This is a genomic window from Maribacter sp. 4G9 (genome assembly GCF_002742265.1).
Lineage (GTDB): Bacteria > Bacteroidota > Bacteroidia > Flavobacteriales > Flavobacteriaceae > Maribacter.
Genome location: NZ_MDGL01000098.1, coordinates 1 through 57,671, shown reverse-complemented (window position 1 = coordinate 57,671; position 57,671 = coordinate 1). Strand labels below are relative to the sequence as shown.

Here is a 57,671-nt window from a genome sequence, read left to right as displayed (position 1 = left end):
TGCGCTACAGTCTTATAGGTGTCGTATAAAAATGCTTGCGTGATTTCAAAGGGAAACCAAGGTTCATGCAATTTTATATCCAAATCCTCGAAAGGGGTAATTGGAGGTTTTATCTTTTCGAGTTCACGAATGGTTTGGCTGAGATAATTTTTGTCAACGTAATTTTGATAAGGGCCAAAATCGTTCTTTCGGTAAAAGTTGATTTTTTCATAAATAGTTCCGGATAGAAAAAGAAACTTCGGGGCAAGGCTTATATGATTTCCCTCAGGATTCAAAAAAAGAAGTTGCCGCTCCAAGGCTTCTTTGATTATAACATCTTTGGATTGCCCCGTGGTTTCTGCAAGTAGTTCTTCATTGATCCCATTGTATTTGTTCAAAGAAAAATAAATGGCATCTTCAAGCGATAGCTTTTTCGGGGCCTCCACCACCTTCTTCTTCCAAGGATTCTCCAGAATATCGGCTTTAACGAAAATTCCATTGACCGGTTTTTCCAATGCCAAAAGCATTGGCCCTTGAATGTCCAAGGTTACAAACGCGTAATTCGCTTTATCATGTAGTTTCCCATATTGGAAGTCGTAAAGGTCATATTGATACTTAAGAATGTCCAATGTAGCTTGTCCGCTGCTTCGGTCGGTGTCCAGCAATTCCAGATAGGTGTCTCGCAATGCGATAATCTTGGATAAGCGGTCAAATTCCCTCGGCTTTATATTGATGAGTTCCAACTGCTCGTTTTCAAGTATTTTGAACAGTTTTTGTTGTTTAATGACCAGATTCCCCGCTTTGAGATTGCCTGAATAGCTTAGCTCCTGTTTGGGCGATTCAGGTTTAGAAGCTATATCAGAAATGGCCTGTTTTTCTTCTACCCATACTTTATTCGAAATCTGAAATCCAGCAAGGGTTTGTGAAATGGACAAACGCAGGGTGTCCAAGTTGTCCTCGTTCTTTACGGTATAATCTTTTTGATCGTACATCCCTCCTTTTTCCAACTGACCCAAAACATGTTGACCATAGCTTGAGAAATAAGAACTGAACTGTACGGAGTTCTCCCCTACTCCTTTTTCCAAAGTTTCGGAAAACAGGGTATTAATTTCTTGCTGTTCAGCGTTGGCGGCAATACCCTGATTGTTCTGAAAAACCATAATATCGGTGACCACGGAAGTATTTTCTTGGGCAAAGGCCGAATCGGGCAAGCGAACGCCCCCGATAAAATTGTTGGATTCCATTAAATGCTTACGGATAGGTGCATATTGGGATTTGTCCATAAAATTCTTGGTACAAACCAAAACGGAAACCCCGGCATTTTTTAAACTTGCCAGACTTTTGTACACGAAATAGGAATGGATGTTTTTTGAAATCTGCGCCTGCAACGGATGGCCCGAGAGCGAGGTATCGAAAATTTTATTGGCCCCAAAAGGAATGTTGCTTACAACAAGGTCATAAGTTTTATCGGCGTTCGTCTGTTCCAGACTTTCAAAGGGAAGACCAAATATCTTGACATTCTTTCTCAACCTAAAATTATGTTCCAGAATACGAACGGTCAGGATTTCCTTTTCAAAAGCGGTATAATTGGCATCATGGTAATGTTTTAATAATTCCCTAATAATCAAACCATTGCCGGCACTTGGTTCTAAAATAGCTTTAGGTTCAAAATTCTCCAATCTCTTTAAATAAGAACTTATCGATTGTATTATGGGAACGGGCGTGAAATAGGAATTGAGGGAGCTTGTCTTTAAGCTATTAAGAACGGTCTGGGCATATTCATTGCCGAAATGAAATTCGAGCCGTTCAAGGTATATTTTGCGATAGGCTTCTTTCTTTAGGATATCGAAAATATTTCCAAAGCCTTGATTGTTTATAAATGTAAAAGGTGCCGTTTCAGGAGCATGTAATGCATCCAAGGTCTTGACCATATGGTCCAAGTACTTTTTTTTTGAGTATGTCATGAGTGAGTGAGTTATGGAATTTGATGGATGGGTGCTACCCTTGATTTTGTGCTATATATACATGTTGTTTTTGAATGATTTGTTCGTAAATTTTTGTTTTGTTCGATTGTACTTCTTCCAAACTTTGAAAATGGGTTTCGATAATGGTTCCCTCCGAGTTGGAAATTTGAATCGAAAACCCATTTTTAGAAACTTCTTCTAGCCGTTCTAGTACTAGAAAAGATAGCATTTGATGTAGCTCCGCCAGACCGTCCATAAAGAATAAGTCCGATAACAAGGTTTTACCATTAGGTTTGCTAATTTGAATTGTGAACAACATTGCTTAGAGTTTAGGGGTTTGTTCATGCGTATTGATTTTCATCTGCGCAACCGCAGAATTGAAATTCTTGCTTTCGCCGTAGTTGGCCTCAATATGATTTAGCACATTTTCATCAACAGGCCTAAAGTGAAGTTCTTTCGTATGTTTTTGAATTTCGGCAAAACGCCATTTTCCCGTAGCATAATGCTTTTTCAATTGTGCTTTTTTAGTTTTCGATTGCAGAACAATGGTATCTTTTTCGACCAAAAAGTCTTTCTTGGAAATAACCTCGTTCGAGAGGTAGTACTTTTCAATTGCCGAAAGGGAATTGGAACCTATGCGGTTTTCAAAACTCTCCCATTGCAAATGCCCTATACCGTTAACTTCATCGCGTTTACCGATTTGCAATATGCCATTTTGAATGCCTAAATGGAGATTGTGTTTTAATCGGGCGATAAGGGTTATACCGCTATCGAGAAAACGTTCTTTGAACTCTTTTTTATTGAAATAAAGGGATTCCGGTTCGGGGGCCGATTCTAGAAACGATTGGAATACAAAGTAATGGTTGGTGGCTTCCGTTAAGTTCATCAAATGATTTTCTTTTTTCGATAACTCCAATCGAAATGTTTTGCCGACAAATTTTTTAGCATCCGATAACATCTCTTCCCCTGGGGATAGGATAGCCGACTTGAAATAGGAATTGCTTTGGAAGGACAACTGAACCGTGCTATTGTAAAATTTGTTTATTGCCTCTTTTCTTTCTTCGGAACATTGGGAAACATCCATTTCAAAAAACGTATGCTGAAATTGAAGGGTATTTTGGGAAACTGGGTGCATTTCCGACAGGTATTTACCTAACCTTGAATCGTCAAAGGGTTTCCATAGGGGGATGTTCTCATGGTTGCGACTGGCCATAAAAAAGGTTTTGTCGGTCTGGTCGAAGCCCAATTGCACCATACCCAAGAGACTATCGTTCTCTAGAACCTTAAGGTTGCCGACGGGAAGAATCTTATGGTCTTTCTGCATCAAACGTTCCTTTTCCCTGAAGTATTTTAGCAACTTTTTGAGGTCGGTATTGATGTATCCCTTTTTCGCCAGATCGAGTTGTTTGACATAATTGAGTCTTGTGAAGTCCTTAATATCATCTGGTTGCACATTTGCATATTCCAGAAAACTAAAATCCCTAAACTCGAGATTTGTCGCCTTGGACCTATAATTATTCAATGAATGGTAGAGCCGTCGTACAGCACGAATCGTTTTGTGCCAACCTCTGGTTTTATTCTTTTCCATCTTTATCTGGTTTTCGTTCTATTAAATGCGCATAAATCTGTTGCTTTAGGCTCAGGGAAAGTCTCGGGTCTATTTTGGTCTTGTTCTTTACTATTTCATAATGAAGATGATAGCCGGTGGAACTTCCGGTATTACCGACCGTACCAATAAGTTCATGCTGTTTTACTTGTTGACCTTTTTGCACCAATACCTTGTTCAGATGCCCGTAAAGGGTCTGAAAGCCGAAACGGTGTTTAACGATAATATACGTACCGTAGCCCTTTTTTGAATGTATGATGTCCAAAACCGTACCCGATGCCGAAGCATAGACTGGTGTTCCGGAAGCTGCGGCCAAATCGATTCCGAAATGCTTTTTGGTTTTGCCTGAAATAGGATGAGAGCGAATGCCGTAATTACTTGTAAGGGAGTAATCGCCTTTTTCCAAGGGTACTGCGGACGGCAATTGCTCCAATAATTGTGGACGCATCTGTAAATAGCTTTCCAATGTGACCATATAGCTGTAATCAGGAATTTGATAGAGATAGGCTACAATACGCTCTTCTATGGCCAACAACAATTGTTCGCGTTCTTTTTCCACAACTACAAAATCCGGGGATATCGAGTTTAGATTAAATTTCAACCGCTCTTCGTACCCTGCCATAGCCAAAGTTGTCTCTTGAAATTTTGGGTCAAAATAACCATGAACTTGATGTATTAGAAAGAACAACCCGATCAGCAGGAGGAAAAGAAAGTAGACCAACTCTTTCTTGCTCGTCGTACCGACAAGTTTTGGTATGGTTATTTTGATTTTTTCTGCCAAAATGTTGCGAATTAAAAATATTTCATATATTTGAACTTAAATACAAATTTATTATTTAAACGCAAATAAGCAAATATTTTTACAATTAGATGAAAAACTGGATGTTAGAAGACCATCGTATAAACCTCCCGAAACTATTCGAACATTTAGGATTCGGAAATGTATCAACGGAAAAGACCCACATGATTTTCAAAAAGGGTGGGGCACACTATGTAATCATCCGAAACAACGAAGGGTTTTTGTATTATAAAGTACAACGACCTCAAGAGAAGTTGTCCGCATCCGACTTGATTATCGAGCACGTATCCAAATCCGAAAGTATCGATAAGGAAATGCTATGGGATAAAGTAGATAGCTTCTATAAAAAGGTCTTGGACACCGAAACCCTGCTTACGACGAATGATTCCAAAAATACGCTAGACACCGTAACAAAAGAGTTTAATCACTTTCTTTCCTATACCTATCCCCTAAATGATACTGTCAAAGAACTATATGCCGATTTGGACAGTTCCATTCCCTTTTCAGGGCGTGTTTTTCAAAATGGGGAAGGAAAACCGTTATTTCCATTATTCAATATGCAGAATGAGGTCTGTGGTCATTTTATAGATGGCGACAAGGGAACCATTCCCTATGGGACATCTGCTATAAAACATTCCCTTTGGTATTCGAATATCCCTAAAAAGATAGATGGGCTTTTTCTTTTCAAAGACCCCAAGGAAGCATTGGCCTTCCATAGAAAATTTCAATTGAAAAATGTGGTCTATATGGCCTTGGGGGAAATCAATTCCCAAACTACTGACATCCTTTTTCAAATTCAAAAGCTTACGAAAGTGGATAAGCTCTTTTTGAGTTTTACAGGGAATAAAAAAATCGAAGGGTATCTGCGTGACCTCCACTTTATATCCTATATAAAGGATTCGGATTTTAAACTGACCCTTACCGACAGGGATATGAGACTTCTTTTCCCTATCGGAAAGGAGAAATCCTTTTCCAAATTCTATGAGCATACCCAGCAGTTCAACAAAGCGTTGGCCACAAGCTTTTTAAAATACAACACTATTATCGACCAGAACCGATTGAACAAATATAGCATTATGATTTCCACGGATAATGATAAGATAAAAGTCCGCTTGCCCTTGGAGACCAATGCCATTAAATTATCGGTCTGGTCCTATTATAAGAATTATCTGAACAAAACGATTGACATCCTAAAACCCAAGTCCGATAATTGGTATGCGGAATGGGAAATGATGGATAATCAAGTTGAAAAAGGAAGGGAGGTGCAACTCAAAGAATATAGAATCGCATTATAAAATGGAAAAAGGACGCTCCCGTCCTCTTTCCTTCAAATTCCGTAACTAGCAAATCACTCCTGATCTGAAAGTTATGTTATCAAAAGTAACAAATTCAAATTTCGTAACAATTAAAATCACTCAAAAATGGAAAAACAAGAAGAAAAGAACATTGTAAAAGTGTTCGTAAATCTCAATCAAAAGTGGCAAGTAGGCCAAGCTATTTTGTTGGATGAAAATACCTATAAGGTCAAAACGGCTGACGGGCAAATCAATAGTTTCAGGAAGGACAGTGAATATCTGGAAGTACCAAAACAAGAGCATCGAAATCATAAATACGGTTTTAAAGAATTGCAGCAACGCCTGGAAGGAGCTTATATCAGCTATACCAAGCTAGACTCCAATGTTCGGAATACTCTTGCCATGGGCAAGGAATATTTACTGAAAACGGCCTACGGGAAAGAGGGTAAGGCCAAGGAAAGTGTACGTATGCTTCAGATGATCTATAACCCGAATACGGGTTCAAGACTTGATGTACAGATTAAACGCAAGGAAACGGTTAAACTACAGGATGCCAACGCCTATCAATACCAGTTTACTAAAGAAGAATACAATCAAATGTTGAAAGAGGGTAAAACGGTATTGTTCACGGGTACGTCCTTAGAAGGCGGAAAATTTCAGAAGTTGGCCTATTACGAGCCGAGACTGAACGATATCCGAACGAAGTCCGCTTTGTCGACAAATACGATGCTCTTAGGGCAAATGCTGACCAAAGATCAGGCGGATGCCATAAACAAGGGAATCGAAACAAAAATTACGATTAAAAAGACCAGAAAAGGCCCTTTGACCTACATGGTAAGCTGGAGCCCAAAGATCGAAGAGTTTATTACCAAAAACTTGGAGAAAGCCCAATCGCAGGAAGTCGGTAAAAAAGAGCTTATGACCGTTGACGACTTAAAAAAAAAGAAACAGCCTAACGCGGCCATAAGTCTGTAACCAACTCTTTTCTAACTCAACTCAATGGCCGACATGCCAAGCATGTCGGCTATTTTAAGCTTTTCCCATGCAAATGCCGAACTACGGGGACAATCCCGAACACTATAAAAGATTGATTTCCAAGATCAACGAGGAGGCCAATTTTCCCATGTACTTAAATCAAAACGAATATACCTTGATAAAAAAAAGTGCAGGTTCTATGGAATTCAAGAACGATACGGATTGTATTGTATTACAAACGGCACGGAATCCCATGACTTATTTCAACCGCAACGACTCAAATGACAAAGGGCTGTTCTTTACGTATTTGAAGCTACGAAAAGGTAATTTTTACAAAGCTGTACAAGAGGGGCTTGAAATCGTAAACCGTATCTATGATTTAGGCGATACGACCATTGAAATTCAAAAGCCCAAGACGGTCACGAAATCCTTGGAAGAAAAATATAATATCGTTCCACTTCGAAACTCCAATTATATAAGGGTGCATCGAGGCATATCAAAGTCCACTATAAACAGTATTCCCTTTAGAGGTCGCATATTCAATGCCTACCATATTAGGGACAATGGCGGTAAAATCGCCAATATTGCATTTCCCAAATATGATTTGGAAGGTATGCCAAAAAACTATATCCTTCACAACAAACCCTATCGGAGTAAAAAAGACAATAAAATAAAGAAATTTCGATTGGTATTGAACCAAAAAGACCATTTGCTCTTTTTTTCTAAGCCCATCGCCGATCCCAATAAAATTGTATTTGGGGAAAGTGGCATCGACCTCCTCTCCTATCACGAACTGCATGGAAAATCGGATAATTTTTATGTTTCCTTTGGCGGAAATGTCTATCAAGAGAAGCTACATTCCTTTATTCATCTTACCGAACCTCAATTAAAGAACAATGAAGCGACCTTGGTTTCCATCATGGATAACGATGCCAAGGGCCATGAGTTTGATATAAAGATATTTTCTGCATTGATCAACCACTATAATCCGAATGTTTATGTCGAAAGTTCGTTTAAAAATGACAACGTGAGCCTGAATATTCACTACACCGAAAAAGTCAGGAGCCGGATTTCCGTTCACCGTAACTTGTTAAATGACAAATTGACCTCGGACATCCCAAAAGACAATACTGACAATGGTTTGGTCAAATGCATTGGGTTTTCCGATAAGCTGGTATTGGAATTCAATACTAATGCGATTGCCCATACAGACCAAACCGAACAAAAGGGATCTATTCTTAAAACATTGATGGATACTGTAAACGGACTTTATCTGCCCTTCCCGACACAAATCCATAAATCCGAAGGAAAGGATTGGAACGATGATCTACGGGCTTCCAAAAAATTGAAATACCAAAAAACGGAGAACATTCAACCTGCGGCCATGAATATCGGCGATAAAATTAAATTGAAAACAACGAAAGGGCCAGAAGGTGGCACAAACGTCGGTACCATCAAAGCCGTACAACATAAAAGCGTGGAATGCGATTTCGGTTTGAACTATACCTATGCCATTCCCTTTTCGGCCATTGGGTTGCATTTAAAGCGAAGAACATCGCTTACCCCAGAAAAAAAGGATGAAAAATTGAATAAAAACAATAACTTACAAAACCTTAGCGTATGACAATCATGGAACCCTTATCCGAAGAATTAAAGGACAATCAATATTATGTCGCCCTTTTGGACGAACTCATCAAAGAGAACGACTTGCCCCTAAAGCATCGACTCCAAAAAGCAGATACTTATGCACGGTTCATCAACGACCAAGCGGGTCTGTTAATGGACGAAACCATCGTTTATATCCGAGATAATGAAGTTTCTTTTCCCATTGCGTCCTCCGTTGTGACCGAACAATGGAAAGAGCGGATGTTTTCGTAAGCCAACAGCCACTTTTTAATTCTAAGGTTTATGCAAGACAAGAACTTGGCATTCTCGGCCATGCTGCTTTCGGTAGTTTTCTTTGCCCTTATCGGCTTTACGACCTATTACCCGATATTGGAACATTTGGCATGGAATGGTAAACACTCGGAAATCGGCTACTGTTTCCTACTGCGTTTTGAGGCGTTGCAAAATCCTATGGCCAGCAGGGGCATTCTTTTGATGTGCGTTGTAGGTGCGGTCATGTTGTACCATCCCCTTAAAAAAGAGGGAAATACTTTGGTCACGGGATCAGTGTATTTTGGCCTCGGTTGTATCCTTTTACTATTAACGGGCTATTTGCCAGTATCCGAAATCGGAATGCTTTGGTGTTCCCTGATACTGTACAGCCTTGGTTTTCTTTTTTCGGTTTTGGGCGCAGTTCATATTTTTCAAGTGATGGATCACGGTAATGAAGCGGAGGACGACCCGTTCAATGACCAGAACGAAACGTTCCGCCAAATGGAAAAACGTATAGACACGAAACACTCCGTCAATATTCCCTATGAGTATCGCTACAAGGGAAAACTACGAAAAGGCTGGATAAATTTTGTCAACCTATTTCGTGCCCTCTTGATTATCGGTACGCCAGGAAGCGGAAAATCCTTTGCCCTTATCGAAGAGATTATCGAGCAATTGATAGAAAAAAACTTTACGTTGCTCATCTATGATTTTAAGTTCGATACCCTTAGCAAAATCGCCTATAACTATTGGAGAAGGAAAAAGGAGCGGACAAAAGATGCAACCGAACTATCAAAAATTCCCGAATTCTACACCTTGAGCTTTGACGATATCGAAAAGTCACACCGTTGCAATCCCATAGACCCTTATTTGATGAAAAACCAGACCGATGCGACGGATGCGGCCACGGTAATTATGAAAAATTCTAATAGGGATTGGATCAAACGTACCGATTTCTTTTCAAAGAGTGCCATCAGTTTTACCGCCGGACTCAATTGGTATCTAAAAATCAAGGCCGAGGAAACCGGAAAAAATATTTGTACCCTGCCGCACGTCATTACTTTATCCATGGTCAATATAGAATACCTGTTGGAGATAATGATGCGGGAAGTCGAAGTACGCAGTCTGATGATTCCCTTCAAGGATGCCATGGACCGTAACGCAGGGCAACAATTGGCAGGTCAGACCGCTAGTGCGCAGATTTCCCTTTCCATGATGGCCACCAAGGAAATCTATTATATCATGACAGGGAACGATTTCCGGTTGGATATCAATAATCCCAAAAAACCTAAAATCGTATGCATCCAGAACAATCCCGATCGCTCCGAAGTGTATGCGGCACCCATCGGGTTATATATCAATAAAATACTTCAGGTGGTCAATCAGCCTGGTCGTAGGCCATTAGGGGTCATCTTGGATGAACTCCCGACCGTTTTCATCATGGGGCTACGGAAAATTATCGATACCGGACGCTCCAACTATATCGCTACGATTTTGGGTATTCAAAGTATCACGCAATTGATTTCTGACTATGGCAGGGAACTGGCCGAGGTCATCTTCGATAATTGCTCCAATGTCTTCAGTGGTGCCGCCAAGGGGGAAACTTCCAAAAGAATCAGCGAGATTTTTGGGCGAATCCATCAAGAAAAGAAGACCAGGTCGCTATCCAGCAACGATACCACGGTCAATTATAGTACGGTTCTTTCCGAACTCTTGCCGAAGAGTAAGATCACGAGCCTGTCCACAGGTCATTTCGGCGGTATTGTTGCCGATACCTTTGAAAACCCCATAGAACAGAAATTATGTTTTGGTCTTATCAAACCCAATATGGAATCTAAGAAGATTCAGGGCAAATACCATATTCCCAGAAATAGAAATTTTAAACATGAAGATCATGAAGATTTGGTTGCGGGAAAATTAAGATTGATGGAGACCCTTGATTTCTATAAGGTAATCGGCAAACTTGACTTCGGGCAAACGGACTATCTTGGCTTTTACAGGGTATACCTTAAGAAATTCTCTACAAAACAATACCCCAATGCTATAAAGCGGAAACAATTTGAAGAATTGGCGAAAGAACTAAAGCTGTTCGACCATTTACAGCACATAGGGGCCTTGATAAAAGAAAAATCAAAAGATCCCTTAAAACGGTTTATAGCATTTAGGATAGAAAGAATGTTCATTGAGAAGGAAATTGAAAGAGTACTGGACGAGAACTTTTTGAAAGTCTTTACTGATATCGACGAACTTGTCCAAGAGGAATATGAAAAATGCACGGGAAAGCAGCCTAAAAAAGCGGTTTTTGATAAACAAAAGATTAGCGATGATATAAGTGGTTCTTTGGAAAAAGAAAAAGCGATTGCCAATCAATTCATGACGGATTATCGCAAAAAAACGAGCAGGGAACTGGCAAATGCATATCGAAAGCAAAACGAAATTCCTACATTTGAGAAAGTGTCATCCGTTAAAGAAAGACAACTGTTCGATGAACCTTGGGCAGCACCGGAAGAATTGATTTCCAGTTTCCCCGTAACAATGGTCGAGGATTAACCAGCAAAAAGTATTGAGCATGAAAAGCATAGATGAAATAATGCAAGCCCCTACAAAGGATTTCGCATATATCGGGGAACGTTTACAAGGGATTCGCGAGGAACTATTAGAGAGGGATACCGGCAACCAAGTTACCAGTCAGTTTTCAAGAAAAAAAATCGCGGAACGCTTTCATATGAACCAGATGACCTTGGTCAATGTTGAACGTGGGGCAATATCCTTGACCACTATAAAATTAGTGCTGTATTATTACACCTTAGGCTATAATCCCGCTTGGATTCTTTCCGAGGACAATGAATTTATCCCCAAAACCAATATCGGGGAAAACGTGGTCTATCAGACCGATGTACGAGAAGATTTTAAGGAGTTGGAATCGGCCATCGTTACTGCTGTTTTGGAGTTTAAGAAGAAGATTTGATTAAAGCCATGCATTGGCCGGAGTCAATTTCTGCTTATTTCTAATATCAACTTAATGTAGCCTTCCCATCGTTAGCTGCTGGCTTTATTCCTCCAATCGTTTAAGTGTATCAATCGCATTCTGGTTTTCTGGATCTAATTCCAACGACTTCTTGTAGTTAGCAATAGCGTTTTTAATATCCTTATTGTAAAGATAAGCCAGGGCCAAACTATCATATAAATTTGCGGAATTTGGGTAGATATGTACAGCCAATAAAAAGACGTTTATACCTTGCTCCATCTTTCCAGCGTTAAATGATAACCGAAGGCCGAGGTTGTTTAACATACCTTCTTCAAGCTTAAGTGTTGGATGTTTCGCCTTTTCTTTTTTGTATAATGGGATTAAATCTCCATAACCCTGATGGAGCGCTAAATCATTAAAATCAAGTTCTTTTGTTAGTGATTTTTTCATTTTTTTCGAAATCAGGTTTTCGGGAATACTATTTTTAACAGGGCTATTTTCAATGAATTCCTTCGCGTCCGCTTCATTTTTCAAAGTGGCATTTAAAAATTGCAAGGTGTGTTGGGAAAGTAGTTTGTAGGACGCCATAATTTCAGCATCACTTTTATCTTGTCTTTTGTCTCTATATGAAAATAAAACACCAATAGAACCAAAATAGGAATGTGTTAGGTCGTGGAATTTGTAACTATAGACATTGCTATATTTTAAAGAATCGTACAGTTGGAATTTATAGTTCAACTCAGCAGGTATTTTATCGCTAGTCAAAACTTCTTCCGGAATATCTTTTTGAGCAAAATGGATATAAGGAATATCAAACCTATCTAAATTAAAGTAAGGTGATTTTTCCAAGACAGTGTAATTGTATCTTTCGGTCCCATCCAAACTTACTATTGCGCTTATGTTCTTATTTTTCATAACCGTAATTGCATTGGATAGTCCACCAAAACTAAAGCCCATAAGTGCTATTCTATCGAGGTCTATATATTCGTATGTATGAATTTCTTTTAAAAGAAATGCTACATCCCTAGATTGTGTTTCCATATCTTTTGTGGTACCCCCTTCTAACCATCTTGTATCTGTTCCTCTTGAAGGACTAGATATCACTACGAAACCATTACTTGCCAAATATTCGAATAATACAAAATTTTCAATTGATGAGGCTTGATAGCTTGGTGCATAGACTACGACCGGAAATTTTCCCTCTAAAAATTTGGCATTCGATAAGGCATTTACTTTTTCAGACAAGTGGGCTCTATTTTGCGGTGTATCCCCTAAGTCAGGAAACCAATCTAATACTAACTCGTTTGGCAAGTTTTTCGATTCTTCCTCTTCTTTTAAAATCTCCAAATAATCCAAAACTGTTAATTGATCATCGTCGCTATTTTTAATATTGGTCGGATACCATATACTAATGGGAATTGGTCTATTTATTAGTTGATTATTAAATTCATTTTCAACTATATAAATACGTGTGCTATCAATAGCTGTATAGTGTTTAAAACCTACATTGTAGGCCCCGTTTATTAGATTTATTTCCTTTAATGAGGTCTGTCCATTTACAAGACTTACTTGAAACAGAACCAAGATTACTAAAATTAGTGTTCTCATAGTTTTCCTATTTTCGTGCTTATTAATTTTTTAAGACATTAATTTCGCTAAAGTCAACATCAAGTAGGCTTTCTTGATCGAATGATATTCCCAATACATCTCTATTCGAATTGAAGTTAAACGTCAGATAACCGTCCGGTACTCTTACATCATACCAATCTACCTCAAATGTGTCAAAATGCCAATGTGCTAGCTTTCCCTTGAATATAGGAGAGTGGGAAAATGAAATCTCTAACTCTTTATTGTTGAGTAGTTCTATTTTAATATCGCCATACATTTTATCCGAGTATATTCCCGCAAAATTATTTAGTTCAACAGATGGTGATGTATTATCAATTCTTGTTTTGATTTTAGGTGCGCTATTTACTCTTTTATCTCTATATCCTTTTACCGTATCGTAAAAATCGAGGGATTTATCCTCAAATAGCTGTTCCAGTATTTTGGCTTTCAGTAAAAAGGAAGCTGGCTCTTTTGAAATATTTGTTAAGATGATAACCCCGATGTCCAAATCCTTTATCATGAAGATTTTTGCAGCCATTCCATCGATACCGCCACTATGTTCAATTAACTTATCATTATTTCTAGGTGTAACCCACCACCCAAAACCGTATGAAGTGAATTCATTACCAAATGGTGAGCCTTCAATAGGATATATAATTTGAGGTTTGAAAATTTCTTCGATTGTTTTTTTGCTTATAAGGGTATCTTGTTCAAAAACTCCATCATTGAGCAGTAGTTTCATGTAGCTAGTCATCTCATTAGCTGAAGAATATATGAAGCCTGCCGATGCGAGATTGTCTCCTTTTTCTTGATTTACGGGCGTTTTCTTGAAGTTTTCATTCCAAACGTGCGGGAAAGCTAAGTTCTTATTTGATTCTCTAACGGAAGAAATAGAAGTGCTATTTTTCATACCAAGTTTATCGAAGATTCTTTTTTTAAGAAAATCATCCCAACTTGTCCCGGTAACCTCGTTTACTATTTCTCCTGCAACGAGATACATTACATTTTGATACGCTGGTTTTTCTCGAAAACCTGATACCGGTTCTAAATATTTCAATTTTTTAATAATATCCTCTCTTGATAAGTCTGAATGATACCAGAGTGATCCTCCGCTAATCTCTTTAAGCCCACTCCTATGTGTAAGTAAGTCTCTAATAGTGAAATTTTCCGACGCATATGAATCGTACAGCTCAAAATATGGCAGATAGTCTTTTACCCTGTCATCCCAGTTTATTTTTCCTTCATCAACAAGTATTCCTAGGGTTAAGGCAGTGAAGGATTTAGAAATTGAACCGATACCAAAGATGGTATTTTCATCAACAGGTAAGTTTTTATTGATTTTTCTGGAGCCAAACCCTTTTGAATAAATAACCGAATCATTTTGTACAATACCGATCGAAAGACCGGTTACTTCAAAATCTTCCATCAGTTGACTAATGAATGGCTCAAGTGAGTCAAGCTGTACCTTCTGGGAATATAAATTAATGGTGATCCCGAATAGAAGCACCGAGCATAAAAGCTTCTTCATCACAAATTAAATTAGAATATTTCTACAAATTAAGGCTTATCTAGAATGATAAAATTGTACGAATGGAAACTAACCTATAAAAATAGCCACGCAATTTCTTTATTGGAATCTATATTTTTAAAAAAGAAACTAGGATTAATGTTGGTAAGTGATTTGAATTCTTTTATAAAATGGGACTGGTCGTAGAAAAGACTTTCATATGAAAGTTCTGTTAGATTATTTACCTTTTGAAAATCTAACAACGCCCTTCTGAATTTGTGAACCTTACGATATTCGGAGGGGGTTTTGCCAAGATTTTTTAAAAAGATTTTATTTAGGTATTGTCTTGAAATTTGGTGTTTTTTTGCAATTTCCGCAATGGTCCGTTCGCTTTCAATATCAGCAACTATGTTTTCTAGTCTATCCAATTCAACATTTTTAAGTTTAGATAACCAATAGCTTTCAAGTCGTTCAATTTGCTCCTCTTTGTTCACAATACCAAAGATGGATTGCATTTCCGTATTCAAATCATCAAATGGTTGAAAATCCATATAAAATCCATTAATAAGGTAATCTGAAAGATTTGCAACGAAACGATTAAGTCCAAGAGGTTTAAACTTGATGGTTATCTCATTGGTGGGTTCTTGATACACGACTTTAAAAGGCTTGTTAAACCTAACTACCAAATCTGTTACAATCTTTTTCTTTTTAGAAGGTGTTACAATAATTTTTTCTTCTCCTATTTTTACGTTTGAATTCTGAGTAGTGGTGACAAAGCATAAATTATATGGGAAAGTCAGATAATGAACTGGTAACTCTGATTCTCCTTTTGCCATAAAATAATAGCCATCGATATATTTTCTCAAAACTACATTTCTGGTCTTGTAATGCTGTATATTCATTTTTTTTTGCTTGCGGATAACTAAAGCGCTAAACGGAGTTTCGTTTAGGCTACAGAAATATAATAAAATTGAATAACTATAATTTGAGAATCTGGCCAATCTATCGCTGATGTACCTCATCTCTGGTCTTTTTTAATAGTTTCGCCAAATATCCGTTCTCAGGGTACTTAAGGTCAGTATAAATTCCACTCAATTTCAGAGATACTGCCTTGTATTCTTTTTTGCTGATTTGTATTACATTAACAAATTCTTTACTATATTTGTTGATATTTCATTTGTAGATAAACCCCAATTTTTAGGGTTTATCGTTTAACGATATATCATGGCCATAGGAAGCTATACATCAGAGAATCTTACCCAACCGCAGCTAAATTTGATGCTTTTGCTGGATGAGTATGAAATGGATATTTTTTCGCTGGAGGATATAAAAAAGCTTGTGCCCGAACAAGAAGAAGACGTTAACGAGCTTATCGAAAACCTAGTTCACAAAAAAGTATTTTCCCGAATCGAAAGGGGTAAATATTGCCGTGCAAACTTTAGGGATGAAAAAGTGATTGGAAGTTTTTTGGTGCCAGACGGTGCGATTGCCTATTGGTCGGCGCTCAACCTACACGGACTTACGGAACAATTCCCTAACACCATATTCATTCAGACCACAAAAATCAAGAGAGATAAGAAAGTCTTTGGTGTAGCATATAAATTCGTAACCATCGCCGAATATAAAAGGGACGGTATAACCAATGAAGGCTACGGTAATCATAGTTATGCCATAACCGACGTGGAGAAAACCATAGTCGACTGTTTCGACATACCAAAGTATTCAGGCGGGTATGCGGAACTGATAAGGGCTTTTTCCCAAGCCAAAATTTCTTCCGAAAAAATGATCCGCTACTGTAAAGCGATCGATAATATAGCGGTCACAAAAAGAATGGGTTTCTTGGCAGAACTATTTGAAAAACCAGGGATGAAAACATTTATTGCTTATACCCGTCAACAGGTCAAAGAAGCATATAATCCTTTTGACCCCCAAGGGCCGGACGCGGGAGATTATGAGCGGGATTGGCGACTACGCATGAATATCAGTAAAGAAGACTTACTTGGCATTGCCAACAAAATATACTGATGATATTGAAGCGCGAAATAGAAAAGCATGCAGAAGCAAATAGCGTTGCCAAGTCTACCGTGGACAAAGATTGGGTACTGGGCCATTTCATTGATGCCATTTTTTCCGTTCCGGAATGTAGGGAATCTTTAATTTTCAAAGGTGGTACTTGTTTACGGAAATGCTACTTTCTCGATTATCGGTTTAGCGAAGATTTGGATTTCACTTCCTCAAATCCAGATTTTGAATTGGACAAGAAAGTACTTGGCAAAATCGTTGATTTGATTACCAAACGTACCGGCATTCCGCTTCAAGTTCAGGAATTATCTCCCTTAAAATCCGAAAATAGGTTGATGGGCTATAAAGCCGTCGTCAAATTTTGGGGTGCCGATCATTCAAGAAATCAAGCACCTCCTCCTCCCGAACGATGGACTACCAGTATTAAAATCGAGATTATTCTTTTTGAACAGCTAGTTTTCCCATTAGAAATGAGGGAGGTACATCATCGCTATTCGGATAAACTATCCGAAGAACCTTTGACCGTGCCCTGCTATAGCATAAACGAAGTACTGGCCGAAAAACTTAGGGCGCTCATACAGCGCTCTTATACCGCTCCACGGGACTTTTATGATATTTGGTATTTGTCGGAAAATGTACCCGGTATCGACTGGACTGTTATAACCGAGGCCTTTCATAAAAAAATGGCGTTCAAAGGACTAACATTTACTGGAATCGATCAGATGATCAACGAAGAAAACGATAAACGTCTTAAAGCGGCTTGGGAAAATAGTCTCGCGCACCAGATACCAGAGAATAGTATGGTAGATTACGAAATAGTCAAGAAAGGAATCAATGTATTACTGAATCAAGTATTTTGAATGGTAGGTTGATGATTTCTAAATAGCTACCTTAATTCTTTAATACTTCCATAGCTTTTTTGACAACAGGGTCTTCCATTTTAATCAAATCGCATTTAGTATTACTTACTCGAAAATCTACCGGGGTCCCTACACCTTCATAACTTTCCATTTTAGTAGAATAGTAGCGTTGATTAGAAAGCGAGACCAACCAACCATTGGGCAATGTAAAACCATACATATCCGAATAGATACCTAATGTCCTTTCGCCTACTATGGTAACTTGGGGCAGCTCTCTCATAATCATAGCGAAAACATCCCCGGCACTTGCGGTCTGGTCATTTGTCAAGAGAATTAGGGGTTTTTTATAGGGCTTGCTTGCCGTTGGTTCGATATACCATTTTTCCAATGGCGTGTAATTATCGGTACCCGTTATCCTAGTTTGTTTGGAATGCCCGTGTATTTTCTTTTTAACAAATCGACCAGCAATCGCATAAGCGAACTCATCGTTACCACCAATATTCGTACGCACATCAAGAATTATGGCCTTGGAATTGTGCATTGTTTTTAATACTGAATCCAACAATTTACCTGCTAATTCGGCATCTTTCTCCATATCGTCGGATGTGGCATCGGATACGAAACATCTCCCAATTCTTATATAACCGTAGTTCTTGGACTTTGAGAAGTAAAACAGCTTTAAACCCCTGAATTCAGGACCAATAGATTGCATGGCTTCAAAGTGATAATCATAAAGGGTTTTATCCACGACGTGCCATAAAGAATCCCTTGAAGATTTTTCGGGAAATTCATTTAAGAACGGAGATGGTTTTTCGGCGGTGAATTCCTTTATACCTGGAATTATAAGATTGATATGGTCGTCGTTGAAAGGGGCCAGCATTTGCGATAAAATTGAGAAAAGACTATCCTCTTTTGTCGTAGAATCGACCTTAGCTCTATATTTTTCATAAGAAGACTTCCAATCGACATTTCTTAATTCAAAAAAGGCATAATTGTCCTCAAAGGTCTGCCAGAGCGTTTCGAATATCTTTTCTGGCATTGATACCGTAGTATCTTTAATTTTAGAAACTGGGTTTTGAGCAAACGACGCAACACAAAAGGATAATGCTAGAAATAGGATTATTTTTTTCATAAGTTTTATTTATTAGTGTTTAATTTTCCATTGCGGAAGAATGATTCCAAACTTGAAAATAGTTCATTGGATCTATTACAATTTGTTAGAAATACCCAGCCTGATTTATTCTCTCTGTACATGATAAAGTAGGATTGATAATCCCCGTTACTACCGGTGTGCATATATCTGGTGCCATATGGTGTTTTCTTTATGCCGATTCCAAGTCCCCAATCATCGGTGTCGTCCCAATCATCCACGTACGATTGAACTTTGAACATCTCTTCAAAAGAATTATTTTCCAGACCTTCTTCATTCATAAGACCTATAATGAAATTGGCATAAGAAACAGCATTTGTCCGTAGTCCCCCAGCCGCACCGAATCCGTTGATTTTTTTGAGTGTCTGCGGTTCGTTCGCACGATTGTCGTCTTTTTGAATATAACCTGTGGCCCTATGTTTTTTTATAAAATCGTTCCAATCGAAGTAGGAATGCTTCATTTTTAAGGGCTCTGCCATTTCTTTCCGATAAATCCGTGCCAAGCCCGTATGGTCTGTTTTCAATAGATGAGCAAGGACATCTACGAGATACTGATATGCTTCTCCCGAATAGGAAAACTTTGTGCCTGGTTGGAACATTATGTAGGTATGCCCCTCGGGTACGTTCATACTCGGGTCTGGAGGTCGGTTGGAATGCCAGTTCGGAAGACCCGTAGTATGGGATAAAACCATCCTGGCGGTAAATAGCTTATAGCGGTCATCATACTCCAAGTCTTTTAATGGAAGAATTTTGTAGAGCGGTTCATCCAAATCTATAATACCTTTCTCTACCTGCTGCATTACGAAATATGCAAATACAGGTTTACTCAGAGAAGCAGCTTCGAACATTGTAAGTTCATCAACCTTGCTTTTGGTTTCCAGATCTGAATATCCTAGCTCACGGTGCAGTACAATTTTTCCGTCATTGATAAATGCTATTGATAGTCCTGGCATATTGACAGAATCCATTTGTTTTTTAAGTAGAGAATCTATTTTGAACGAACTTATTTTTTCTCCGTTCAAGGCAATGACTTGAGAAGTTGTTCCGCAACCGGACATCAGGCTGAACAGAAACAAGAATATTCCAAATATCGATAAATGCTTCATTTGTATATTAACTTACTTCAGCAAACATATAAAGCGAAGAAAGAAAAAAATAGTATGGATTTAGCCGCGAGGTAATAACTTGCGTTAGGAAGCTTTATATAAATTGGGAGAAACACCTATAAACTGCTTGAAGGTGCGTGTAAAATGGCTTTGGTCAAAGAAACCACAATCTAGCGCTATTTCACATAAGGAAAGTTGAGATGAAGTAATTAGCGGCAGAGCTTTTTCGACCATCAACTTTCTTTTATACTGACCAAGTGTACAATTGAAATAAATCGGAAATTTCTTTGAAAGGGTTACGGGATGTACTTTACATATATAGGACAACTCATTTAGTGTGAGTTTTGTTCCAGAGCTACTGCGCAAGTATTCATCTAAAGTATTCAACCAAATTGGGTTACTGTCTTCCGTTCGACGGGTAAACTTTGGAATTGTCAATTGTAGAAAAAGCATTTCTATGGAAAGGTCCGAAAAAGAATCGTTTGCTATCATTTCACGATAAATCTTCATTAACAGGAATTTTGACTCCGGATTCTTGTAAACAGCTGATTTCATCTCATCGTTCGATAAACGATAAAGTCTGAGAAAGCTCTCATCAAATTCCAAATTTACCCTGGTTGAATTCTTGACCACTTTCGTAACTTGATGTTTCTCGCCTGAATCATAATACGTAACATTTCCGGGCAATAATTCATAGTCAGACTTTTTCCTTTCTACGCATCCACCATTCATCATAAAACTGAAATGAGCGTTTTCATGCTCATGCAGTTTGTCATTATAGTTTTCTGTACCATAATGCGTTATGCTGGCAATATAATTCTCGCCACACCTTGAATGAAGTATGTTACCTGAATACACTCCTCTGTACATTGCCTCCTTAATCATATTGACCTAATAATATTTTACAGCGATGGAAATTTTTGCTACTTACAATTAAAGATAACATTTATGAATTAGTGTTACACCAAAAGGAATTGACCATTGCCCAAAAGGCCGATTAAAAGAATAAAAATAGGGAGTATTTGTTGTTACAATTAAAGGCCGTTTTATAGGACTATTCAATTACTTCGGCATAAAAAAGGTTTTTCAGTTCCATTTGTTATTCCTTCTAGCAATTTCGGTAATTAACCTTACATGGAACTATTATTCAGTATCCAAAAAAACCGTTAAAGCCTATATTTGACCTCAAATAAACATACCCTTTCGTTTGGTAAAGTCCGTAAACTCATCCTTAAACCCATTGAACATTTCCTCTTCTTTATAACCACTTCCACCTAATAGCGCACTAAACGCGTACAAGCCTTTTCTTAAGATAGCAGCGTGTTGATAACTGATTTTTTGATTAGAGACTTCTACTATTTTTTCCCGCAAACCATTTGCCAAGTGGTGTTCCATTGCCTGATTACTCAAATTTGGCCGAACATTTTGATGAACCATGGCATAAGCCGCTTTGTCGTACAACCCTTTCTCGACCAAATAACCAAACCATAAGTTGTTGAGCTTGTCCCGACCTTGCTCTGCTATATTCTCGATACTATGCTGTTGTTCTGAAAGAACCTTATCCAAATTCTTGATTGAACTCAAATATGCCTGTGTTTTTGGGGCAAGAGGAATACTTACAGGCAGCTTGGAATATACGGATCGAACATAAATTTTATCATGGTTTCGCTCAAAATAAAACCCTTTGGCATTGAACAATTTGATATAATCCACGGGCGATTTTTCATAAGTACTATGAGAACGTTCCGAAGTTTTGAGGTAGGCTTTTAAGCTTTCCCTTTCAAATTGCTCCCTGTACGTGTCGGTCATAGAATCATACAATTCAGGTAACAGCAAAGGCAAGAAAAAAGAGCTAGCATTCAAGTCGTCATCCTTTTTAACGACTTCTTCGACAAGCATTTTCAGTACTTTCTCATTTTGCCGGACAGAACCGGTAGAAATATAGGCCTCGTTATTTTCTTGAAGCTTAAAATCATGTAATGACAGCGTAACGTAGTGTGCATTGGAGTTTCGGAAGGATACTTTTTCGCCGTCATATTTTAGTCCCAAGCTCTGCACTAGATAAAATGGAACGCTATTGTTCTTATTTGTATCGAACACACCATTCTCAAGCACCATTTTTAGCAATGAAACTCGACTTTCTAGTGTTGTGATTTCTTTTTTTGTTTCCGTTTCGCTCAGGTCTTGTCGAACGCCCTTAAATTGTTCTTGTAACACTTTTAAAACCGTTTTACCGTTGTTCTTATCCGAGTAGTGGTCTAGAAAGGAAAAGCGTTCCGATTTTGCGATATAGGGCAGTATATCCTTGAGGTTTTTGGTCATTACCGACTCCGACAGCAATAAATCACTTTTGTTAGAATCCAGATAGGATTCATAAAACGCATTTTTGATTAACTTTTGTGTTTCTAGAACAAATTGTTTGCTTTCAGCGGCTATGACTGTTTTTTTTGATTCCGAATCGGACATTTTTAAATAGTTGTTCAAATCGCTCTGGAAAGGTTTTTTGGATACCCTAAAAACATAACCTGATTTATCATGAATGACAATATCTTTCAGTTCCTCTTTCTTTCCATAAAGCAGCTCACAATCGATATTTTGATAGGATTTCAATACATCGGGCACATCTTCCTGGTCAATGCTTTTGAATAGGTTGAATGTAGTTGCCAATTGTTTTTCCAACCGCTTTTTATGCATCGGCAAAAGTTTCGATTTTTTGTTCCTCTCAAAGATGGCCTCCAGTTTAGGTCCGCTCAATTTTGGGTGCACGGTAGATCCATTGATAAATTGGGTCTTATACTGTTTTTGGTTATCGATACCATAGGCCACCCCTACCCTTCCGTTTTCATTGGTTATGGTGCTGACCACAATATGGTACGGCCGTACCAAAAGCGCCAGTTCGTCAAAACTTCTGACCTTATGCTTTTGAAGGGTGCTATTTAGCACATCTTGCAGATAAAATTTTGTGCCGTTTGTCTCGTCGCTACTAAATTGTTGTTCGGGCAGTCGGTATTGCGGCAGCTCACGATAGGATTTTGTTTCCGGGGATGGGGAAAGTCCATAACCCTTTTCCAGAAATCGCTGAGTGGCCACATTTCTTCGGTGGTCAAAAGAAAGGTTTATCATTTGGCCATCCTCCTTGACGGTCGTAGAGACGATATGTACATGTTCATGGATGGTATCGTTATGTCGTACTACGACATAGGGCTGTTCTCCATAGCCCATTTCATGCATATAATCTTGCGCCAACGTATTGAAGGTTTTATCGTCAAGATGCTCCCCATGGGGCAAGTTGAGCGTGATATGCACGTACCGACTAGCAGACGAATGGCGTTGGCCTTGAAAATGTAGCACGTCTGTGAAAAACTTCTCGGATATGCTCTGGGACAGGGTATTTTGAAAGCCTAAAGTGATGCTCCCCTCCTTTCCGAAGACATAATTAAGTACCCCATGTACAGTTTCACGATATAGAATACGCCCAATCATTTAGTATATTTTTTCATTCAAAAGTGTCACGATTTTACCCAAAAGTTCATTTGATTTTTCAATTTCTGCATCCAATTTTGCTGATGGACTCCGCAAGTTTTTAGAGCGAGCAACTGCTGTTAATTGATTGATATTGACCCCTATTTTGTTGATTTGAAAGACAAGATTGGCGGATAAATCAGGTAATTTCTGGTTATCCGCAGTCTCTTTATTCAAAATCAACCGTCTTAAAAACGGGCCGATGACACCTCTTTTGGTATAATCGAGATTATAAGATCTTAATATTTCCTTTACTTGGAGCAACTCGGTATTATTGAACCTCAACATAATCCTGTTTTCCCGCTTTTTGTCGCCTAATGCCTTCCTTCCTCCTTTATTTAACGCCATAATTCTCCGGTTTTACCGTTTTCACTTCGCAAGAAGTAGTAAGTTTTAAGCAGCTTAAAACATAACTTGCAAAATTCTTCGAATTTAAATATAACGAATTATTATATAAAAGTAAATGGTATTTAATAATACGTTTATCGCTATTTACTAAATCACGATTAAATCTTGATAACAAGCAACACATACATGATAATTCTTCCATCATCGGGATAAAACTTGGATACAACTAATAGTTTCTTTTAAGCATATACACATGATGTCACTGCAATTCACGAAATCAAAATAGAAACATAGATAACCGTGGGTGGGCAGAAAAAGAGCATGAGGCCTTTTTGCCCCATGTGCTTTTGAGCGGTCCCGAGGATGCGAAGGGTGCCGATAGGCTTCCTTGGTTTCCGCAGGGGCGTTGCTTTTGTATCGACTATCTACCTCAAATCAGCCTATCCTTAAAAAAAGTAATTGTTGCGAATCAGCTTCCAAGGAAACGTGATTCAAAAACCATTTTTTAGCTATTATTTTCGCCAAAAGCAATAAAAATATTATCACCGTAAATCCATATAGAACCACCTTCATTTGCCATTTCAGACCATTTTAATCCATATCATAACAAACGATAAATTAATTTATAAATCATTCATTATTAATTTATTATGTGTTTATATTTAATCAATAGCTGCTTAATTATTTCAACAGTTGCAAACGGATTTAATTAGGTAATTAATTAAGTAGCTACGTAATTATTGACTTAAATAACCCGTTAAATATGGAAACAAAGATTATTAGTATCGTTGGGGAAAAAGGAGGCATCGGAAAAACCACCCTGAACATTATTTTAGCCTCGGAACTCCAATATGCCAGAGGCCATAAAGTAGTGCTTTTGGATGTAGACAATCCGCAGTACTCGATTTATGAAAAAAGACAACGCGAACTTGAACTTTTAGATGACGATGAACAAGAGGTTAAGAAACTATACCCGATTGAACGAGTAACATTGGAAACCATCCAAGATACTATTTTGAAATACTACGGTCTCGTCGATTTTATCATCATGGACCTTCCTGGAAGCCTGAACGTTGAAATGGTAAGGGGACTTCTGTATATTGAGCATGTGTTCATTCCCTTTGGTCATGACGAATTGGAAATCGATAGTACTTCTAATTTCTATTTGACCCTGAAGCACAATTTTTTGGAAAATGACGAACGGGTATTGCAAAGCATACACCTTTTCTTCAACAAGTATAAACTAGTTAGAAAAAATGTGTTTTCCATTTTAAGACAGCAATTCACGGATGCCAACTTACCCCTTATGCAAAGCGTTGTCAAGGATAAGACTATCTATAAGGAACAATACCGGAATACGCTCTATCCCATACCCCAAGGTAAAGAATGGGGAAATAAAGAGCTTAGACCATTTTTTGAAGAAATCATGCAACTATTGAACTAATACAAAAAAAACGATGGCAAAACAGAAGAAAATAAACACACTCGACTTGATCCAGCAAATGGCCAAGAAAAACAAAGAATCCCTGAATACCGTGGAGCATATAAAGGAACAACGTTCCCCAAAAGCCAATGTATCAGGCATAAAACAACATTTTGAATCAAAAAGCGTTACAAAAGAGACCCAAATTCCTTTAATCGAGGATACATCATTATCGGAGGCCAAAAGTCAAGTAATACAAGAGACGGGCGCTCTAAAACAATTGATGGTCTTGTTGAATGCGGAAACTTTCAGGGACGATAAGGATACATTCACATTATCCTTGAGCGGAACTTGTTTAGGTTTATACGAAAAGTTGGCTACGGGAGCTTCCTATAAAATGGGCATAAAAACCTCAAGAAACGACTTGATTCGAAAAGTTTTGGAAGATTTCATAAGCAAAAAGTTCGCGAAAGCGATTAAGGAAATTGATTTAAAAGAAACAAAAAGTTGAACTCAAATTGGAACATAATCTTATATATATTGGGCGGCCTAGCCGTTTTATGGTATGGCTATGTCCTATGGGTTCTGTTTAATGAGAAAAAAACAAAAACAAAAAAACATTCAAAAATATTTGCTTATTTGCGTTTAAATAATAAATTTGCTTTTAAATCAACTGACGGACAGACTGATTTAGAAGCTGTACTCAACCAGATGTCGGAAGTGGAAGATACTTCAGAATTACTGGAAGCTTTTAAAGAGGGTTCATCGGATGATGATTCAAATTCCATAACTCGCAAAAAGCATGAAAAACTCAAAGTTATTCGTGACGAAGAACCGTCCGAAGAAAAACCGAATCCCGAAGCTTAAGTCTCTTTTTCTTTTCCTACTACTCTTCTTTCTACATCTTTACTCCTATAGTCAATTCGACCAGCTACTTCAAGAAGCCCAAGAATTCAGGAACAATTCTAAAAGTCTTGCACAAGAAATTGTCAGCATCATAAAAATAATTGCAAGCGTTGCAGTAGGTATAACCGCTTTGACCTATTTGTACATCCGAAATCAGAATAGCGATTTGGCAGATAGACTAGGCAAGGTAATTATTGGCATCGCTATTTTTTATGCCCTGCTTTCCGTAGGCGAAGCTATTGGTAATATTTAATAGCACTGCCTTATGGAAAATAATCATATACCCTTAAACAAGGGATTGCAAAAGGATGTCCTATACAAAGGTCTCAAGGCAAAATATATCCTTTACCTGATCTATTTAAGTTTGGCAACAATCATGCTCGGCCTAATTCTATCGACTTTTATCCCCATGTTGATAGCGCTGGTACTAACCGTAGGGGTTATCACCTTCGTATTCTTGATCCTTCTGTTCTATTCTAGAACTTATGGAGCCAATGGCTTTGTGAAGAAACTGGCAGATGCCTCCAAACCAGATTCCATTAAAGTATCCAATCCATTTGAAAACTTATTGTTATGGAAAAACAGGTAGCACTTTGGGATGCATTCCCTATCTATGGATATGAACGGCATGCTTTGATTGCCAAGGAAAAAGGCTGCGTAACGATTCCATTACAACTGGAACTTCCAGAGGTATTCACGTTGGATGCAAGGGAATACGGAATGCTGCAAGAGTTGTTCTTCAATATCATCAATATTCTAGGGGCGAATAGATTGTTGCACCGTCAGGATTTCTTCCTTCAGGACACTTACGCACCGATTTTAAAGAGGCTGCAAGGGGATATGTTGGAACGGGCCAATGAAGAATATTTTGAAGGCCGTCCTTATTTGCTCGGCACGCATTACTTATATATCAGTGCTGTACCCAAAAATTATATCAAGTACAGTTCTAAACGGGCAAATTCGTTTTTAGGCAAAAACAGAGATTCTTTCCTAAACAATAGTGTTCCCGAAGATTTCATTGATGGCACGATGTTGGTTGATTTTGAAAGTCAGGTAGAAAACGTCAACAGTCTTATCAATTCGTCAGGCCTCATCAGTTCAGAAATTTTAGACTATGATGAACTGTTTTCCACGAATGGACTTTATGCAAAGTATTTCGGCCTAAAAGAAGAGAATTCAAACCTTACAGACGTTGATTTCAGCAATAATACCATCCATGTCGGAAATAAAGAAGCCCAATTTTTTACGCTGGAAAACTTAGATCAGTTTACCAAAGACCATATCGGTACACATGAACTTTATGGCAAGTTTACGACCCGGCATAACCGTTTCCCTATCGGGAACCTTTTTTCCTTGGGTTTCAAAGTCCCTCATGAGCATATCATCAACCAATATATCTACATCCCTGATCAGCAAAAAGCACTATCTAACCTGCGGAAAAAAGCAAAAAGCTTTCAGCGGTTCGGTGGTGGAAAGAAAGACGACAGCAATTCCATTTATGCTAATCAGATTTATGACTATACCAAAGACGTTCTCGAAAACCATAAGGAAACGGTCTTTTATCATTTGAACGTATTAGGCTTTGAGGATGAACCCAACAGGCAAAGGCAAATGGAGAACGCGGTTTCTTCTGCGTTCAAAAAATTGAAGATAAATGCGAAGCGAAACACAATAGATCGTAAAAATCTGTTCTTTGCAGGCGTACCCGGTAATGCTATTGGAATTTCATCGGATATGTATATGCCCATGCCCAGCGACATGGCCTCTTCCCTACTCTACTTTGAAGGTGGTTATAAAGATTCCAGCATAACAATTGGTGGGGTTCGTCTGGTTGATCGGATTTCAGGTAGGCCATTATCCGTTAGCGTTTACAAAGAACCAGAAGAAAAAGATTGGATTTTTAATCGTGGCATTTTAATCGTATCAGGGTCTGGCGGTGGAAAATCCTATTTGGCCAACCACTATTTTGCTTCTGAGCTAAGACAAGGTGGCGAGGCTATCATCATGGAAGATGGCAATTCGTATGATAAATTGACCGAGGTATTCGGAGGTGTCATTTTACAACATGATGACAAAATGCCCTTTACTTTCAATCCGTTTGCATTGGATAGGCATGATTTTCTGGAAAACGGCAGTAACGGAAAAGCTTTAACGGAAGGTAAATTGCTACATCTCGTTACCCTATTAAAACTTATTACCGGTAATAAAAACAATGCAAACAGTTTAGAGGTCACAAATACCGTTCTAGAGATTTTAATAATCGGTTATTATGACACGATGTGGTCAAATAATAATCAAGACCATAAGTTCAACACATTTTTCGAGTACTGTAAGCATAACATCATAGCTTTTACAGGAGCAAAACAGATTCCAAAGGAACAATTCGACCCCAACGTGTTCCTATTCCTTTTGGAAAAATATTATGCAGACGGCCCAAGGGGCAAACTATTGAACAAAAAGGACGACAGGATTACCAGTCTTAGCGATGAAAAAGTGGTCTATTTCAAATTGGGAAAACTTATAGACAACGAGTTGCTATTTCCGATTACCGCCCTCATGATAATGGAAATTTTCAATAAGAAGATGCATGACCCCACTAAACTATCCATTAATAAAATACTGGCGGTAGATGAAGCATGGAAAGCATTGGTTCGGCCCGAATTGGTGCACTATTTCAATAGTCAATCGAGAATGGCCCGAAAGCTAGGAGGTCAGCCTATTTTCATTTCACAAAAGGTAGATGATTTTATTTCTTCCGAAATCATAAAGAATGCCATTGTGGTCAATTCGCATATTAAGGTTTTCCTGGATATGCGGGACTTTGCCCAATCCTTCGATAAGATACAGGCCATTATGGGGTTGGGGGAAAAGCAAAAACAACTCATCCTTTCCATTAATAAAAACATATCAAAGGATAAAAAATTCCGTGAGGTCGCCTTTTGTTGGATGGATAAAGTAAAGGTTTACGGCGTGGAAACCTCCTTGGAAGAAAAATGTATTTACGAAACGAACCCTACCGAAAGTTCAAAAATCAGGAAACTATTCACAAACAATCATAACAATTGGGAATTAGCTGCAAAGGCATATGCCTATGAAAGTTCCCTTAAAAATCAAAACACATGAAAAGAACACTAAGTATGCTAATAATGCTGATTCCATTACTTGCTATTTCCCAAATTCCCGTAACGGATGCTGCAACAAATGCAAGCATCGGCATGGTAAACAGTCAATTGACGAGCATAAACATCCAGCTAAAAGCGGTAAACAAAAACTTGGGACGATTGATTAACCTAATGGAGAAGAACAACAATAACAACAGGAAGGCCAAGGAAATTCTAAAGGAGGAACTTGAGGCCAAAAAGAAGGCTCCCGATTATGTGATGAAATCGACAGACGTAAGCATGACCCTTGATTTAAAGGATAGAATTCTAGAAGCTTATCGAACATCAAAAAACACTATTCAAGAACTGGAATATCTTGAAAGGGACGAAATTCAAGAATTTACATTGTACACAGCTAATGCAATCTTAGAGTCCAAAAACCTTTTCAGACAATGCAACGATATTATCAAAACAAAATCCATAATTCTACCCGAAGAACGCCTTAAAAAAGTAAATGGCATCAATACTAAACTAGAACAGTTGCTCGATGGATTGATTACCTATAACAACAAACTCTCACAAATCAGCGCGTTTCGTGAGGCAAGAAAATCACTCATCAATATGAACAAAAATTAAAAATATTCCATGCAACTAACCGATAAAGGAATACGGGAAACGGTCAACGATATCTTCGACCAATATATTTTGGATGCCTACAACGTCGTAGATCCCATGATAGAGATCGGGCAGGTCTTTGCATGCATCGGTATCTGCTTAGTCGGTCTTTCTGTTATTCTAAACAAGGATAAGCGAACGGATATCATAGCACATTTGCGCTGGGTGCCCTTGGCCTTTGTCCTTTTTACCTACAGGGCGCTGACCAGAACCATTCTTGAATTTTATCAAGGTATCGGTACTTCCTTGAAAGCCAATGACATTACATGGGATGTGCTACAGATGAAGATTATGATTGCTCAGGGCAAAGCCATGACCGACTATAGCATATCATGGTTACTACTAAAAGCCGATCCGGAAGCGTTACAAGCATTGATTTTAAGCTCGATTACCTCTGGTGTCGTGATGATTGCATCGGTAATATCCGCAGTTGTCTTTATCGGTATCAAAGCCATGTCGGTAATTTATCTTTTCGTCCTTATCATATTTGGGCCATTGAATATCGGGCTATCCTTCATTCCCATATTCAGTGGCATGTGGAAGGCTTGGTTGCAAAAGTTCATGAGTGTTTGTCTGTGGATTCCCATGCTGTACCTGATTGATAATTTTATGCTTCATGTTTTGGACAAGCTCATCAGTTCATTGTTGCAGGGCGGAGAGGTCAATTTGGGATTGGTACTAACAAGTGCACTTTTGATTTTAATGAATGTCTTTGTGTATCTCAAAGCTCCTGTATTATCAAATTTTATAGTACAGGGAATCAATGTAAGTGCAAATCAGTTAAAGGATCGAACAAAACACTATGCCAAAAAAGCGGCTCAAACGGCAATCGATGTAAAGACGGGAGGAGCTACAAAAGGAGTAAGAACATTGGTACAATAATCCTTTTAACGATGATAACGGATGTTAAACGAACACAATAAAACAGATGGACGGTAATTATAAGATTTTCAACGATTTAAATAAGATTCGTGCCAATAGCAACAGGGTTCTTTATCTATCTTTAGTTCTTACGGTAGGTTGTACTTTGTTCAATATTTACTTTGGATACCGAACGAACGAAAGTGCAAAAAACCGTTTTTATTTGCTTGACAACGGACAGAAATTGGCCGCTGTGCGCATAAACGACCCCAAACGTGCGCTTGACATATTGTGCGAGGGACATCTGAAAAATTTCCATGAGCTGTTCTTCTCACTTGAACCTGATCTACGATTTATCAAAAGGAATATAGAGGGCAAGGCACTCTATATGATAGACCATTCCGGTAAGCGGTTGTACAATCGCCTGTTGGATCAAAATTATTATGAGGATGTAGCCAAGAGCGATTATTCTATTGAAGTAGAGCAAGATTCGCTGTATATAGACTACTCCGCATATCCCTTTGCCTTTAGGTTTATGGGAAAACAAAAAATACGCAAGAACGAGCAAACTGAATATCGGAATTTGGTAACAAGCGGTTATATTCTGGAGACCAAATCGACCCCAAACAATTTGAACGGGCTCAAGATTATCAGGTTTCATGTTCTCGAAAACAACGACCTATAATGAAACTTGACTTGGACACATTCAATCTCTGGATAAAAAGGCACAAGCTCTTCGCCTTTTCTGCTCCTATCATCGTGTTCTTAATGGTCTATTTCCTTGTGAACAGTATTAGTTCATTCGGGCAAAAAAGTAAGACTTTGGTGGAAGACGGCGGCTATAACGAAAACCTTCCGGGTCAAGAGAACGAAATGGAGATTGAAAAACCGAACGAACTATACAAAAAACAGCAACAGGATTCATTGGAGCGTTTGCGAAATAACGGAACGTTAAAAAATATTGTAGAAACCAAAAGACGAAATGATTCTTTGGAACAGGTCCTGGAAGAGCTAAACGCCTTCTCCTTCGATGACGAACAATCGATACGAACAACTGAAATTCCTGCTATCCCAGAAAAAGAACTAATCGCTGATCCAAAGTCGGTATTTCAGGAAAAATTGGAATATCGGAAACTCATGATGGAGGCTCGCGATGAGCGCCTTTCTCGAAGTCAGGATTATTCCGCGCCTTATGAAGAATCTTCAAACAAACTCTCAGCTAATTCAATTTCCCTTAATGCGGCCATCTACCGTGACCAATTCATTCTTCCAGGCAATCGGGTAACGTTGATTTTAAAAGAAGATACCTATTACAACGGAAAGCGATTCCCAAAGAACACGTTTGTTTACGCAACTTCCAACATACAAGGTTCACGGATATTGTTGGAGGTAACCAATATTAACAACGTGAAAATGTCATTGACAGCGGTGGATCAAGAAGATGGAATGACGGGTTTGCACAATGAAAGAGCCGGGGAATTAATGCAAGAGTTTGTGACCGCTGTTCAACGCGAGGGCACGGATGAACTTTCAGAAGCTGTGGGAGATGTAACGGATTTGCCGTTGGCTAGAAATCTAGTACGGTCATTTGGAAACTTCTTTACAAAGAAAAAATACAAGCAAAGGGATAAGATACTATTGGTCAATGGCGACCGTGTGTTTTTGACAGCAAAAAAATGAATATGATGACAAGGAATCTATTGTACTTTTCATTTCTAGTTTCCGCATTCTCGTTATGTGGACAAAAGTTTAGTGATACGCTACAAATATCAAAGGATTACAAAACCATTCTGATTTTTCCAGAGAATATCTCGGAAAGCAGTATTGGAAATGATTTTGGTTTTATCGTTGACTTACCGAGAACCGAAGGTGGCAAGTATAGCGGTAGAATATTAAAACTATACTATGATGAACTTGCCCCTGAGAAAGAGAATAGAACTAACTATTTGGTCATTACGGAATCTGGTAACGTTTATGATTTCCTGATTGAGTTGGTCGAGGTTCCCGATAAGACAACATGGTACATCGCTCCGGAAATGGCGATTAAAAATATTGACGGAAATCCCGTTAGAAAAACTCCAATGCCTATCGTGCAAAAGGATGTTTTGAAAGAAGAAGAAATAAATACAGCTTATAATACCAAAAAGTCTCCCGATAAATCGGCTGATAATTCCATAGACAGGGCAACCAAAGAACTATACATAAAAGACCCAATGGAATACTATCGTCTACGCTGTTATTATATGCAGTTCGATAAAGCGAAAATCAGCAGGTATTTTTCAAGATTGGATAATGTATTCCTTTGGTTGAAAGGAGTGTATTACAATGAAGATGAACTCTATTTTCAGTACCGGATCGAGAACAAAGAGGGATTGGATTTGGATATCAATTTCATCAAACACCAAATGGCCACAAACTACAAAAACAGCAGTAGTAACCAAAAGCTGGGCCTGGAACCGGTCTTTGTCTACAAACAGCCCAAAACGGTTGCCGGTAAAAGTGAAAACCACTTCGTAATCGTATTCAAAAAATTTGCTTTGGACGAGAAAAAAGAGGTCGTCGTAGAATTGGACGAAGAATCCGGCAACCGCAACCTTTCATTAAAAATCGGGCACGAAATCATTAACAACCCCATACACTTCTAACAGATGAAAATCAAGATAACAATACTGGTAGTTTTCATTTCAACTTTGGCCTATTCCCAGAGCGGAAATTATGCATCTTCAGTAGGATTAAGTGGCGGTTATGCAGAAGACGGTTTTGGAATCTTGGCCACTTACAACTACCATCTGAACCGAAATCGATACGCACAATTAAGTGTATTTGCCGCCATTGCCGAGGATAAGGGGTCCTTCGATATTCCCTATAACATATTTACGGTGCAGCCTGGGTATTTCATTAAGGTTTGGGAACAAAAGAACTTTAAAAAATACGCTATCAATGTCGGCGGAGGAGGTATAATCGGTTATGAAGTAATCAATAACGGAAATAGTCTTCTAGAAACGGGTGCGATTATCGACGCAAAAAGCCAGTTTATCTATGGCGTGTTCGTCGGCCTTGAAGGAGAAATAACGCTTAGCAACGACTTTTCCCTTTTAATAAAAGCAAACGAATATTATCATATTAATAGTGATGTTGGCCAATTCTACCCCTATGCCGGATTGGGCCTTAGATATTTCCTGTTTTAAATCATTTGAAAATGAAAAAATTAACACGACAAACCCGATTTTCGATTGCATTCGTCCTCGCGTTCTTCGTTCTTATACTGGCTTGCAGTAAAGATTTTGAAGACGTGATTCTGGATGATTTCGATTTTAGCTTTACAGGCGAAAATGCGGAAGAAAGCTTTTTGTTCGAAAGTACTCGTACTTCATTTTCTTTGGTTCCCGAAAAGGAAATTACTACCGTCACTTATTTTATGAAGTATGCGACTACCAATAGCAAGGGATATTTTTTGAATATGGAAGGCGATACCATTCGTGCAAATGACACCTTGAACATTACCGACCGTAATTGGAACTATAATTATGTGGCCATTGATACAGGATCACATAAAGTGAAGTTTTTGGCATGGGACTCCAATAAAAACCAGAAAGAACTGGCGTTAACCTACAATGCAAAATATGCCAGCTTTAGCTTTTTGCTCAACAAAGGGGTCAATGACTTTATTATCAATTCCAAAAACCCCGTGAGTGCAACGCTGTTGAGGGATAAGGAAACCGAAGACCCTGACAACAAAGGGGACTTTGAAGTTACCTATCAAATAGAAAATGGTACCGGAAAGTTATATTTAGGCAACGAGTTATTTGATGCGGGAAAACCGTTCTCCTTGCCCAAAGGTATTTCCGAACTTGAATACCTCCCTGAAACTTTAGGAGAGCATAAACTTACCGTAACGGCCAAAGCTCCCGATGGAGCGACTTTGATCGAAGAATTGCTCTTGAATGTACTTAACTTGGATTTTACCATCAATTCCACGGCATCATCGACCCAAGTAGAATTGGATACCAATTTGGCCATTGCTATCGATTTAAAAACTCAAGACGAAGATTCCGAGGTGAAATATGAAATATCGCACTCCTTTTCGTCAACAAGCGATGGTGCGGGAACAGTCAGGGACCACAACGGCGGGGTCATGGAACCTGGCCAATATAGAACTATTGTACCAAACTCCTATAATTATACGTTTACCAGTACCGAGTTGGGCAAGCGGAAAATATTTTTTGACATACGTGATTCCAACGGTCAAATAAAACAGGATAGCGTCGAGATTGAAGTCGCTAACATTCCGTTTACGTTTTCCGGTAATTCGGAGAGCAATTCCGTTTTTGTGAACGAACGTACTCAATTCAATTTCAATATCAAATCCAACGGTAATACCGAGAACATCGATTACAATATATCCTATGAGATTTTGGAAGGAAATGGAAGAATAGCAGGTATTAACGGCAACACCTTACAGAATTCAACTGAGTATCCGGTTGAACTAGGCAATTTTGCGCTTTTTTATTATCCCGAAAGTCTAGGTTCACATCAAGTTTCGTTCATCGTTACGGACAATTATGGTCAGGAAGTTGGCCCTGTTTTAATCGATTTGGAGACCAAACAGAATGATTTCACGGTCAGTATTACACCTTCAAAAACATCTGAATTTGCGAATATCCCAGTAAACGTAATTATCGATATCGATGAAATTCCGGAGGGAACTAACGATAGCTACGAGGCTTTCTATTCATCTGGAAGAAACAGTTCGCTTAGGGTCAATGGTACGGAGTACGGCCCCGGGGAGAAATTCCAGCTAAGCCCCAATAATAACAATGTCGTCTATACAGGAACAGAAGCGGGTCAGCACGATATAGTACTGAGCGTGGAGTCCAGTGCCAATGTGACCCATACGGCTAACACGACCATAAACTATAATCAGATAGATTTTCTATTTACCGGCGGAAGTCAAAAATCGGATATTTCCGTTGGCGAGATAACTTCCCTGAATTTCAATATCTCTGAAAGTATCGGTTCTTCCGACTATACTATGCGTTATAGTTTGAACGGTAACGCCCTTATCAAAAATGAGAATGGAATCGAGGTTAGCGCAGGCAATATTTATGACGTTCCCAAAGGAAATTTCAACTGGAGTCTAGAGGGAACCGATGAGAGCAATATAAATTTGACTTTCTACGTGCAAAACGATACGGGACTTGAAAAGACTGTTGCTATTTCTGTAAATGTTGAGCCTAAGAATTACAATTTCACTGCTAACGGCTCTCAATCTCAGGCCAATACTGGAGATACGATAGACATCAATTTCAATATATCGGAATTGGGAATCGGCGGAGATACCTATGTTATGTATTATTCCTCAGGAGGCAGTAATGGTATTTTTGAATATCAGGGAACCACTTATGCAGCCGGGGAGAGTTTTAATGTTCCTATAGGTACCTTTCAGGGAAAATATACTGGAATATCCGAATCAAACCATAATATTGAATTTACCGTGCGTTCTTCGTCGGATGTCGAAAAAACGGCGGATGTAAATATTCAATATGATAAATATGAAGAGTTCTTCGACTTCAATATCAGTCAATCTTCTGAGGACAAATATGAAGGACAGCCTTTTACTTTAACAGCCGTTACTAATGCCAGTACGGGTCATAATACCAATGTAGCCTATGAAATGACCTTTACTTTTACCGGCGCAAGTGCAGGGTATATCTACTACAAGAGCAGGATTTATCGGGAAGGCGATATTCTTCCTTTAGACTATGGTTCGACTCCAATGCAATTTTTCCCAGAAACCGATGAAAATTTTACTATCAATTTCAGGGTTGAAAATTCAACTGGCATATCCCAAACATTAAGCGAATCTATAATAATGTTCAAAAAGCCCAAGGTTGCGGCCAAAGGCGAAAAACACAATATCAATTGCGGAGGTCTTAATGGCTGCGACTACGTAGTACTTGTTTACACTTGTTTTGACACGAATTGTTCAGAAGCATACAATGGTGCTACACTTCAGCAAGTTGAAATCAGAATCTATAACCGATTCGAAAGTAGATGGGACACAAAATTGTTCAATTATAACGATGCGAAAGGAACTGGGGTTGATAGATATTTTGAATTAGAGGAAGAACCAAGCGAGGGAAAGCTTAGATATCAAGACCAGCCTTATGAAGTCAGGGTTATGGATACCAATGGGCAATGGAGTGAAAAAGTTACTGGAAATATTATCAGAGTTTAGGTTTTTCTAGTTGTTAGCTTTTTTTAAATGTAATCGTTACGATAACATCTTCATCTCCTAAATTATCATTCGTTTCAACGACCAGTCTAGTTTTCGTCAGTTCTTGAATTCGCATTTCATTTCGGATTTCGAACTCAATGGTTGAGTTATTTTTAAGCTCGTAGCTATCCTCCTCAATGGTTGAGAAAGGATCTTGCTCATCACAGGCAAGTCCATTTTCATTGATGGCATAAGCACCTTTTCCCATTTCGCCCATCTCAGTAAAAAAAGTAAGGTTATCCTTGAGGCATTGTCGAATTTCTTGAGTGTTAAAAAGGTCAATATTGACTGTTCCATCGCCATTGATGTCCACAGCTTTATCGGTCATAATGGCTGTATATTCCCATTGCCCCAATAATGCTTGGCTCCTATCTGACTCGGCAACCGCATCATCGTCATTTTTACATGATGAAAGTAGCAGCATAGGAAAAACCAGTAAAATGATAGCATTTAGTTTCATTGAAATTGTGATTTAGTACTTTTTACAAATATAAAATTTTGAACACCAATAATTTAAACAAGAAATAAGGGAATAAATTGCGTGTTGGCAAGATAAATGGAAGGAGGGCTTTTTCGCCCTCCTTGCTTTTATACGCGGCTCCGAGGCTGTTGGAAAACCGGTGATGGAAAGACGACCGAGTGCGGACCAGCGTAGCGTGACCGCTCGGGAAGTCTTGGAGTCGAAGGGCTTTTCCAACTGCCGCAGGGGTAGGTAAAAAGTTAACAATACCAATTACGCAGTAGGCTAAATAAGGAGGACTTAAATTATATCAAGATGTTTCAATCAATAGTATTATTCTACGACTATACCTTCCAAATTCTCCTCTAGTTTGGCAACAAACCCCCAATTAAATTTTTGACGATTGTCGGCAGAAAGCATAAAAGTTAATCGATTTGTTCCTTTTTTAAGACTAAGCTCTACGCTTTCATCATTTACGAATACGCGTCCCTCTTCTCCTTTTTCTGGTGGTGGTTGAAAATTCATTCCTTTATCAAAAAGGACTTCCGTATTTAAAAGTAACACGAGATGGTCGGCATAGTCAAAATAGAGTTGAACTGTTTTATCAGCATCCGAAATCAAATTGCAAGTCAACACTACTGTCTTAGTCATGTCATCGTAGAATCGGCTGATATTTATTAAACCGTCCGAATCCGCTTCGACCGCTCGAAATTTGTCTTCATACTGAATTAGCGAATCAACTTGCGACACAAAATTAACTGAGTCTTTGGCAAACATTTCAGAAACATTCCATTTGGTCAAATATTCGGATGGAAGCTTTTCTTTAGCGACGTACTCTTCAGTTTTTCGACCACTTCTTATTTCCTTAATGGATACATCCGCAAAATAGACCTCCGCACCATCGCCTATCAGGCTAATACCGCCAACCATTGCGTCACGCTTTAAATTCTCCACAACCAACGCCGGCGTTTTTACATCGTCGATGTAAAATGATGCTGTATCCCCTTTAACCTCGACCTTTACATGAATCCAGGTTCGGGGATCTAGAAACACGATATCGTCATCGACTTCCTCAAAAAGGAGTGCTTTTGCCTCATTAGGATCATAAATATAGTTTATGTCATCGCTAAGGGCTATTTCCGATTCTTGTGAAAATGAAAAACCCTTCTCCAATAAAAAACTTCTCAATTCATTGCCTGCCTTTCCTTGGATAAGTTCGCTTTTCAAGTCAATTGGCAAAGTGGCCACCTTTTCCCGCGGAAATACAGCTTTCCCCTCGTATTTTGGGTAATTGTACAATTGCCAAGGTAGGCTCCCATTGTATATCGGAATATACTGCAAGGCATCTTTTTTACCGCTCAGACCCAGTCTGAGATAAAGGTATTCATAACTGTTCCTGTCTTGCACCCTAAATCCGAGTCCGGGACCGGACAGTCCATTGCAATAAAATTCAAGAATAAAGTTCTTAAATTCTTTATTTTTTAAAAGTACTTTTTGGTTGGGCTCTAGCTTTATCCCGGATTTGTTCTTAAAAGTAACGATCTTAATTTCTCCCTGCGATCCATCAGCATTTTCAATTTTCCAGTTCTGATGGGTAAAAGGAAATTCTTGGCGTTTTTGGGTTTTTTGACTTTCCTGAGCACTTAAGAACTGAATAGACCCCATGCCGACGATTAAAAACTTATAAATACTGGTTTTCATGATAAAAATTTACTTTTTAATTAGATTTGATTAACGAACATTCAAAATTAGGACTGTTTTTATAACCTCTAAGAAATAGGATGTTCATGTCCGTTCATGTTTGTTCACGCCTGCCAATACCGCATAGATGAAGGAGTTTAAAGAAAATATCGTCCATTGTTTTGAGCTTATTGAGAGAAAGCTCGATAGAGGATTGCTTAAATCGTGGAATACCGATGATTTTAGAATCCTTAGCGAGGCCATTCAGCAATCTACCGGAACATTATTGAGTGTATCGACACTGAAAAGACTAAGCGGAAAGGTCTATTATGATTCCAAGCCGAATAGTACCACGTTAAATGCCTTGGCCAAGTATGTCGGATTTAAGGATTGGAGAACTTTTCTTAATAGTAACAATTCCGTTAAGCCTCAGGAAGTAGTAAAAACAAATAAGGGCAATCTGATAAAATATGGCTCACCCATTTTGTTATTGGTCATAGGTTTGGCAATCCTTTTAATCATTAGGCAAAAAGAGAAAGCCTATGATCCCGATGATTTTGTTTTTGAAAGTAGATCGGTAAGCATTGGAATTCCCAATTCGGTCGTTTTTGATTATGATGCCAGAGCCGCAGGCGAAAATTCAAAAATCGAGATACAACAATATTGGGACGAAACGAAGCGAATCACCATTAACAAGGATGATAGTGTTGCGACCAGCATCTACTACCACCCCGGTTTTTTCAAATCAAAATTGGTAATAGATGATTCCATTGTAAAAGAAAATGATGTTTTTATACCAACTGATGGTTGGTTGGGTATGATCGAGCAGGAAACTCGCCCTATTTATTTGAACAAATCGGACATCCTAAAAGAGAATACAATTGCCATCCATCCCGAAACTGTGTGGTCCCATAATCTAGATCCAAGAACTGCTCAAGTAGTCGTCGGTCTTTATCAGGTAAAAGATTTTGGAGAATTGTATACAGATAATTTTGAAATGATCACATCCATTAAAAATGATTTTAAAGAAGGGTTAAGCGGTGCATGTCAGAGAGCAGTGGTCTATATTTTATATGATGGAGGGGCAATTGGCATTCCCTTATCCAAAAAAGGATGTATCTCCGAATTGACTTTAATGACCTTTGAAGAATTCTTGGATGGTAAAAAAAATGATCTTTCAGGCTTTGGGGTTGATTTTACGGAATATGTTGAATTACAGTGTATTTCAAGGAATCAACAACTTGAAATGTTAATCAATGGAAACTCCGTCTATCAAGTGATGGTACCTCAACCTGCTCTAAAGATTAAAGGGATTACAATTCAATTCGAAGGAGCTGGTTCGGTTAAAAATTTGGTTTTTAAAAAGGGAAATGAAGTTGTATATACTTCTGATTTCTAAAACTTTTCCACCGAACGGGGGCATTTATAAAACTTTTTGAAGCCCAATTCTAAAGAAGATATATGTTGATTTCCTTTGTCCTCCCCTTTTATTACCAATTCCTCTCATCAACGTCGTAAAAAAATTGGACACTTTCCGTCAAAATATTTTACATATTAGAATAGAATCCTAAAAATAAATTATCATATATTATTGATTTCGTGATAGTTATATTCTTGGCATAAATATAGGTATAGAAATTCTATAACATCTTCAAGCCAACACAGTCTATTTGCTAATCAAAAAACGATTACAATGTTCAAGAACTATCTGAAAATCGCCTTAAGAAACCTTTGGAAACATAAAGGTTTTTCTTTTTTAAATATAGCAGGTTTAGCTATTGGTTTAACCGCTGGTTTCTTGATACTTCTTTATGTGGGTTTTGAGCTTAGTTATGACAATTTTCATTCCAAATCGGACAGAATATATCGGGTTGTATCCGATATCGAAACCCCCACAGGCCTTGTCCATAATAGCGAGCCAGCTTGGGCCGTCCCCCCAAATATGCAACTTGAGTTTCCTGAAGTAGAATCTGCCGTTAGAATTATGGAAATGAATATTTTAGTAAACAATGAGCAGCAAAACTACAATGAAGCCAACTCTTTAGCTGTTGATCCCGACTTTTTTAAAATGTTCGATTTCGAACTTTTATCGGGCGACAAAGAAAATACACTTATTGATCCTTATAGTATTGTTCTTTCGGAGACTACCGCCAAGAAATATTTTGGAAATACCAATCCTGTAGGGAAATCCCTTAAAATATTGGATGATGGTTTTTTGGCCAAGGTGACCGCAGTGATGAAAGAAATTCCTGAAAATTCACATATCAAGGCCGATATGATTTTGTCAATGACCACTTTTACAGAAGACCTTGACAAAGAATTGAACAACAAATGGGATTGGTATGACCCCGATGCGTATGTTTTACTATCGCCGAATGCAGACCCCAAGACATTGGCCACAAAGTTTCCAGGTTTTTTGGAAAGAAACGATGGGGAGAGCATGAAAGAACTTAATGTAAATGTCTCACTTTTTTTAGAACCTTTTAAGGATGTCTATTTAAAATCTGATCGGTATAGAAAAATCAGCGGAAACATAGATAATATCTACATATTCTCTCTAGTTGCCATTTTTATCTTGTTGATTGCCTGTATAAATTTCATCAACTTGACCACCGCCCGTTCAGTTGAAAGGGCTAAAGAGGTGGGTATTAGAAAGGTTATAGGTGCTGGGAAGAGACAATTAGGATTTCAGTTCATCGGTGAATCGTTGATTGTCAGTTTTTTTGCATTTTTGATTACCCTCATATTGACGACACTACTTTTACCCTACTTTAATGAACTGGCGGGTAAAACAGTAAATGAAGCTACTCTAATATCTCTTAACCATATTTTCATATTACTGGCGATCTCCTTGGGCATTGGATTATTGGCAGGAATCTACCCTGCCTTTGTATTGACTTCATTCAGGCCGGTCAGCGTCTTAAAAGGAAGCTTTTCTAAGAGTGTCAGAGGAGTGATGCTCAGAAAAGGATTGGTTGTAGTACAGTTTTCCATTTCCATTGCATTGATTATTGGTACAATCGTCATTTATAATCAGATGGACTACATGAGAAATCAAGAATTGGGTTTTGACAAGGAGCAGACCTTAGTCTTATCATACCCGAAAAAAGAGATAAAAGATGCGATAGATGCTTTATCAGGGGTAAAATCGACGAGTTTGGTTTCAAGCATTCCTGGAGGCGATAATCCAGTTGCATATTCAAAAATCGAGAATATAAACGGAGATCAACAAATATTGGATATAGATTTATATTTTGTTGATTTTGACGCTATTTCCCAATTTGATATGAAAGTTATCGAAGGCCGAGGTTTTTCAAGGGATTATCCGACCGACTCTACCGACGCCATGGTCATTAACCAAACTGCGGTGAAATTACTAGGTTACCAATCTGCAAGTGATGCTTTAGGGGCCAAATTCGAGCAGTGGGGCCGTAAAGGCCGGGTAATTGGTATTGTACAAGACTTTCATTTTAAATCATTAAAGGAAAATATCAAACCCTTGACTTTGAGAATAGAACCGAATCGAACAGGCCTCTTGACCGTAAAACTAGCATCCAAGAACATTACAAAAACTGTTGCATCTATCGAAGAAAAATGGAAGACCATCGTACCCAGCGAGCCATTCGATTATTATTTTTTGGACGAATTTTTTGACCGTCAATACAGAACCGAGGAACGTTTCGGGAACTTATTTTTGAATTTTGCTACGCTCGCTATTTTAATATCATGTTTGGGTCTTTTGGGTCTCGCCGCGTATAGCACACTTCAAAGGAAGAAGGAAATAGGAATTCGTAAGGTTCTTGGGTCTTCCATCATGAGTGTCGTTGGTCTTCTATCCAAAGACTTTTTAAAGTTGGTTGGCATCGCTTTTCTTATCGCAACTCCCCTAGCGTGGTTGGTCATGAATTCTTGGCTAACAGATTTTGCCTACCGAATAAATATACAATGGTGGATGTTCGCTTTTGCAGGGGCTTCCGCATTCTTCATTGCACTTTTGACCGTAAGTTTTCATGCCATCAAAGCCGCAATAATCAATCCCGTAAAAAGTTTACGGACTGAATAGTTCATCAATTAAACTGAAAAATCATGCTAAAAAACCATCTTAAAATAGCTTGGCGGAACCTCAAAAGGAACCCTATGTTTTCAATGTTGAATATTTTAGGGCTTTCTACCGGCCTGGCCGGTACCTTCCTCATCTATTTTTGGATATCGGACGAACTTATGGTCGATAAGTTCCACACAAATGATGAGCGCCTTTACCAGATAATGGAAAAGAGTACCGAAAATGGTGAGATCAGGATCCATGAGTCCACGCAAGGCCCTCTTGCGGATGCCCTTGAGAAAGATTTGCCGGAAGTGGAGAAGGCCGTTACGGTCATGAATCTGGGAAAATTAGGAACGAGTATCACTTTCAAAAACGGGGAAAACCTGTTCAAAACGGAAGGGTTGTTCGCCGAAACATCTTTCTTCGAAGTCTTCACTTTTCCATTGATTTACGGATCCCCTTCCAAAGCACTATTGGATAAGGATGCTATTGTAATTTCCGAAAATTTTGCGGTAAAGCTATATGGATCTGTAGAAAAGGCTATTGATCAAAAGGTGGAATATGATGTTTTTGGCCAAAAATTGATTGCCAAGGTAACGGGAGTGTTCGAGAATCCGCCCAACAATTCTACACTAAAATTCGAGTATGTGGCCACGAAGCAAAAATTGTTGGAAGACCTATGGACCAATGGCCAAGTATGGGGTAATGAAGGCCCCGATACCTATGTCCTGCTAAAGCCGAATGTTGCTATTGCGGGCTTTGATAAAAAAATCGAAAAATTCATAGCCAAATACGATAAGGAAACCTATTACAGTCTCTTTACCAGAAAATTTTCCGATGCCTATCTGAAGGGCAATTATGAAAACGGTATTCAAAATGGGGGAAGAATTACCTATGTCAAGTTATTTTCCCTCATTGCCGTATTGGTACTGTTGATTGCCTGTATCAATTTTATGAACCTGTCCACAGCGCGTGTTTCAAGAAGGTTCAAGGAAATAGGCATCAAAAAGACCGTTGGCGGTACCAAAAAAAATCTGGTCGTGCAATTTTTGGTGGAATCCCTGTTCCTGACCTTCCTTTCGTTGTTGGTCGCCTTCGTTTTGGTCATGGCGCTTGTTCCGGCCTTTAACTTCATTACCGGAAAGGAACTTGGTTTTCAGGTCGGTTTGAACGATATTTTGATCGCTCTTCTTGTGGCATTTTTAACCGGATTGATCTCGGGCAGTTACCCGGCATTTTATCTCTCAGGGTTCAGTCCGTTGGCAACCCTAAAAGGCAAGTTTCAAGGAAAGTGGGGCGAATTGTTTATCCGAAAGGGATTGGTGGTATTTCAATTTATGGTATCGTTGGTATTGATCATATCGGTATTGGTCATTGGCCGGCAAATCGACTATGCCTTTACAAAACCTATGGGATATGAAAAAGAAAACCTGATTCAATTGGATCTCGAGGGCAAGGCCTTTCAAAACCCGGAATTGCTCTTTCGCCAATTGGAAACCATTGATGGGGTTGTAAGCGCAGGCGGAATAAGTGAAACGATTGTACGGGAAGACGGCGGTTCGTCAACCTATGGCATTAATTGGTCCGGTAGTGATGACGAGGCCAATATCGATTTTGTTTTACGTGGAATCGATGAAAAACTAATCCATACACTGAACATTGAAATGGCCGAAGGACAGGGGTTCTCACAGAATCTGGGTGCTCCCGAATCGTATTTACTGTTCAGTGAAGAAGCCATACGTCTCATGGGACTAAAAGATCCTGTCGGTGCCAAGGTCAAACTATGGGGTGAAGACAAAACGATCCTTGGGGTTATGAAGGATTTTCACACCGCTTCGGTAATGCAGCCCATTTCTCCCATTGTGTTTAGGTACACTCCGCAGAATTTGGAAAAAGCTATGGTACGGATCAAGCCGGGGGCCGAGAGCGAAGTTATAAGAAGCATCAAGGAAATGTACGATCAGTACAATCCGGGGTTTAACTTCAATTTCGCATTTATGGATCAGACCATTGAAGCTCAGTATCTTTCTGAACAGCGTATTCTAAGCCTCGCCCGGTATTTTGCTTATATGGCTATTTTTATTTCGTGCCTCGGCCTATTTGGCCTTGCGGCTTTCAATACGGAAATGCGTATTAAGGAAATAGGTATTAGAAAGGTTCTTGGCTCTTCCTCGTTCGGGATTTTAAAGTTGTTATCGTCAGATTTTATAAAACTCGTATTGCTCTCTATTCTAATAGCTTCCCCTGTTGCTTGGTATCTCATGAGAGATTGGCTTTTGCAGTTCGCATATAGAATCGACATTGGGTGGACAGTTTTTGTCATAGCGGGAATATTGACCATTCTAATCGCATTGGCAACAATAAGTTTTCAGGCGCTAAAAGCTGCCAATGCCAATCCAGTCAAAAGCTTGCGAACTGAATAGAGTCATCAAAAAACAAGAAACATGTTAAAGAACCATTTAAAAATCGCTTGGAGGAACTTGACCAAGAACAAGCAGCAATCCATAATTAATTTACTGGGATTAACGGTCGGTACCGTATGTTGTCTGGCCATTTTTCTGTATGTTTTTGACCAAACGGGGTATGATCAACATCATGAGAATGCAGAATCCATATATAGAATAACATCCTATTTTGATGGATCCCAACAAAACACGGATGACATTGTATCGGCAACTTCATCTCCTCCGATCGCGTTTGCCCTAAAGGAAGATTTTCCGGAGGTGGAGGAGGCTACGAGGGTCATTCTTATGGATTTATTCTTTACAAACCCTATTAGATCGGCCAATGAACAAAAAGGAGCCTACGAAAAAAGGGCCTATATGGCCGATTCTACCTTTTTCAAGGTCTTCGACTATAAATTTGTGGAAGGTAGCAAGGAGACCGCTTTGGACGAACCCACTGATATAGTCCTTTCCTCATCCCTGGCCAAGAAACTTTTCGGGAGTAAGGAAGCCCTTGGCGAAAACATCATGTGGGGGTCAGGAGAGAATCCTATGGTCCTTACCGTTTCCGGGGTTTTCGATGAGGGTAACAAGTCGCATTTAAACCCAAATTATATCGTCAGCCTAAATACTCCGGGCTTTGGGGATTTTGTGAGAGGGGTTAACAACTTCGCTACGGAAAACTTTGCTTACAATTACATAAAATTGAATCCTGCGGTAAACGGGGAAAGTGTTGAAAAGAAATTAGCGAGCTTCTTGACGGCCAGAGGGGAAAAAGATCTTGTGGATAGCGGAATCAGAAAGGTATTGACATTACAGAACATTACCGATATACATCTTCATTCCAAAGGCATAAAGTATCAGATAGACAATGTCTCCGACATAAAATACCTCTACTTCTTGCTAACGTTGGCCGTGTTCATCCAACTTGTGGCCTGCGTAAACTTCATTAACCTCAGTACGGCAAGGGCCAATAAAAGGGCCAAGGAAATAGGTATCCGTAAAGTGGTCGGCGCTGCCAGAAATTCGTTGGTGTGGCAGTTTTTACGAGAATCGCTAATGCTTTCGTTTATCGGCATACTGATCAGTATTCCCCTTACCGTGATGTTATTGCCTTTTATAAATGAACTCACACAGGGAGCGTTGACCTATGTTGATCTGTTCAACTGGAAAATAGGATTGCTTTTGGTAAGCCTTGGCACTATAACAGGGTTTGTCTCGGGCATTTACCCGGCCTTGATACTTTCTTCCATCAAGCCGATACAGGTGCTCAAGAGTACGATAAACTTACAGTCGGAGAACGGAAATTTTCGCAAGGCACTCGTCGTTTTTCAGTTCGTAATATCGATAGCCCTGATCGCGGCGGTGATTTTGGTAACGCAACAGTTTCACTACGCCCAAACCAAAGATCTTGGTTTTGATAAAGAAAACCTAATAACCGTTCGACTTAACCAAACAGGTGGTCCTAGTGATTTCAATGCCCTGAAGGAAGAGTTTTTAACCGTTCCCGGAGTGACTCAGGTCACTGGATCGGGATATGCTCCATCTGAAGCGGTTTTAATGGATAGAGGATTGCACCTGCCCGGAACAAACCCCGAAAACAAGACGTTGGTAAAACTTAACCGGATCAGTGAAGGTTATTTTGATACCATGAATATCCCCTTGATTTTGGGCCGCGATCTAAGAGAAGGGGATGAAAATCAAATTGTTGTAAATCAAGCAACGCTCAAAGTATTCGGCATATCGGAGCACAAGGCCTTGGGATCCAAAATTTTACAGACTTTCGATGATCAAACGTTGGAATTTGAAATTGTAGGTGTTGCAAGGGACTACCACTATATGACCATTAAGGAAAAAATAGCGCCCCTGATGTTGATGAGAAACAACGACCCTGCTTGGTTGTTGTTGCGGACGAAAACCGATGACTATCAACAGTTATTGGGCAATCTGGAGGGAAAATGGAATGCGACCGTAAAGGATACACCCTTTACGTATGGGTTTGTCGACCAAGAGGTAGGAAAGCTATATGAAGAGGAAAAAAGATTGCGAAAAATAGCAACTGTGTTCGCTTTTTTGGCCATCTTGATCAGTTGTCTCGGTTTATTCGGGCTTGTGTCCTATGTGGCGGAACAAAAGAAAAAGGAAATCGGAATACGAAAAGTATTGGGGGCCAGCATTAACTCGGTGGTACAGCTACTGACCAAAGACTTTTTAAAACTTGTCGGCATCGCCTTTTTGATCGCAACGCCCGTTGCGTATTATTTCATACAGAACTGGCTCGAAGGTTACACGTATCATATCGATGTTCAATGGTGGGTATTTGTGTTGGCAGGTGGTTTTGCATTGATTATCACCATTTTGACCGTTGGGTTTCAATCGTTAAAATCAGCTACGGCCAACCCTGTAAAAAGCTTACGGACCGAATAAAATCATCATCAATCGAAAAAATAAATCATGTTCAAAAATCATCTAAAGATAGCTTGGCGGAGTATTAAAAAAGAAAAACTCTTTACTTTTATAAAAATCGGTGGTTTTGCCGTGGGAATCGCCGCCTGTCTGTTAATTGCGCTCTTCATAAAAGATGAGCTTGGCTACGATGGGCACTACGCCGATGCAAATCGAATTTACAGGGTTGTATTGCAGGCCGAAATAGATGGAGAAATGAAAAAAAGCACCCATTTCCCCTTGCCCATGGCACAGACCCTTGAAGCAGATTTTCCCGAAATCGAAAAGGCAGGTAAAATATTCGGGTCCGCACTTTCTTCCGGTGGCAAAAGGGCTTTCCGTTCAGGCACGGAGACCCAGAACATCTTTGAAGAGGGTTTCATTTATGGCGATCAGAACATATTCGAAATATTGGAAATCGCGTTGGTGCAAGGAGATTCCAAGGAGGCATTGACAAGCCCGGGAAACATAGTCATCTCAGAGTCTAAGGCGGCAAAATATTTTCCCAATGGAAAAGCTTTGGGGCAAACCTTGATTCTGGACGATAACGCTTCCAGACCATACACGGTAACAGGTGTGATGCCCGATTTTCCGAATAACTCACATCTCGATTTCGATTTTCTGATCCCGATAGAGGACACCAATTTTAGTTGGACATCGCAAAACTACTTTACCTATATCCTTTTGGATAAAAAAAGCAATGTGGGGGAATTGCAGCACAAAATGCGCTCTATCCTAGAGAATTATGTAATCCCTGCCCAGATTCAAAGAGGCAGGGACGCTTCTTTTATAGAAGTTCTTAAAACCATCGAATACAGATTGCAGCCCATAAAGGATATCCACATAAAATCGGATATTGAAATGGCCGATGGTTTAAAACACGGAGACCTCCGTTTTGTATGGCTCTTTGCTGCCATAGCAGGGTTTATTTTGATTTTGGCCTGTATCAACTTTATCAACTTGTCCACTGCAAAATCCGCAAACAGGGCAAAAGAAGTCGGTCTTCGCAAGACCGTAGGTGCTTTCAAGAGCAATCTTATGGCCCAATTTCTAACGGAGTCGGTTTTATTGAGCCTGCTATCTTTTATACTCGGAGTGGCAATGGCATGGCTGCTACTTCCCCTATTCAATTCCATTGCCGAAAAAACGATTGAAATACCTTGGGCGGCTTGGGCTTTTATTCCTGTTCTATTCATTTCCGCTTTAGTTATCGGAGTAATTGCCGGTCTGTACCCTGCGTTCTACCTCTCGGCCTTTCGGCCCGTTAACGTATTAAAGGGGAGTTTGGTCGCTGGCGGTAAAAGTGGCAGGCTACGAAGCGGGTTGGTCGTTTTTCAGTTTGCAACATCGGTTATCCTGATTATTGGAACGATAATTATCTATAAACAGATGGATTTTATCTTAAAGAAAGAACTGGGTTACAACAAAGAGCAGGTCGTGATTTTGGAAAGTGCAAATGTCTTGGGGAACAAGTCCGATAATTTTAAAGAACAACTCTTGCAACTGCCACAGGTGCAACAAGTTTCTCGAAGCGATTATTTGCCCGTTGACGGCTCTAAACGGGATCAGACTACATTTACCCTTCTGGGCGAGGGAAGTGAAAATGGCGGTGTTTTGAGCCAAACTTGGCGCGTGGACTACGACTATCTCGAAACCTTGGGTATGCAAATAGTGGAAGGCCGGGGTTTTTCTAGGGAATTTGCTTCCGATTCCGTGAGTTCTATAATTATCAATCAAAAAATGGCCTCAGACCTTGGGCTTAAAAACCCCGTTGGAAGACAAATTGATAACAACTTCCAACAATGGACCGTTGTCGGTGTTGTCGAGGACTTCCATTTTAAATCCCTGAAAGAGAATATTACTCCTGTTGCCTTACGAATAGGTATCGACTTTGGAACGATTGCAGTAAAAATTCGTTCCGGCGACATCGGGGAATCTTTGGCCGCCATTGGAGCAATTTGGGATCGTAACGTACCAAACCAATCTTTAAGCTATAGTTTTCTGGATCAAAGATTTACTCAAATGCACGAAGATGTGCAGCGTATGGGGAAAATTTTCAACAGCTTTGCATTGTTCGCGATTTTCGTCGCCTGCCTGGGACTTTTTGCCCTGTCTGCCTTTATGGTAGAGCAACGAAAAAAGGAAATTAGCATTCGAATAGTATTGGGAGCCCCTTTCAAGAGTATATATCGATTGCTTACCCTTGATTTTATGAAGTTGATATTGATTTCTATTGTTATCGCCATCCCTATTGGTTGGTATATGATGAACCGTTGGTTGGAAGATTTTGCCTATCGCATAGATATTGGATGGCAGGTATTTTTAACTGCAGGGGCTATTGCCATGATCATCGCGATACTTACTATAAGCTATCAGGCCATTAATACGGCTTTGATGCAGCCTGTGAAAAGTTTGCGAATGGAATGAAACATATAAGAATTTAGGACATCTTTATAGAGAACATCCTAATTGTAATAGTAACATCAATCAAAAAGACAAAAAATCATGCTAAAACAAAACATCAAGATTTTCTTTAGAAATATTAAAAGACAGAAGAGTTCTTTTCTAATCAATATCATAGGCCTTTCAACAGGTCTTGCTTGCGTCCTGTTAATTTCACTTTGGGTATCGGACGAACTTGGCGTAGATAAGTTTCATGAAAATGATTCCCAACTTTACCAAGTAATCGAATTAGCAAAAACGGATGGTACAATTCTAATGAACCCTCGTACCTCCGGGCTTTTATCCGAAGCAATTAAACAAGAATTTCCAGAAATAGAATACGAGACAAGTGCATTTGCAATTTCCGAATCGCCATTGACGGTCGACGATAAAGAAGTAAAGACCAATGGACTATATGCCAGCAAAGACTTTTTCAAGGTATTTTCCTTCCCGATTTTAAGTGGGGATGTAAATAACTTACTCATGGCAAGCAACTCGATTGTCATATCAAAGTCGCTCGCCATAAAATTATTTGGGTCCGTCGGCAATGTAATCGGAAAAACACTAGCTTTTCAAAGGGATAATCCCTTTGTGGTTTCAGGGGTATTCGATGATATTCCACAAAATTCCTCCATGCAATTCGATTTTGCGCTTTCTACTGAATATGCAAAAGAAATCATCCCCCCGATGACAAATTGGGATTATAACATTGTGAATGCCTATGTACTTTTGAAAAAGGGGGTCAATATTTCTGAATTTAATTCGAAAATCAAAAATTTTATTTCTGCAAACAGCGACAACGATAATCGCTCAGTATCAACTAGACTTTATTCTGATGCTTATCTCTACGGGGCATACGAAAACGGCGTTCAGGTTGGTGGAAGAATTGAATATGTGCGATTGTTTTCTATAATAGCATTTCTAATATTGCTCATGGCATGTATCAATTACATGAACCTTTCTACGGCAAATGCATCCAAAAGGTTAAAGGAAATTGGTATTAAAAAAGCTATGGGATCTAAGAGAAAGATGCTTATAGTTCAATATTTGGGCGAATCAATGCTCATAACCCTTATTTCCCTCTTAATCGCTCTGTTAATTGTTTTCTCGTTGATTCCGCAATTCAATGTAATTACCGGAAAGGAATTAAATCTCGTAATTGACGGGCAATATTTGGCTATAATTAGTGGTATTTTAATCAGTACCGGTCTTATAGCGGGTAGTTATCCGGCCTTCTACCTTTCCGGATTGAATACTGTCAAAATAATGAAGGGCACGCTCAAAAGCACTTGGGGAGAGCTTTTTGCACGCAAGGGTCTGGTGGTCTTCCAATTTGCTTTGTCCATTATTTTAGTGGTATCGGTCATGGTCATTTATAAGCAAATAGAGTATACGCAAAACAAGAATCTTGGGTACAGCAAAGACAATATAGTGTATTTCGATATTGAACAGAATATTGAAGAAAATCTAGATTCCTTTTTATCTGAAATGAAAAATCTTGAGGGCGTTGATAATGCCAGTAGTATCGGCACAAATATAGTCGGTGGAGTGAATACCATGAATGACCTTGATTGGCCAGGAAAAGTCTCGGATGAAAAGGTCGTGTTTGAAATGCGCCCTGTAAACTATGGTATGCTGGAAACATTGGGAATCCCAATAAAAGAAGGTCGAAAGTTTTCTAAGGATTTTGGTTCAGAAGGCACAAAAATTATTTTTAATCAGGCCGCTATTGACGTAATGGGTTTGGAAAATCCCGTTGGAAAGGAAATTTCAATTCAAGGGACTCAGTTGCAAATTGTAGGTGTTTCGGAAAATTTTCACTTCGCATCACTTCACGAAGAAATAAAGCCATTATTTTTTGTTCTTCAACCCACTTGGACGCATATAGCAATGGCCAAGATTACATCAGGTAAAGAGAAAGTCGCGTTGGCCAATATCCAAAGTTTTTATCAAAAGTATAATCCGGGATTACAACTGGACTATAAATTTTTGGACGACACATATGAAACTCAATACATAGCGGAGCAAAGAGTTTCCACCTTGTCAAAATACTTTGCTGGCCTGGCAATACTGATTTCTTGTTTGGGCTTATTTGGTCTAGCAAAATTCAATGCAGAAAGAAGGAGAAAAGAAATTAGCATAAGAAAAGTTCTAGGCCAAACGGCTGCTCAGGTTACGGTAATGCTTTCGAGTGAGTTTGCAAAATTGGTTCTGTTGGCCATACTTCTTGCCCTCCCTATTTCGTATTTATTGATTAAAGATTGGTTATCGGACTTTGCGTACAAAATACCATTAAGTTTTTGGTATTTCGTTGGAGCCGGAACGGTAGCCCTAATCGTTGCTATTCTTACGGTTAGTACACAAGCAATAAAGGCGGCCAATTCAAACCCTGTAACGGCATTAATGGAAGACTAGGGTGTTACTGTAACGTTTTTCAATATTCCATGTCTTTAAATTGAACATTAAAATTATTCATCATGAAAAATTCAATTTATTTATTAGTAAGTGTATTTGCACTTTCCTTTTCTGCGCAATCACAAGATTTTGATTATTCCTTTGTAGAAACCTACAAACTAGATAGTCAAGCAAACCTAACGGTTTCTTCATATGACAGCGATATTGAAGTAATTGCACATGACAGTAAAGAGATTGAAGTATTCTACGTCGTACATAAGAGGAATCAGCTAATAAAATCGACAAAAAAGGAAATTGAAAGTCTAGTTGCCAATCAATGGAAATTCGATATTGAAGAAACCGAGAACACTCTTGTTATAAGGGTTTTAAGTACAGTAAAAAAGGGGCATATCAACTCAAAGGATGCCATAGATATCCATTTTAAAATCTATGTACCAAAGGAAACCAGCACGGACCTGTATTCTTCCGATGGCGATATTTTGTTGCAAGGATTAACATCGAACCAAAAATGCATATCCAGCGATGGAGATATAAAATTGGATGGCTTGACAGGTAAGGTCTATGCCCAAACTTCAGATGGGGATGTTTTCTTGAAGAATGTAACAGGAGATGTTGAAACTATTACCCATGATGGTAAGGTTATCAATTTGGAAGACAGGAAAATTTAGGTTGATATAATTTCAAATTAAATGGGTCATAACTGTAACAAACAGAAAACTAACCATCTCTTTAATAGTAAATAGAAGAATTATTCATCCATTTAGAAAAGAACCAATCATGAAAAAAGCAAGTTTATTATTAGTAGGAATGCTCCTAACGGTATTTAGTGCCATTGGACAGTATAATGAAACCTTAAATATCGAAAAAGCCTTTGATAATGTACGATTAGAAGGCAACATACGTCTGTATTTAAAAGAAGGTTCCAAGACCGAGGTAAGTCTTGAAACAAGAAATCAGCAAAAAATGGAGGATTATCGTATCACGGTTCAAAACAACACCTTGTATATACGACTTCGTGAAAAGCAACGTTACGGCGGTACTAGAAAACGCCATTCTGCTCCTAAAATCAAAATAAATTTGACGCATCCCGAACTAAAGGGAGTTAATGTGGAAGGTTTGGTATCTGTTTATTCCATTGACCCCGTCTCGGGCGATAGTTTTAGCGTAAAAGGCGATGGGCTTATCAGAGGAAAAATTGAAGTAGACGTTCAAAGATTGGAAGTCGATTTGGATGGATTATGTTCCATGAGATTTTCGGGCAAAGCGGACGAATCTGACCTACGGCTGGATGGAATGGGAAAAATCAAAGCCCGTAATTTAGAAACATCAAAAGTGAACAAATCGGCAGATGGGCTCACAAGTATTGGTGTTGCCAAATTATAATTCTATACGGATGGATTTTATTTCAAGTTCAATATCTAGACGATTACAAAAATAGATTTGTTACAAGGGGGTCGGTTTAGACCACAAGACGATGCTAATGCAAGAATCAAATGAAGAGCAGATATTGTGTTTATGAAATGTTGACTCTGCGTAATATTACTTAAAAGGTTGTGGTAGAATTAGAATGATTAAAGAGAGAGGTCGAATCCCTTTCCACTATCCTTATCCAAATCAAGTGTATTCTTATTATTCATTTCTTGGGTAATTTCCAACTGATACTGGGTCATACCACTATTAATAGCCATAATTCTGACGTTTTCAGATTTCAAATCCTTAAACATCGGCGTTTTAAGATTCAATTCCTTGGCCAATTCATAGCCAAGGTTAAATGCCTCTAGATAATCTTTATCAACTTTTAAGTTCTCCTCCATAATTAAAAAGTTTCACGTGCATGTTTTTCAATGTACTCATTTATGGAATCGCGATCGTAAAGAATGATTTTCTTTTGAGGTTGTGAAAACCTGATTCTTCCTTCGTCCCTTAGTTTTTGTAAGGTAGTAGTCGATTTTATTTTAAGGTGGAACATTGCCTCCTCGCCATCGATCCATTTGGTAGGTTTATCCTTTCGTTTCTTCTCGACATGTTCGACCACCTTATCAAATAAGGCGTAAAAAGCTTCTTCTTGAAGGCAGACTACTTGCATAATTTAAATTAGAATAACTTGTGATGTTGTAATTTGCTTTATTCCAATAAGATACCAATTTATTGATTTTAAACAAGCTTAAATCGCCAGAACGCCAAATTTGAGGATGAAATCCAATTTTAGAAGTTTACAACCTTCTCCAAAGCATCATCCGTTTCTTTATGCATAAAATTCGATTGATAATTCACTGTTGTCGTAATCGAAGAATGGCGATATAATTTTTGCAGCATTTGAATTGGTATTTTATCTCCTGAAATATTCCCAAAACTGTGCCGTGCAATATGCATACTGAGTTTCTTTTCGAAACCCAATTTTTCTGAAGCTATTTCCAATCGACGATTTAAATTTCTCGTTATTGTCTTTATTCTGGTTGCAACCTTCTTTTCTTGTCTCAGGTCGGTTTCTTTCAAGTATGGAAAAACAAAATCATTCTTATTCTTTTTCTTTTTCGAACCTGCATAAAAGTCTAATATCTTTTTGGCCTTATCAGGAACGGTAAGGGAAACCAATTTTTTATTTTTACCCATTCGATAGTATAGCCGATTATCTTTAAAATCTGACCATTTTAGCTGAACCACATCAGCTACTCGAATACCCGCAAAATAGAAGCTCACTAACCAAGTATTGACCGCATGTTGTTGGGCTGGTGTTAACCCTTCCGCTGTTTCAAGTAATTGCACCTCTTCCCTATTCAACCCAATCTTCTCACTTTCGGGAAACTTAATTTGAATTTTGCCCTTACCAAATGGATAGTTTCTATCATCAACATGGTATTCTTTTCGTGCGAAATTATAGATGGTTCGAATCAGCATCAAATAGTTTACTGCCGTCCGTTCAGCTACCTTTCTTTCGTATAAAAGATATGCCTTGAAATTTTTTAACAACATGACGTCCAAATCTGTAAAGGAGAGTTTTTTGCGACCTAAAAATGATTTGAATATATTCAGCCTTTTTTCTTGATTATAATGTTGATTGAATTTTTTACGTTTTAAAAGATTTTCTAGAAAGACTTCGCTCACTTTGAAGAAGTCATACTTATCCTCCCCTATAATTTTTTTTACAATTGTAGTGACGGACTGTTTTTTTTCATTGGCTTCGACTTCCAAAGCCTTGTCATGAGCTTCGGTAACCTTTTTTAGTAACATATTATTAAGTCGTGAAGAATTAGGATGACTTTTCTTCGCCAAACCTTTAGTTTCATCCCAATCCTTTTCAAGAATATACTCTCCAGTAAAAAGGAATTTTGATCTCCTATTTTTTGTTAATCTCAAAGTAATTGGAAAAGTTCCATCTTTCTTTTGATAATTCTTACGCAATACTATCTTTACAGTTGCCATAACCCCTTGTTTTACAACATAAATATACAAAATCTATGTACAACATATGTACAACATTTTATGTTTTTGTATGCTTTTTTATGGCTTTTGAATAAATTTAAATATGCGTAAATAACTTATAAACAATTGATTATCAAACCAAATAAGACCATATCGGTACAATTGTCTCAGAGTTCATAACCCGGAGGTCGGGGGATCGTGCCCCCCTCTCGCTACTTTTACAACCCATTGAATAACAGGTTCTTAAACCTCTTGTCAATGGGTTATTTTTTTAATACCTTACAAACCGCATACGCTACCGCATACAGTCACGGTTTGAAAAAAAAATTTACAGAGCCAAAAATATACCATGGTGGGGAGGATTTTGACCTTTCCAAACGTTGGTATGTTTATTATTCCTTCGAACATCCCACAAAAAAAGATGACAAGGGAAATCCCGTTTTAAAACGCCAAACATCCATAACCCTAAAAGTCAACCAGGGCTATAAGGCCAAAAAGGAGCGTCTATTCCATTTACAGTTGATTCGTGACGCCCTGCACCAAATGTTGAAGGACGGATATTCCCCTTATATAGAGAAAGTGGACGGAAAAATTATGGCCTATACAGCGGAGTCCGCACTTGACTTTGCCTTAAAGCTTAAAAAAAGTCTTTTAAGCGAGACCTCGATACGGGATTATAGGAGCCGGTTGGGAAGATTCAAAGGTTATTTAAAGGAGCATGGCCTTCTTCAACGAAATATTCTTGACATCGACAAAAAAGTGGTCAACGGGCATCTTAACGAGATACAGAAAACATCCAGTGCCCGTAACCGAAACAATACCAAAGTAGTGTTGGGCGCTCTTTTTTCGGTCCTGGAGGACAATGAGATCATCCCACGGAACTTTATTCATAACATCAAAAAGCTAAAGACCAATCCAAAACGAAACAAGACCTATTCACTCGATATCGTTGACGGCCTTTATGACTTTTTAAAGGATAATGACCCCCAACTCCTTTTCTTCATAAAAATGATCTCTTATAATTTCCTGAGACCGATAGAGGTGTGCCGATTAAAGGTAGGTGACATAAACATCGGTCAGAAGGAACTTCAGGTCAGGGCCAAGAACAAATTGGTAAAGACGAAGATTATCCCCGACCAGATTCTTGATGAGCTAAAAAAACTTGAGCTTTCGAATGCCGACCATTTTCTTGTATCCCCTGAGGGTGTCGGTCCATGGGACACCACGGAGACCAATAGGCGCAACTATTTTTCAAAGCGCTTCAAAAAGGCCAAAATTCAATATAATCTATTTTTAAAGCAGGATGCAAAAAACGGTCATAGTATACCACTAAAAACGGATTAAAGTGAACCACCCAAAACGGACTAAAGTGAGCCACCTAAAACGGGTGAAAGTGAACCACTAAAAAAGTCGATTCTATTTGTAAAAAGTCAAAGGTCTTTTTTTGTTAAAAAGACAATGGCTAATAAGCAAATAGATATGCGTAA

47 protein-coding genes (1 of these 47 running past the window's edge) are annotated in these 57,671 nt (G+C 38.7%); 30 read left to right on the top strand and 17 right to left on the bottom strand.

From position 1 onward, the window contains the following. The 4 genes in view from BFP75_RS10835 to BFP75_RS10820 are tightly spaced (at most 34 nt apart) and all read right to left on the bottom strand, a layout consistent with a single transcriptional unit that may run on beyond the window. Nucleotides 1-1,943, bottom strand: partial view of an Eco57I restriction-modification methylase domain-containing protein gene (locus BFP75_RS10835; RefSeq protein ID WP_123803399.1) — the 5' portion only. The gene continues 985 nt to the left of window position 1, outside the view; 1,943 of the gene's 2,928 nt are visible here — the first part of the coding sequence; the start codon lies at nucleotides 1,941-1,943; its stop codon lies off the left edge, out of view. A 34-nt stretch (nucleotides 1,944-1,977) separates the two neighbouring features. Next, nucleotides 1,978-2,262 carry a hypothetical protein gene (locus BFP75_RS10830; RefSeq protein WP_123803397.1) on the bottom strand — a complete coding sequence of 95 codons (285 nt, stop codon included), beginning with the start codon at nucleotides 2,260-2,262 and terminating at the stop codon, nucleotides 1,978-1,980. 3 nt (nucleotides 2,263-2,265) lie between these two features. After that, nucleotides 2,266-3,531 (bottom strand): hypothetical protein, encoded by a 1,266-nt coding sequence (locus BFP75_RS10825; RefSeq protein ID WP_099545426.1) that lies wholly within the window; start codon nucleotides 3,529-3,531, stop codon nucleotides 2,266-2,268. Beyond that, nucleotides 3,518-4,330 (bottom strand): M23 family metallopeptidase, encoded by an 813-nt coding sequence (locus BFP75_RS10820; protein ID WP_099545425.1) that lies wholly within the window; start codon nucleotides 4,328-4,330, stop codon nucleotides 3,518-3,520. The genes BFP75_RS10825 and BFP75_RS10820 overlap by 14 nt, the downstream gene beginning before the upstream one ends. A gap of 89 nt (nucleotides 4,331-4,419) precedes the next feature. On the opposite strand from BFP75_RS10820, the gene BFP75_RS10815 reads away from it, so the two are divergent. The 6 genes from BFP75_RS10815 to BFP75_RS10790 all read left to right on the top strand — a co-directional run bounded on the left by BFP75_RS10815 (nucleotide 4,420) and on the right by BFP75_RS10790 (nucleotide 11,464). Next, nucleotides 4,420-5,643, top strand: a complete 1,224-nt coding sequence (locus BFP75_RS10815) for a hypothetical protein (protein WP_099545424.1) — start codon at nucleotides 4,420-4,422, stop codon at nucleotides 5,641-5,643. Nucleotides 5,644-5,769: 126 nt separating this feature from the next. Continuing rightward, nucleotides 5,770-6,618 carry a hypothetical protein gene (locus BFP75_RS10810; protein WP_099545423.1) on the top strand — a complete coding sequence of 283 codons (849 nt, stop codon included), beginning with the start codon at nucleotides 5,770-5,772 and terminating at the stop codon, nucleotides 6,616-6,618. 67 nt (nucleotides 6,619-6,685) lie between these two features. Then, nucleotides 6,686-8,242 (top strand): toprim domain-containing protein, encoded by a 1,557-nt coding sequence (locus BFP75_RS10805; RefSeq protein ID WP_099545422.1) that lies wholly within the window; start codon nucleotides 6,686-6,688, stop codon nucleotides 8,240-8,242. Continuing rightward, the gene (locus tag BFP75_RS10800; RefSeq protein ID WP_099545421.1) at nucleotides 8,239-8,496 is read left to right on the top strand and encodes a hypothetical protein; all 258 of its coding nucleotides are present in this window, start codon (nucleotides 8,239-8,241) and stop codon (nucleotides 8,494-8,496) included. The genes BFP75_RS10805 and BFP75_RS10800 overlap by 4 nt, the downstream gene beginning before the upstream one ends. Before the next feature lie 30 nt (nucleotides 8,497-8,526). Further along, nucleotides 8,527-11,046, top strand: coding sequence for a type IV secretory system conjugative DNA transfer family protein (locus BFP75_RS10795; protein ID WP_099545420.1), 2,520 nt, complete (start codon nucleotides 8,527-8,529; stop codon nucleotides 11,044-11,046). Nucleotides 11,047-11,065: 19 nt separating this feature from the next. Next, nucleotides 11,066-11,464 carry a hypothetical protein gene (locus BFP75_RS10790; protein ID WP_099545419.1) on the top strand — a complete coding sequence of 133 codons (399 nt, stop codon included), beginning with the start codon at nucleotides 11,066-11,068 and terminating at the stop codon, nucleotides 11,462-11,464. Between the two features lie 84 nt (nucleotides 11,465-11,548). Here the strand turns inward: BFP75_RS10790 and BFP75_RS10785 are convergent, their stop codons facing one another. The 3 genes from BFP75_RS10785 to BFP75_RS10775 form a co-directional block, all read right to left on the bottom strand. Next, a complete protein-coding gene (locus BFP75_RS10785) occupies nucleotides 11,549-13,072 on the bottom strand; it encodes a prolyl oligopeptidase family serine peptidase (protein ID WP_099545418.1) in 1,524 nt (507 codons plus the stop codon). A gap of 22 nt (nucleotides 13,073-13,094) precedes the next feature. Then, nucleotides 13,095-14,600 carry a serine hydrolase gene (locus BFP75_RS10780; protein WP_099545417.1) on the bottom strand — a complete coding sequence of 502 codons (1,506 nt, stop codon included), beginning with the start codon at nucleotides 14,598-14,600 and terminating at the stop codon, nucleotides 13,095-13,097. Nucleotides 14,601-14,674: 74 nt separating this feature from the next. Then, entirely contained in the window at nucleotides 14,675-15,445 is a 771-nt protein-coding gene (locus tag BFP75_RS10775) for a helix-turn-helix domain-containing protein (RefSeq protein WP_165776583.1), read from the bottom strand. Nucleotides 15,446-15,803: 358 nt separating this feature from the next. On the opposite strand from BFP75_RS10775, the gene BFP75_RS10770 reads away from it, so the two are divergent. Next, nucleotides 15,804-16,604 carry a hypothetical protein gene (locus BFP75_RS10770; RefSeq protein ID WP_099545415.1) on the top strand — a complete coding sequence of 267 codons (801 nt, stop codon included), beginning with the start codon at nucleotides 15,804-15,806 and terminating at the stop codon, nucleotides 16,602-16,604. Next, nucleotides 16,604-17,461, top strand: coding sequence for a nucleotidyl transferase AbiEii/AbiGii toxin family protein (locus BFP75_RS10765; RefSeq protein ID WP_099545414.1), 858 nt, complete (start codon nucleotides 16,604-16,606; stop codon nucleotides 17,459-17,461). Before BFP75_RS10770 ends, BFP75_RS10765 begins: the two co-directional genes overlap by 1 nt. A gap of 31 nt (nucleotides 17,462-17,492) precedes the next feature. Here BFP75_RS10765 and BFP75_RS10760 read toward each other — a convergent pair whose 3' ends face one another. The 5 genes from BFP75_RS10760 to BFP75_RS10740 all read right to left on the bottom strand — a co-directional run bounded on the left by BFP75_RS10760 (nucleotide 17,493) and on the right by BFP75_RS10740 (nucleotide 23,587). Then, complete coding sequence (locus tag BFP75_RS10760) at nucleotides 17,493-18,593, bottom strand: S41 family peptidase (protein WP_099545413.1); 1,101 nt, start codon at nucleotides 18,591-18,593, stop codon at nucleotides 17,493-17,495. 5 nt (nucleotides 18,594-18,598) lie between these two features. Next, entirely contained in the window at nucleotides 18,599-19,717 is a 1,119-nt protein-coding gene (locus BFP75_RS10755; RefSeq protein ID WP_099545412.1) for a serine hydrolase domain-containing protein, read from the bottom strand. A gap of 84 nt (nucleotides 19,718-19,801) precedes the next feature. Further along, nucleotides 19,802-20,602, bottom strand: a complete 801-nt coding sequence (locus tag BFP75_RS10750) for a helix-turn-helix domain-containing protein (RefSeq protein WP_099545411.1) — start codon at nucleotides 20,600-20,602, stop codon at nucleotides 19,802-19,804. A 300-nt stretch (nucleotides 20,603-20,902) separates the two neighbouring features. Next, a complete protein-coding gene (locus BFP75_RS10745; RefSeq protein ID WP_099545410.1) occupies nucleotides 20,903-23,200 on the bottom strand; it encodes a relaxase/mobilization nuclease domain-containing protein in 2,298 nt (765 codons plus the stop codon). Next, a complete protein-coding gene (locus tag BFP75_RS10740; protein WP_099545409.1) occupies nucleotides 23,201-23,587 on the bottom strand; it encodes a hypothetical protein in 387 nt (128 codons plus the stop codon). It lies immediately after the preceding gene. 763 nt (nucleotides 23,588-24,350) lie between these two features. Between BFP75_RS10740 and BFP75_RS10735 the strand changes: the two genes are divergently transcribed. Genes BFP75_RS10735 through BFP75_RS10680 form a run of 13 tightly spaced genes read left to right on the top strand, consistent with a single transcriptional unit; the run spans nucleotide 24,351 to nucleotide 36,791 of the window. Further along, on the top strand, nucleotides 24,351-25,031 hold the full coding sequence (locus tag BFP75_RS10735; RefSeq protein ID WP_099545408.1) for a ParA family protein: 681 nt from the start codon (nucleotides 24,351-24,353) through the stop codon (nucleotides 25,029-25,031). 13 nt (nucleotides 25,032-25,044) lie between these two features. After that, nucleotides 25,045-25,521, top strand: a complete 477-nt coding sequence (locus BFP75_RS10730; RefSeq protein WP_099545407.1) for a hypothetical protein — start codon at nucleotides 25,045-25,047, stop codon at nucleotides 25,519-25,521. A 29-nt stretch (nucleotides 25,522-25,550) separates the two neighbouring features. Continuing rightward, the gene (locus BFP75_RS10725) at nucleotides 25,551-25,877 is read left to right on the top strand and encodes a hypothetical protein (RefSeq protein WP_165776582.1); all 327 of its coding nucleotides are present in this window, start codon (nucleotides 25,551-25,553) and stop codon (nucleotides 25,875-25,877) included. Then, nucleotides 25,834-26,169 (top strand): hypothetical protein, encoded by a 336-nt coding sequence (locus BFP75_RS21490; protein ID WP_165776581.1) that lies wholly within the window; start codon nucleotides 25,834-25,836, stop codon nucleotides 26,167-26,169. Before BFP75_RS10725 ends, BFP75_RS21490 begins: the two co-directional genes overlap by 44 nt. Before the next feature lie 12 nt (nucleotides 26,170-26,181). Further along, a complete protein-coding gene (locus BFP75_RS10720; RefSeq protein ID WP_099545405.1) occupies nucleotides 26,182-26,505 on the top strand; it encodes a DUF4133 domain-containing protein in 324 nt (107 codons plus the stop codon). Next, nucleotides 26,490-29,039 (top strand): TraG family conjugative transposon ATPase, encoded by a 2,550-nt coding sequence (locus tag BFP75_RS10715; RefSeq protein WP_099545404.1) that lies wholly within the window; start codon nucleotides 26,490-26,492, stop codon nucleotides 29,037-29,039. The genes BFP75_RS10720 and BFP75_RS10715 overlap by 16 nt, the downstream gene beginning before the upstream one ends. Next, on the top strand, nucleotides 29,036-29,653 hold the full coding sequence (locus BFP75_RS10710; RefSeq protein ID WP_099545403.1) for a hypothetical protein: 618 nt from the start codon (nucleotides 29,036-29,038) through the stop codon (nucleotides 29,651-29,653). The genes BFP75_RS10715 and BFP75_RS10710 overlap by 4 nt, the downstream gene beginning before the upstream one ends. Nucleotides 29,654-29,662: 9 nt before the next feature. Next, on the top strand, nucleotides 29,663-30,574 hold the full coding sequence (locus BFP75_RS10705) for a hypothetical protein (protein ID WP_099545402.1): 912 nt from the start codon (nucleotides 29,663-29,665) through the stop codon (nucleotides 30,572-30,574). A 46-nt stretch (nucleotides 30,575-30,620) separates the two neighbouring features. Further along, nucleotides 30,621-31,238: a hypothetical protein gene (locus tag BFP75_RS10700; RefSeq protein WP_099545401.1), complete on the top strand. Its 618-nt coding sequence runs from the start codon at nucleotides 30,621-30,623 to the stop codon at nucleotides 31,236-31,238. Further along, nucleotides 31,238-32,233: a conjugative transposon protein TraM gene (traM, locus tag BFP75_RS10695; RefSeq protein WP_099545400.1), complete on the top strand. Its 996-nt coding sequence runs from the start codon at nucleotides 31,238-31,240 to the stop codon at nucleotides 32,231-32,233. Before BFP75_RS10700 ends, traM begins: the two co-directional genes overlap by 1 nt. Before the next feature lie 2 nt (nucleotides 32,234-32,235). Further along, nucleotides 32,236-33,198, top strand: coding sequence for a DUF4138 domain-containing protein (locus BFP75_RS10690; RefSeq protein WP_165776580.1), 963 nt, complete (start codon nucleotides 32,236-32,238; stop codon nucleotides 33,196-33,198). Between the two features lie 3 nt (nucleotides 33,199-33,201). After that, the gene (locus tag BFP75_RS10685; protein WP_099545398.1) at nucleotides 33,202-33,741 is read left to right on the top strand and encodes a conjugal transfer protein TraO; all 540 of its coding nucleotides are present in this window, start codon (nucleotides 33,202-33,204) and stop codon (nucleotides 33,739-33,741) included. A gap of 11 nt (nucleotides 33,742-33,752) precedes the next feature. Then, a complete protein-coding gene (locus tag BFP75_RS10680; RefSeq protein ID WP_099545397.1) occupies nucleotides 33,753-36,791 on the top strand; it encodes a TraQ conjugal transfer family protein in 3,039 nt (1,012 codons plus the stop codon). A 13-nt stretch (nucleotides 36,792-36,804) separates the two neighbouring features. Here BFP75_RS10680 and BFP75_RS10675 read toward each other — a convergent pair whose 3' ends face one another. Both BFP75_RS10675 and BFP75_RS10670 read right to left on the bottom strand, forming a co-directional pair. Next, nucleotides 36,805-37,290, bottom strand: a complete 486-nt coding sequence (locus tag BFP75_RS10675) for a DUF5004 domain-containing protein (protein ID WP_099545396.1) — start codon at nucleotides 37,288-37,290, stop codon at nucleotides 36,805-36,807. Between the two features lie 333 nt (nucleotides 37,291-37,623). Then, on the bottom strand, nucleotides 37,624-38,991 hold the full coding sequence (locus tag BFP75_RS10670; protein WP_099545395.1) for a hypothetical protein: 1,368 nt from the start codon (nucleotides 38,989-38,991) through the stop codon (nucleotides 37,624-37,626). Nucleotides 38,992-39,118: 127 nt separating this feature from the next. Between BFP75_RS10670 and BFP75_RS10665 the strand changes: the two genes are divergently transcribed. The 8 genes from BFP75_RS10665 (at nucleotide 39,119) to BFP75_RS10630 (ending at nucleotide 54,144) form a co-directional block, all read left to right on the top strand. Further along, nucleotides 39,119-40,369, top strand: a complete 1,251-nt coding sequence (locus tag BFP75_RS10665; RefSeq protein WP_099545394.1) for a hypothetical protein — start codon at nucleotides 39,119-39,121, stop codon at nucleotides 40,367-40,369. Between the two features lie 294 nt (nucleotides 40,370-40,663). Next, complete coding sequence (locus BFP75_RS10660; protein ID WP_099545393.1) at nucleotides 40,664-43,033, top strand: ABC transporter permease; 2,370 nt, start codon at nucleotides 40,664-40,666, stop codon at nucleotides 43,031-43,033. A 23-nt stretch (nucleotides 43,034-43,056) separates the two neighbouring features. Next, complete coding sequence (locus BFP75_RS10655) at nucleotides 43,057-45,438, top strand: ABC transporter permease (protein ID WP_099545392.1); 2,382 nt, start codon at nucleotides 43,057-43,059, stop codon at nucleotides 45,436-45,438. A 21-nt stretch (nucleotides 45,439-45,459) separates the two neighbouring features. Next, a complete protein-coding gene (locus BFP75_RS10650; RefSeq protein ID WP_099545391.1) occupies nucleotides 45,460-47,886 on the top strand; it encodes an ABC transporter permease in 2,427 nt (808 codons plus the stop codon). Between the two features lie 27 nt (nucleotides 47,887-47,913). After that, nucleotides 47,914-50,331, top strand: a complete 2,418-nt coding sequence (locus BFP75_RS10645) for an ABC transporter permease (RefSeq protein ID WP_099545390.1) — start codon at nucleotides 47,914-47,916, stop codon at nucleotides 50,329-50,331. Nucleotides 50,332-50,409: 78 nt separating this feature from the next. Continuing rightward, complete coding sequence (locus tag BFP75_RS10640; protein WP_099545389.1) at nucleotides 50,410-52,761, top strand: ABC transporter permease; 2,352 nt, start codon at nucleotides 50,410-50,412, stop codon at nucleotides 52,759-52,761. 62 nt (nucleotides 52,762-52,823) lie between these two features. Then, on the top strand, nucleotides 52,824-53,429 hold the full coding sequence (locus BFP75_RS10635; protein WP_099545388.1) for a hypothetical protein: 606 nt from the start codon (nucleotides 52,824-52,826) through the stop codon (nucleotides 53,427-53,429). A gap of 109 nt (nucleotides 53,430-53,538) precedes the next feature. Next, nucleotides 53,539-54,144, top strand: a complete 606-nt coding sequence (locus BFP75_RS10630; RefSeq protein ID WP_099545387.1) for a GIN domain-containing protein — start codon at nucleotides 53,539-53,541, stop codon at nucleotides 54,142-54,144. A gap of 188 nt (nucleotides 54,145-54,332) precedes the next feature. On the opposite strand, the gene BFP75_RS10625 is transcribed toward BFP75_RS10630, so the two are convergent. The 3 genes from BFP75_RS10625 to BFP75_RS10615 all read right to left on the bottom strand — a co-directional run bounded on the left by BFP75_RS10625 (nucleotide 54,333) and on the right by BFP75_RS10615 (nucleotide 56,184). Then, complete coding sequence (locus BFP75_RS10625) at nucleotides 54,333-54,575, bottom strand: hypothetical protein (RefSeq protein ID WP_099545386.1); 243 nt, start codon at nucleotides 54,573-54,575, stop codon at nucleotides 54,333-54,335. Between the two features lie 2 nt (nucleotides 54,576-54,577). Beyond that, nucleotides 54,578-54,847, bottom strand: a complete 270-nt coding sequence (locus BFP75_RS10620; RefSeq protein WP_099545385.1) for a helix-turn-helix domain-containing protein — start codon at nucleotides 54,845-54,847, stop codon at nucleotides 54,578-54,580. 119 nt (nucleotides 54,848-54,966) lie between these two features. After that, on the bottom strand, nucleotides 54,967-56,184 hold the full coding sequence (locus BFP75_RS10615) for a site-specific integrase (protein ID WP_099545384.1): 1,218 nt from the start codon (nucleotides 56,182-56,184) through the stop codon (nucleotides 54,967-54,969). Nucleotides 56,185-56,442: 258 nt separating this feature from the next. Here BFP75_RS10615 and BFP75_RS10610 point away from each other — a divergent pair, with 258 nt between their 5' ends. Then, the gene (locus BFP75_RS10610; RefSeq protein ID WP_099545383.1) at nucleotides 56,443-57,528 is read left to right on the top strand and encodes a tyrosine-type recombinase/integrase; all 1,086 of its coding nucleotides are present in this window, start codon (nucleotides 56,443-56,445) and stop codon (nucleotides 57,526-57,528) included. Nucleotides 57,529-57,671 lie beyond the last annotated feature (143 nt).

Bases quoted from the DNA above. Each gene is read 5' to 3' on its own strand.
- BFP75_RS10830 (WP_123803397.1), bottom strand. From the start codon at position 2,262: ATGTTGTTCACAATTCAAATTAGCAAACCTAATGGTAAAACCTTGTTA.
- BFP75_RS10825 (WP_099545426.1), bottom strand. From the start codon at position 3,531: ATGGAAAAGAATAAAACCAGAGGTTGGCACAAAACGATTCGTGCTGTA.
- BFP75_RS10815 (WP_099545424.1), top strand. From the start codon at position 4,420: ATGAAAAACTGGATGTTAGAAGACCATCGTATAAACCTCCCGAAACTA.
- BFP75_RS10810 (WP_099545423.1), top strand. From the start codon at position 5,770: ATGGAAAAACAAGAAGAAAAGAACATTGTAAAAGTGTTCGTAAATCTC.
- BFP75_RS10805 (WP_099545422.1), top strand. From the start codon at position 6,686: ATGCAAATGCCGAACTACGGGGACAATCCCGAACACTATAAAAGATTG.
- BFP75_RS10800 (WP_099545421.1), top strand. From the start codon at position 8,239: ATGACAATCATGGAACCCTTATCCGAAGAATTAAAGGACAATCAATAT.
- BFP75_RS10795 (WP_099545420.1), top strand. From the start codon at position 8,527: ATGCAAGACAAGAACTTGGCATTCTCGGCCATGCTGCTTTCGGTAGTT.
- BFP75_RS10790 (WP_099545419.1), top strand. From the start codon at position 11,066: ATGAAAAGCATAGATGAAATAATGCAAGCCCCTACAAAGGATTTCGCA.
- BFP75_RS10785 (WP_099545418.1), bottom strand. From the start codon at position 13,072: ATGAGAACACTAATTTTAGTAATCTTGGTTCTGTTTCAAGTAAGTCTT.
- BFP75_RS10780 (WP_099545417.1), bottom strand. From the start codon at position 14,600: ATGAAGAAGCTTTTATGCTCGGTGCTTCTATTCGGGATCACCATTAAT.
- BFP75_RS10770 (WP_099545415.1), top strand. From the start codon at position 15,804: ATGGCCATAGGAAGCTATACATCAGAGAATCTTACCCAACCGCAGCTA.
- BFP75_RS10765 (WP_099545414.1), top strand. From the start codon at position 16,604: ATGATATTGAAGCGCGAAATAGAAAAGCATGCAGAAGCAAATAGCGTT.
- BFP75_RS10760 (WP_099545413.1), bottom strand. From the start codon at position 18,593: ATGAAAAAAATAATCCTATTTCTAGCATTATCCTTTTGTGTTGCGTCG.
- BFP75_RS10755 (WP_099545412.1), bottom strand. From the start codon at position 19,717: ATGAAGCATTTATCGATATTTGGAATATTCTTGTTTCTGTTCAGCCTG.
- BFP75_RS10750 (WP_099545411.1), bottom strand. From the start codon at position 20,602: ATGATTAAGGAGGCAATGTACAGAGGAGTGTATTCAGGTAACATACTT.
- BFP75_RS10745 (WP_099545410.1), bottom strand. From the start codon at position 23,200: ATGATTGGGCGTATTCTATATCGTGAAACTGTACATGGGGTACTTAAT.
- BFP75_RS10740 (WP_099545409.1), bottom strand. From the start codon at position 23,587: ATGGCGTTAAATAAAGGAGGAAGGAAGGCATTAGGCGACAAAAAGCGG.
- BFP75_RS10735 (WP_099545408.1), top strand. From the start codon at position 24,351: ATGGAAACAAAGATTATTAGTATCGTTGGGGAAAAAGGAGGCATCGGA.
- BFP75_RS10730 (WP_099545407.1), top strand. From the start codon at position 25,045: ATGGCAAAACAGAAGAAAATAAACACACTCGACTTGATCCAGCAAATG.
- BFP75_RS10720 (WP_099545405.1), top strand. From the start codon at position 26,182: ATGGAAAATAATCATATACCCTTAAACAAGGGATTGCAAAAGGATGTC.
- BFP75_RS10715 (WP_099545404.1), top strand. From the start codon at position 26,490: ATGGAAAAACAGGTAGCACTTTGGGATGCATTCCCTATCTATGGATAT.
- BFP75_RS10710 (WP_099545403.1), top strand. From the start codon at position 29,036: ATGAAAAGAACACTAAGTATGCTAATAATGCTGATTCCATTACTTGCT.
- BFP75_RS10705 (WP_099545402.1), top strand. From the start codon at position 29,663: ATGCAACTAACCGATAAAGGAATACGGGAAACGGTCAACGATATCTTC.
- BFP75_RS10700 (WP_099545401.1), top strand. From the start codon at position 30,621: ATGGACGGTAATTATAAGATTTTCAACGATTTAAATAAGATTCGTGCC.
- traM (WP_099545400.1), top strand. From the start codon at position 31,238: ATGAAACTTGACTTGGACACATTCAATCTCTGGATAAAAAGGCACAAG.
- BFP75_RS10690 (WP_165776580.1), top strand. From the start codon at position 32,236: ATGATGACAAGGAATCTATTGTACTTTTCATTTCTAGTTTCCGCATTC.
- BFP75_RS10685 (WP_099545398.1), top strand. From the start codon at position 33,202: ATGAAAATCAAGATAACAATACTGGTAGTTTTCATTTCAACTTTGGCC.
- BFP75_RS10680 (WP_099545397.1), top strand. From the start codon at position 33,753: ATGAAAAAATTAACACGACAAACCCGATTTTCGATTGCATTCGTCCTC.
- BFP75_RS10675 (WP_099545396.1), bottom strand. From the start codon at position 37,290: ATGAAACTAAATGCTATCATTTTACTGGTTTTTCCTATGCTGCTACTT.
- BFP75_RS10670 (WP_099545395.1), bottom strand. From the start codon at position 38,991: ATGAAAACCAGTATTTATAAGTTTTTAATCGTCGGCATGGGGTCTATT.
- BFP75_RS10665 (WP_099545394.1), top strand. From the start codon at position 39,119: ATGAAGGAGTTTAAAGAAAATATCGTCCATTGTTTTGAGCTTATTGAG.
- BFP75_RS10660 (WP_099545393.1), top strand. From the start codon at position 40,664: ATGTTCAAGAACTATCTGAAAATCGCCTTAAGAAACCTTTGGAAACAT.
- BFP75_RS10655 (WP_099545392.1), top strand. From the start codon at position 43,057: ATGCTAAAAAACCATCTTAAAATAGCTTGGCGGAACCTCAAAAGGAAC.
- BFP75_RS10650 (WP_099545391.1), top strand. From the start codon at position 45,460: ATGTTAAAGAACCATTTAAAAATCGCTTGGAGGAACTTGACCAAGAAC.
- BFP75_RS10645 (WP_099545390.1), top strand. From the start codon at position 47,914: ATGTTCAAAAATCATCTAAAGATAGCTTGGCGGAGTATTAAAAAAGAA.
- BFP75_RS10640 (WP_099545389.1), top strand. From the start codon at position 50,410: ATGCTAAAACAAAACATCAAGATTTTCTTTAGAAATATTAAAAGACAG.
- BFP75_RS10635 (WP_099545388.1), top strand. From the start codon at position 52,824: ATGAAAAATTCAATTTATTTATTAGTAAGTGTATTTGCACTTTCCTTT.
- BFP75_RS10630 (WP_099545387.1), top strand. From the start codon at position 53,539: ATGAAAAAAGCAAGTTTATTATTAGTAGGAATGCTCCTAACGGTATTT.
- BFP75_RS10625 (WP_099545386.1), bottom strand. From the start codon at position 54,575: ATGGAGGAGAACTTAAAAGTTGATAAAGATTATCTAGAGGCATTTAAC.
- BFP75_RS10620 (WP_099545385.1), bottom strand. From the start codon at position 54,847: ATGCAAGTAGTCTGCCTTCAAGAAGAAGCTTTTTACGCCTTATTTGAT.
- BFP75_RS10615 (WP_099545384.1), bottom strand. From the start codon at position 56,184: ATGGCAACTGTAAAGATAGTATTGCGTAAGAATTATCAAAAGAAAGAT.
- BFP75_RS10610 (WP_099545383.1), top strand. From the start codon at position 56,443: ATGGGTTATTTTTTTAATACCTTACAAACCGCATACGCTACCGCATAC.